This window comes from Bacteroides sp. AR20, assembly GCF_964250605.1.
GTDB lineage: Bacteria > Bacteroidota > Bacteroidia > Bacteroidales > Bacteroidaceae > Bacteroides > Bacteroides uniformis.
This window is the reverse complement of record NZ_CAXUGK010000031.1, coordinates 1-57,671: the sequence shown is the minus strand read 5'-3', so window position 1 is coordinate 57,671 and position 57,671 is coordinate 1. Positions and strand designations below refer to the sequence as shown.

At 49.2% G+C, this 57,671-nt stretch carries 53 protein-coding genes and 2 pseudogenes (1 of these 55 running past the window's edge); 35 read left to right on the top strand and 20 right to left on the bottom strand.

The features are described from left to right. From ACESTD_RS15010 to ACESTD_RS14980, 7 genes are all read right to left on the bottom strand, one after another. Positions 1 to 1,143, bottom strand: the 5' portion of a protein-coding gene (locus ACESTD_RS15010; RefSeq protein WP_195289135.1) for a restriction endonuclease subunit S. Its footprint begins 174 nt before the window's first position; the window shows 1,143 of its 1,317 coding nt (coding positions 1-1,143); it begins with the start codon at positions 1,141 to 1,143; the stop codon falls past the left edge of the window. Beyond that, on the bottom strand, positions 1,140 to 1,616 hold the full coding sequence (locus ACESTD_RS15005; protein WP_373158965.1) for a Fic family protein: 477 nt from the start codon (positions 1,614 to 1,616) through the stop codon (positions 1,140 to 1,142). Before ACESTD_RS15005 ends, ACESTD_RS15010 begins: the two co-directional genes overlap by 4 nt. Further along, on the bottom strand, positions 1,609 to 2,625 hold the full coding sequence (locus ACESTD_RS15000) for a DNA-binding protein (protein WP_195289134.1): 1,017 nt from the start codon (positions 2,623 to 2,625) through the stop codon (positions 1,609 to 1,611). Before ACESTD_RS15000 ends, ACESTD_RS15005 begins: the two co-directional genes overlap by 8 nt. 15 nt (positions 2,626 to 2,640) lie before the next feature. Next, positions 2,641 to 4,149, bottom strand: a complete 1,509-nt coding sequence (locus ACESTD_RS14995; protein WP_057280660.1) for a class I SAM-dependent DNA methyltransferase — start codon at positions 4,147 to 4,149, stop codon at positions 2,641 to 2,643. A 2-nt stretch (positions 4,150 to 4,151) separates the two neighbouring features. Continuing rightward, a complete protein-coding gene (gene hsdR, locus ACESTD_RS14990) occupies positions 4,152 to 6,476 on the bottom strand; it encodes an EcoAI/FtnUII family type I restriction enzme subunit R (protein ID WP_057280659.1) in 2,325 nt (774 codons plus the stop codon). 9 nt (positions 6,477 to 6,485) lie between these two features. After that, positions 6,486 to 6,692 (bottom strand): helix-turn-helix transcriptional regulator, encoded by a 207-nt coding sequence (locus tag ACESTD_RS14985; protein WP_016272796.1) that lies wholly within the window; start codon positions 6,690 to 6,692, stop codon positions 6,486 to 6,488. Between the two features lie 99 nt (positions 6,693 to 6,791). After that, positions 6,792 to 7,538: a hypothetical protein gene (locus ACESTD_RS14980; RefSeq protein WP_373158966.1), complete on the bottom strand. Its 747-nt coding sequence runs from the start codon at positions 7,536 to 7,538 to the stop codon at positions 6,792 to 6,794. Between the two features lie 354 nt (positions 7,539 to 7,892). Here ACESTD_RS14980 and ACESTD_RS14975 point away from each other — a divergent pair, with 354 nt between their 5' ends. Together ACESTD_RS14975 and ACESTD_RS14970 are read left to right on the top strand one after the other, a co-directional pair. Beyond that, positions 7,893 to 9,128, top strand: a complete 1,236-nt coding sequence (locus ACESTD_RS14975) for a site-specific integrase (RefSeq protein WP_103878218.1) — start codon at positions 7,893 to 7,895, stop codon at positions 9,126 to 9,128. A gap of 11 nt (positions 9,129 to 9,139) precedes the next feature. Further along, on the top strand, positions 9,140 to 9,502 hold the full coding sequence (locus tag ACESTD_RS14970; RefSeq protein ID WP_177801628.1) for a RhuM protein: 363 nt from the start codon (positions 9,140 to 9,142) through the stop codon (positions 9,500 to 9,502). Between the two features lie 81 nt (positions 9,503 to 9,583). Here the strand turns inward: ACESTD_RS14970 and ACESTD_RS14965 are convergent, their stop codons facing one another. Together ACESTD_RS14965 and ACESTD_RS14960 are read right to left on the bottom strand one after the other, a co-directional pair. Further along, a complete protein-coding gene (locus tag ACESTD_RS14965) occupies positions 9,584 to 9,886 on the bottom strand; it encodes a helix-turn-helix domain-containing protein (RefSeq protein ID WP_103878220.1) in 303 nt (100 codons plus the stop codon). 30 nt (positions 9,887 to 9,916) lie between these two features. Beyond that, positions 9,917 to 10,216, bottom strand: a complete 300-nt coding sequence (locus ACESTD_RS14960; RefSeq protein WP_177801629.1) for a helix-turn-helix domain-containing protein — start codon at positions 10,214 to 10,216, stop codon at positions 9,917 to 9,919. Between the two features lie 201 nt (positions 10,217 to 10,417). Here ACESTD_RS14960 and ACESTD_RS14955 point away from each other — a divergent pair, with 201 nt between their 5' ends. The 11 genes from ACESTD_RS14955 (at position 10,418) to ACESTD_RS14905 (ending at position 29,088) form a co-directional block, all read left to right on the top strand. Beyond that, complete coding sequence (locus ACESTD_RS14955; RefSeq protein WP_103878222.1) at positions 10,418 to 10,780, top strand: helix-turn-helix domain-containing protein; 363 nt, start codon at positions 10,418 to 10,420, stop codon at positions 10,778 to 10,780. A 3-nt stretch (positions 10,781 to 10,783) separates the two neighbouring features. Beyond that, positions 10,784 to 11,134 (top strand): helix-turn-helix domain-containing protein, encoded by a 351-nt coding sequence (locus ACESTD_RS14950; protein WP_103878223.1) that lies wholly within the window; start codon positions 10,784 to 10,786, stop codon positions 11,132 to 11,134. Positions 11,135 to 11,154: 20 nt separating this feature from the next. Further along, positions 11,155 to 12,729, top strand: coding sequence for a DUF3945 domain-containing protein (locus tag ACESTD_RS14945; protein WP_008653367.1), 1,575 nt, complete (start codon positions 11,155 to 11,157; stop codon positions 12,727 to 12,729). Positions 12,730 to 12,790: 61 nt separating this feature from the next. Beyond that, complete coding sequence (locus ACESTD_RS14940) at positions 12,791 to 14,881, top strand: DNA topoisomerase (protein ID WP_373158967.1); 2,091 nt, start codon at positions 12,791 to 12,793, stop codon at positions 14,879 to 14,881. A gap of 163 nt (positions 14,882 to 15,044) precedes the next feature. Further along, on the top strand, positions 15,045 to 15,497 hold the full coding sequence (locus tag ACESTD_RS14935; RefSeq protein ID WP_373158969.1) for a DUF1896 domain-containing protein: 453 nt from the start codon (positions 15,045 to 15,047) through the stop codon (positions 15,495 to 15,497). Then, positions 15,487 to 21,327 (top strand): N-6 DNA methylase, encoded by a 5,841-nt coding sequence (locus ACESTD_RS14930; RefSeq protein ID WP_002560999.1) that lies wholly within the window; start codon positions 15,487 to 15,489, stop codon positions 21,325 to 21,327. Before ACESTD_RS14935 ends, ACESTD_RS14930 begins: the two co-directional genes overlap by 11 nt. A 659-nt stretch (positions 21,328 to 21,986) precedes the next feature. Then, a complete protein-coding gene (gene tet(Q), locus ACESTD_RS14925; RefSeq protein ID WP_002560998.1) occupies positions 21,987 to 23,912 on the top strand; it encodes a tetracycline resistance ribosomal protection protein Tet(Q) in 1,926 nt (641 codons plus the stop codon). Then, positions 23,912 to 26,230: an ATP-binding protein gene (locus ACESTD_RS14920; protein WP_002560997.1), complete on the top strand. Its 2,319-nt coding sequence runs from the start codon at positions 23,912 to 23,914 to the stop codon at positions 26,228 to 26,230. Before tet(Q) ends, ACESTD_RS14920 begins: the two co-directional genes overlap by 1 nt. Then, complete coding sequence (locus ACESTD_RS14915) at positions 26,223 to 27,545, top strand: sigma-54 dependent transcriptional regulator (protein WP_002560996.1); 1,323 nt, start codon at positions 26,223 to 26,225, stop codon at positions 27,543 to 27,545. The genes ACESTD_RS14920 and ACESTD_RS14915 overlap by 8 nt, the downstream gene beginning before the upstream one ends. A 279-nt stretch (positions 27,546 to 27,824) precedes the next feature. Continuing rightward, positions 27,825 to 28,247, top strand: a complete 423-nt coding sequence (locus ACESTD_RS14910; RefSeq protein WP_002560995.1) for a dihydrofolate reductase family protein — start codon at positions 27,825 to 27,827, stop codon at positions 28,245 to 28,247. Positions 28,248 to 28,485: 238 nt separating this feature from the next. Further along, on the top strand, positions 28,486 to 29,088 hold the full coding sequence (locus ACESTD_RS14905) for an RteC domain-containing protein (RefSeq protein WP_036896391.1): 603 nt from the start codon (positions 28,486 to 28,488) through the stop codon (positions 29,086 to 29,088). A 65-nt stretch (positions 29,089 to 29,153) separates the two neighbouring features. Here the strand turns inward: ACESTD_RS14905 and mobC are convergent, their stop codons facing one another. Genes mobC through mobA form a run of 3 tightly spaced genes read right to left on the bottom strand, consistent with a single transcriptional unit; the run spans position 29,154 to position 32,932 of the window. Next, positions 29,154 to 31,163 carry a conjugal transfer protein MobC gene (gene mobC, locus ACESTD_RS14900; RefSeq protein ID WP_103877889.1) on the bottom strand — a complete coding sequence of 670 codons (2,010 nt, stop codon included), beginning with the start codon at positions 31,161 to 31,163 and terminating at the stop codon, positions 29,154 to 29,156. Between the two features lie 30 nt (positions 31,164 to 31,193). Beyond that, on the bottom strand, positions 31,194 to 32,450 hold the full coding sequence (gene mobB / locus ACESTD_RS14895; RefSeq protein WP_103877888.1) for a conjugal transfer protein MobB: 1,257 nt from the start codon (positions 32,448 to 32,450) through the stop codon (positions 31,194 to 31,196). Then, positions 32,429 to 32,932, bottom strand: coding sequence for a conjugal transfer protein MobA (mobA, locus tag ACESTD_RS14890; RefSeq protein WP_103877887.1), 504 nt, complete (start codon positions 32,930 to 32,932; stop codon positions 32,429 to 32,431). The genes mobB and mobA overlap by 22 nt, the downstream gene beginning before the upstream one ends. A 422-nt stretch (positions 32,933 to 33,354) precedes the next feature. On the opposite strand from mobA, the gene ACESTD_RS14885 reads away from it, so the two are divergent. The 22 genes and pseudogenes from ACESTD_RS14885 to ACESTD_RS14780 all read left to right on the top strand — a co-directional run bounded on the left by ACESTD_RS14885 (position 33,355) and on the right by ACESTD_RS14780 (position 52,511). After that, on the top strand, positions 33,355 to 34,404 hold the full coding sequence (locus tag ACESTD_RS14885) for a ParA family protein (RefSeq protein WP_098032212.1): 1,050 nt from the start codon (positions 33,355 to 33,357) through the stop codon (positions 34,402 to 34,404). Positions 34,405 to 34,406: 2 nt separating this feature from the next. Continuing rightward, on the top strand, positions 34,407 to 34,844 hold the full coding sequence (locus ACESTD_RS14880; RefSeq protein ID WP_098032211.1) for a DUF3408 domain-containing protein: 438 nt from the start codon (positions 34,407 to 34,409) through the stop codon (positions 34,842 to 34,844). A 1-nt stretch (position 34,845) separates the two neighbouring features. After that, complete coding sequence (locus ACESTD_RS14875) at positions 34,846 to 35,199, top strand: DUF3408 domain-containing protein (protein ID WP_098032210.1); 354 nt, start codon at positions 34,846 to 34,848, stop codon at positions 35,197 to 35,199. 16 nt (positions 35,200 to 35,215) lie between these two features. Further along, complete coding sequence (locus ACESTD_RS14870; protein ID WP_098032209.1) at positions 35,216 to 35,944, top strand: conjugal transfer protein TraD; 729 nt, start codon at positions 35,216 to 35,218, stop codon at positions 35,942 to 35,944. A gap of 197 nt (positions 35,945 to 36,141) precedes the next feature. Further along, positions 36,142 to 36,459 (top strand): DUF4134 domain-containing protein, encoded by a 318-nt coding sequence (locus ACESTD_RS14865; protein WP_057317083.1) that lies wholly within the window; start codon positions 36,142 to 36,144, stop codon positions 36,457 to 36,459. Between the two features lie 10 nt (positions 36,460 to 36,469). Beyond that, positions 36,470 to 36,802, top strand: coding sequence for a DUF4133 domain-containing protein (locus ACESTD_RS14860; protein WP_098032208.1), 333 nt, complete (start codon positions 36,470 to 36,472; stop codon positions 36,800 to 36,802). A 14-nt stretch (positions 36,803 to 36,816) separates the two neighbouring features. Next, positions 36,817 to 37,044: a DUF3875 domain-containing protein gene (locus ACESTD_RS14855; protein ID WP_373158968.1), complete on the top strand. Its 228-nt coding sequence runs from the start codon at positions 36,817 to 36,819 to the stop codon at positions 37,042 to 37,044. Positions 37,045 to 37,650: 606 nt separating this feature from the next. Beyond that, positions 37,651 to 39,327 (top strand): group II intron reverse transcriptase/maturase, encoded by a 1,677-nt coding sequence (gene ltrA / locus ACESTD_RS14850; protein ID WP_005840044.1) that lies wholly within the window; start codon positions 37,651 to 37,653, stop codon positions 39,325 to 39,327. Between the two features lie 97 nt (positions 39,328 to 39,424). After that, positions 39,425 to 41,587: pseudogene (locus ACESTD_RS14845) on the top strand (TraG family conjugative transposon ATPase); the annotation flags it as partial. A gap of 579 nt (positions 41,588 to 42,166) precedes the next feature. Then, entirely contained in the window at positions 42,167 to 43,990 is a 1,824-nt protein-coding gene (locus ACESTD_RS14840; protein ID WP_258985341.1) for a reverse transcriptase domain-containing protein, read from the top strand. 252 nt (positions 43,991 to 44,242) lie between these two features. After that, the gene (locus ACESTD_RS14835) at positions 44,243 to 44,623 is read left to right on the top strand and encodes a DUF3876 domain-containing protein (RefSeq protein ID WP_098032255.1); all 381 of its coding nucleotides are present in this window, start codon (positions 44,243 to 44,245) and stop codon (positions 44,621 to 44,623) included. 26 nt (positions 44,624 to 44,649) lie between these two features. Then, positions 44,650 to 45,279, top strand: coding sequence for a DUF4141 domain-containing protein (locus ACESTD_RS14830; RefSeq protein ID WP_098032206.1), 630 nt, complete (start codon positions 44,650 to 44,652; stop codon positions 45,277 to 45,279). A 3-nt stretch (positions 45,280 to 45,282) separates the two neighbouring features. Continuing rightward, complete coding sequence (traJ, locus tag ACESTD_RS14825) at positions 45,283 to 46,287, top strand: conjugative transposon protein TraJ (protein WP_098032205.1); 1,005 nt, start codon at positions 45,283 to 45,285, stop codon at positions 46,285 to 46,287. A 32-nt stretch (positions 46,288 to 46,319) separates the two neighbouring features. Continuing rightward, positions 46,320 to 46,943, top strand: a complete 624-nt coding sequence (traK, locus tag ACESTD_RS14820) for a conjugative transposon protein TraK (RefSeq protein ID WP_098032204.1) — start codon at positions 46,320 to 46,322, stop codon at positions 46,941 to 46,943. 6 nt (positions 46,944 to 46,949) lie between these two features. Then, a complete protein-coding gene (locus ACESTD_RS14815; RefSeq protein WP_098032203.1) occupies positions 46,950 to 47,228 on the top strand; it encodes a TraL conjugative transposon family protein in 279 nt (92 codons plus the stop codon). Beyond that, a complete protein-coding gene (traM, locus tag ACESTD_RS14810; protein WP_098032202.1) occupies positions 47,209 to 48,561 on the top strand; it encodes a conjugative transposon protein TraM in 1,353 nt (450 codons plus the stop codon). The genes ACESTD_RS14815 and traM overlap by 20 nt, the downstream gene beginning before the upstream one ends. A 46-nt stretch (positions 48,562 to 48,607) precedes the next feature. Then, positions 48,608 to 49,597 carry a conjugative transposon protein TraN gene (gene traN / locus ACESTD_RS14805; RefSeq protein ID WP_098032201.1) on the top strand — a complete coding sequence of 330 codons (990 nt, stop codon included), beginning with the start codon at positions 48,608 to 48,610 and terminating at the stop codon, positions 49,595 to 49,597. 2 nt (positions 49,598 to 49,599) lie between these two features. After that, a complete protein-coding gene (locus tag ACESTD_RS14800) occupies positions 49,600 to 50,175 on the top strand; it encodes a conjugal transfer protein TraO (protein ID WP_098032200.1) in 576 nt (191 codons plus the stop codon). A 4-nt stretch (positions 50,176 to 50,179) separates the two neighbouring features. Beyond that, entirely contained in the window at positions 50,180 to 50,599 is a 420-nt protein-coding gene (locus ACESTD_RS14795; RefSeq protein ID WP_098032199.1) for a hypothetical protein, read from the top strand. Further along, positions 50,596 to 51,500, top strand: a pseudogene (locus ACESTD_RS14790) (toprim domain-containing protein). The gene ACESTD_RS14795 and the pseudogene ACESTD_RS14790 overlap by 4 nt, the downstream one beginning before the upstream one ends. Continuing rightward, entirely contained in the window at positions 51,484 to 51,987 is a 504-nt protein-coding gene (locus tag ACESTD_RS14785; protein ID WP_103877885.1) for a DUF3872 domain-containing protein, read from the top strand. Before ACESTD_RS14790 ends, ACESTD_RS14785 begins: the two are co-directional and overlap by 17 nt. Then, positions 51,984 to 52,511: a glycoside hydrolase family protein gene (locus tag ACESTD_RS14780; protein WP_103877884.1), complete on the top strand. Its 528-nt coding sequence runs from the start codon at positions 51,984 to 51,986 to the stop codon at positions 52,509 to 52,511. Before ACESTD_RS14785 ends, ACESTD_RS14780 begins: the two co-directional genes overlap by 4 nt. A 440-nt stretch (positions 52,512 to 52,951) precedes the next feature. Here the strand turns inward: ACESTD_RS14780 and ACESTD_RS14775 are convergent, their stop codons facing one another. Genes ACESTD_RS14775 through ACESTD_RS14740 form a run of 8 tightly spaced genes read right to left on the bottom strand, consistent with a single transcriptional unit; the run spans position 52,952 to position 56,295 of the window. After that, positions 52,952 to 53,260, bottom strand: a complete 309-nt coding sequence (locus tag ACESTD_RS14775; RefSeq protein WP_103877883.1) for a hypothetical protein — start codon at positions 53,258 to 53,260, stop codon at positions 52,952 to 52,954. A gap of 53 nt (positions 53,261 to 53,313) precedes the next feature. After that, a complete protein-coding gene (locus ACESTD_RS14770) occupies positions 53,314 to 53,559 on the bottom strand; it encodes a hypothetical protein (RefSeq protein ID WP_103877882.1) in 246 nt (81 codons plus the stop codon). After that, positions 53,556 to 53,786, bottom strand: a complete 231-nt coding sequence (locus ACESTD_RS14765) for a DUF3873 domain-containing protein (protein ID WP_103877881.1) — start codon at positions 53,784 to 53,786, stop codon at positions 53,556 to 53,558. Before ACESTD_RS14765 ends, ACESTD_RS14770 begins: the two co-directional genes overlap by 4 nt. A 20-nt stretch (positions 53,787 to 53,806) precedes the next feature. Further along, the gene (locus ACESTD_RS14760; protein WP_103877880.1) at positions 53,807 to 54,064 is read right to left on the bottom strand and encodes a hypothetical protein; all 258 of its coding nucleotides are present in this window, start codon (positions 54,062 to 54,064) and stop codon (positions 53,807 to 53,809) included. A 24-nt stretch (positions 54,065 to 54,088) separates the two neighbouring features. Then, positions 54,089 to 55,420, bottom strand: a complete 1,332-nt coding sequence (locus ACESTD_RS14755) for a PcfJ domain-containing protein (protein ID WP_103877879.1) — start codon at positions 55,418 to 55,420, stop codon at positions 54,089 to 54,091. Next, entirely contained in the window at positions 55,417 to 55,833 is a 417-nt protein-coding gene (locus tag ACESTD_RS14750) for a PcfK-like family protein (RefSeq protein WP_103877878.1), read from the bottom strand. The genes ACESTD_RS14755 and ACESTD_RS14750 overlap by 4 nt, the downstream gene beginning before the upstream one ends. A 13-nt stretch (positions 55,834 to 55,846) precedes the next feature. Further along, positions 55,847 to 56,068, bottom strand: coding sequence for a hypothetical protein (locus ACESTD_RS14745; RefSeq protein ID WP_098032322.1), 222 nt, complete (start codon positions 56,066 to 56,068; stop codon positions 55,847 to 55,849). Positions 56,069 to 56,079: 11 nt separating this feature from the next. Then, positions 56,080 to 56,295 (bottom strand): hypothetical protein, encoded by a 216-nt coding sequence (locus ACESTD_RS14740; protein WP_098032323.1) that lies wholly within the window; start codon positions 56,293 to 56,295, stop codon positions 56,080 to 56,082. Between the last annotated feature and the right edge of the window lie 1,376 nt (positions 56,296 to 57,671).

Sequence of the window (57,671 nt, the reverse complement as noted above, 5' to 3'; positions counted from 1 at the left end):
CAGACAGATGCTCTTTCCGTTTCTTTTTTCACCGTCTATCAGTTGGCATATATCTTTCAAACGTAGCACAGACCAATTGTTAGGATATTCAAAAGGAAGCTCAATTTCAACGGTTTGCGCATTTATCCTCTCATAATACTTGTTATCGTCACCTTTGAAGATAATAGAATCGGTTAAGGCAGACTTCTTTAGTTTTCCTTCTTTGACAAGTTGCAATTTTTCTTGCCGTATTTGTTCGAATAATTCTTGGGCGGTACCTTCCTCTGCAATCTGTGGAACTAATTTACCCTGTATTGCCTCTTGAAGAATAGATTTTCTTAGAATAATAGGTAATTCTCCATTTAGTTGCTTCAATTTTTGATACAACTCCCCATATTTTATAATCGGTAATGCTATGTTTTTTACCTTTTCTACGATTCTTACAGTTTCAAAGAGACTAGGTATAGGAACGAGTAGATTTGAAATTTTTTCTGCATTGATATTGCATTGTTGAACACCGATAGTTTTGACCTCATTACAATAATCTCGTGCATACGGAGTATTTAGTAATAAATTTAAGTACTCCGAATTTATAAAAATGGGACGTAATAGTATTAGATACCCTGCAAATATTGCATTCCGTTGTCCCCTAAAAATAGCAGTCTTACCAACTAATTCAGCACTGTTAGTCCGATTAAACAATAAATCACCATATTGCAATAATAGCTTTTTATTATCATCTAAATCATTACTAAAAACGAGTTTGTCAAATACAATTTCCCCGTCTTGAATATTCCCCATCCTAAGAACTGGTAATATACCAGATGGAACCGATTTTTTTGAAGTTCCATATTTGGGAGGATAAATAAGCAACGAAAGTCCGCACCATTCCCATCCATTCGGAATCTCAAACGGAATCTCATCATCTATGCACTTCACCTCTCCCGTAGCAAGAAACTTCTCATAATAGGAATTGTCCTCACCACGATAAATGATTGATTCGTTTTTGTCCTTCTTGATTTTCTTTTCTTTCACCAGCTTTGCTTTTTCTGTTCTGATACGTTCAAGAAGTACAGAAGCTGGTTCGTCATTGGGGTCTTGTGGTACAAGTTTTCCTTGTATCGCCCACTGAAGTATGCTGTTTTTTAATTGTTTTCCGTTCATTGTTCGTAATCTTCGCCTTGTATTCCTAACTCTCCTTTGCTCATGGCATTGGCAATATCTATTTTCAGTTCTTCGTCATAGTCTTTACTCGTCAAAAAGCTATTGACGATGCGCAGCAACAAATCTTGGTCGATGTTTGATACCGCCACGTGATATATGATAGATTCCAATGTACGCATGCATGTACAAGCGTGCCAGTAGTATTTATTCTTATGTAAGAAGTATGTACCCAAAGTCAGTGCAATACGTTTATTCCCATCATTAAAGAAATGCCCGGAACAGAATCTATACATCAGATAGGTTAGTTTGTCGGCAAAGGTCGGATAGTATAAATCATTTTGCACAAAATCCAATGTTGCACGAATACCACCTTCATCACGCACTCCTTCAAAACCACCATCACTGGCATCAATCATTTTGCCATAGATGTTTAAGGTTTCATCGTAATCTATGTAAATAATATCCTTACTCATCTTCTGCCTGCTTTAAGCGTTTGAGCACATCTTTGTTATCCGCTAAGATACGGTCAAAATCAATAGACTGGTCACCGATGAATCGTTCAAACTCTTCAGGAGTAACAGCTTGTAGGTAATCTGCTATATTACCATGATACGCATCCCGGAAACTGAAATCCCTTGAAGCCATTTTAGTCCTGGCATCATTCAGATAAGGTTTTTGCATTGGATGTTCGGCAAGTTCGTTTACAATACGCTCCACTTCTTCAATGGTAAGCAACTTACCACCATTTTCTTTAAATCGTTCACTGATGGCTGCACCCACTCCGTTTTCAAAAGAAGAGATAACCAATAGAACCTCTGAATACAACGTGTGTCGAACATTGTCTTTTGAATCCAACTTTATTACTTCTCGGTATTCTTTAGCATTCTCTTTGAATACAGCCTTGTAGATAAAATCTGTAATCTGAGAATACTTATATGTATGATGTCCATCCACATATTGATTGATGGCAGAAGTAAGATTTTTCCGATAATTTTCTTCTGTGATTGCGGCAGGAAGATAATTCACATCTCTACGATTAATATATTTTGTTCCTCCACCTGTCTTTTCATTGATGGTAGTAATCACAAAATCCAAGATAAGACTACGGACTTTTTTAGCTTTCTCACTCTCTGTAAGCAGCATACCTATATTCAAGAAAGAGCGGAAATTAAATAATCCGAGCTGCGTTGTTTTGCTCGCCTCATTAATAAGGTGAGCAAATTCTAACTTAAACTCTTTCAATTGTTTACCCTTACATAAAATATATCCATTATGTTTCAGCTCATCAGAATTTGATTGCAGATAACGATCTATTGTAGATGTATCAACTTGATAAAAGTCGGCAACCATTTTTTTTGTAAAGCGGTATTCTCCCTCAAAGAGCATTCCTTCTATATCAAGATGCTCCTGTACCTTACTGACCGCAAAACGGTTGTTAAGTACATTTTGTCTTTCTATGTTTGAGATGGTCAAATCTTTCATATCACTTCACAATTATCAATTACACGATTTTATGTCTATACCGAGAATCTTTTGAATCTCAGAAAGGGTTTTGTCTATTTCATGGTCGAGTGCAGCACGTTTCTCAAAATACTGTTTGAGCAATTCTGCCGGAGGGAGTATTTCTTCTTCTTCTTTCGGGAACTTGCATTGGTCAAAGTTGCAATCCAAGTCAATCAGTTGTTGAGCAGTAAACACACGACTCTTTTCTCCCTCTTCGTCACTTATAATTTCTTTCCTATCTTTCCACCATTCCTGAATAGGCAGTGTGTGTTCTACCTTCATTGGTTTGGTCTTTGAGAAGTGTTTGTACCCTTCCGGCATATCCAAACGATAGAACCATGTCTCTTTGGTCTTGAATCCTTCTTCGCAACCTTCGGCTTTTTCATTATTAAAGAAAAGAATGTTGGTTGCAATAGAGGTATATGGGGAGAATATAGAACCCGGCAAACGGATGATAGTATGCAGATTGAACTTGCGGAGTAAATTTTCTTTAAGTGCAAGTTTTGCTCCATCCGTACCAAACAAGAAACCATCTGGGATAATCACACCGCATCTACCACCAGCTTTAAGGCGGTACATGATAAGGGCTATGAATAAATCCGCAGTTTCACTTGAACGGTATTGCACCGGGAAATTGCTTTTTACACTATCTTCTGTGCTACCGCCATACGGAGGATTCATACCGATAACATCCACTTTATCGCTTTCCTTGAAATCAGTGATATTTGTTCCAAGCGAATCACAGTTAGCTATATTGGGAGCTTCAATATCATGGAGTAACAGATTTGTTATACTCAAAAGATAAGGTAGCGGTTTCCATTCTTGTCCCACGACTGCATTTTGCAGTTTTTCTCCATCTTCGGCAGAACCGACGCTCTTACTCATATAATTGAGAGCAGAAGTAAGGAAGCCACCTGTACCACTGGTGAAGTCACCAAAGGTCTCGCCCAATTTCGGGTCAAGCATCATCACGATAAAGTCTGTCAAAGCACGTGGAGTATAGAACTCACCTGCATTGCCTGCTGATTGCAAGTCTTTCAAGATTCCCTCATAAATATCTCCAAATGTGTGGCGGTCATCAGCATCGTCAAATTCGATTTCATTTACGATGTTGACCACTTGACGCAAAAGCGTTCCATTCTTCATATACTGGTTTAAGTCAGCAAATGTTTCTTGAACAATGCTTTTGGCTCTTGGTGTATTGGCATCTATCGGAAGATTCTTTAAAGTAGGAAACAGCTTTTCATTGACGAAAGAGAGCAATGCTTCTCCTGTCAACGCTTCGCCGTCTTTTTCATCTACTGCCCATTTGCGCCAACGCAAATCTTCGGGGATGATGGACTTGTAGTTGTCATCTTTGTATTCCCATGTTTCTTCCTGAGTGTCATAGACTTTCAAGAAAAACATCCAAGTCATTTGTTCAATTCTCTGTGCGTCACCATTGATACCAGCATCTTGGCGCATTATATTTTGGATTCGCTTTATGATGTTGTTTACTGCCATTTTTAAGCTGATTTATATATTTGATATTCAAGTTCTCTGATAGCTTGTTCAAAAGCGACTTTGCCACCGAATAACTTTATGATTTTAGTTGGTTTCCCTATACTGTTGAACGGCGGTATCTCCAAAATATTTGCCTTTTCAAAGTCGAGAATACCATTCTCTGCATATTTGTCAAGAAGAGCCTCCAATACTTCACGAGCTTTACCTTCGTACTTCCCGAAGTAATTACGCTTCTTTACATTGTTTGCTCTCTCTTTCCTTGTTAATGGCGGTTGGTCAAACGCAACGTGGCATATCACATCAAAGATGTCGGCATCCTTCAATGCCGAATTAGCTTCACGTACAGCATCTATCAGAATAGCATATTCCTTCAATTCATCCATAATGGCTTGTTTGCGTTCTGCCTCCGTCCACGTTTGGATAAAATCATCCAAAGTTTGGTAATGGCGTAATAATTGCTTTTTAGCAAACGACTGAACACTTTCCGTTCTCATCGTCTTACCATCTTCTCCTAACACTGAAACGATTTCATGGGCAATGCGAATATTCTTACCGCTGATAAGATATTTCTCACGAGGCTCAGATACTATTGGAGTTTCTGGAGTATCAATGATTTTGTAAGGCTTGGGCTTTTTCCCTCCTCCTTTTGGTGGTTCCGGGTCACCATCAAATGCTGGATCTTTGAATTTTGCGGTAGCATTGCGGAAATCAAGGATTTCCAAATGCCATTTGCCCTTGTCTTTTCTAAGTCGTGTACCTCGTCCAATGATTTGCTTAAATTCAGTCATAGAACCAATTTCTTTGTCTATGACGATTAAACCACAAGTTTTGCAGTCTACTCCTGTAGATAAAAGTTCAGATGTGGTAACAATTACAGGATAAGGCTCATCTACACTAATGAAATTGTCCAGTTGTTTCTTACCTTCTTTATCCTCACCAACAATACGTGTAACATAGTAAGGCGACTTTTTACATAAATCGCTATTCATATTGATAAGCAGCGTCCGCATTTCGGCAGCTTCCTCAATATCAGAACAGAATACGATTGTCTTTGTCATACGACCAATGTCATGTAACATTTGGGTTATCCTATGTGCTACTACTTTACGCCTTAACTTGATGGCAAGATCACGACCTATATTCTGTCTTTGATATAGTTTCTGTTCAATCTCCTTGCCTAATAAATCTATTTCACCTTCTTCTGGAGTCCATCCTTGTAAATCAATATTAATAAAGTCTGCTGTAACCCTGTATGGAGCTAAGAAACCATCTTGAATGCCTTGAAGAAGTGAATAGGTATATACTGGTTCACCGAAATAATCCAAGTTGTTCGCGCCTTCGTCAGCTTTCGGTGTGGCTGTCATACCAATTTGGGTAGCCGCACTAAAATATTCCAATACCTTGCGCCATGCGGAATCGTCTTTTGCACTTCCTCTATGACACTCATCGACAATAATTAAATCAAAGAAATTTGGCTGCACCTCCAAGAATGGATCTGGTTTACCCTCTTTTCCGACTAATTGGTGGTATAAAGCCATATACACCTCAAACGCAGAATTAATCTTAGCTTCTCCTTCTTTAGGTGAGATTATTTTAGTTATTATACCCTGCTTCTTGAAAGGTTTGAAGTCCTGAACCATTGTTTGGTCTATAAGAACATTGCGGTCTGCAAGATAAAGTATCTTTTTCTTTGCTTTACTCTTATGAAGTTTATGGATAATCTGGAATGCAGTAAAAGTCTTACCAGTACCAGTTGCCATTACTACAAGGACACGTTGTTGTCCTCTTGCGATAGCTTCTACTGTACGGTCAACTGCTATACGTTGATAATATCTTGGTTCATGGCTATGAGCATCATAGTAGAAAGGTGTTTCTATTATATTGAGCTCCTCCGATGTGTAGCTTTTGGATGCAAGATAACGGCTATATAGTTCTTCCTCTGTCGGAAAGTCCTCTAACTTAATTTCTGTTTCTTTCCCCGTGATAAAGTCATGTTCCAAGAACGCATCGCCATTACTGGAATACGCAAATTTCAAGTCAAGGATTTGGGCATAATCCATAGCTTGTTGGATGCCGCCTCCAATAGCGTGTTTATTGTCTTTGGCTTCAACTACAGCAATAGGCTTACCTTTATGATATAATAGGTAATCCGCTTTTTTGCCCTCTGCTACTGAATGTTGATTGCCAATAACAAGTACTCGACCATCTGTAAAATAGTACTCTTCACGCATATTTACACTTACAGCCCAACCTTTTCGTTGGAGCGCAGGAGTAATGAACAGAGTGCGTATCTCTTGTTCTTTGAGTTCTTTCTTGTTTACTTTCATGACAATAAATCAGTTATGATTACTGCTGACGATTAGGTCTTTCACGTCAATATTAAGAACATTGGCTATATCGTTGAGCGTTTTGAGGTCTGGTTGAACAGAATTGCTGCACCATTTACTTACAGTACAGTTAGATTTCCCAATCTGTTCTGCAAGCCATTTCCCAGTTTTTTGTTGTTCTGCAAGTACCACTTTTAGTCTGTTTAAATTAGCCATGAGATAAAATGTTTTAATCCAAGAGCAAAATTATATAATTTACCTGATAGTATAAGTAACTTCCGATAATAATTATTATGAGAAAGCTAAAAAAACGGATTAGATACCGTATTTTGATAAGATTTTCTCGTCAATTTCAATCTTATGCCGCCCAGTAGTAGTGCGCAGATTTTTTCTAACAGTGTCAAATGTATAGTTAGCGAACCATTCGGCAAATGTCGCCATCACAAATGATGTAGTCATATCTCTACCTATATTATATTGAAAAGCGATGTTCCAAGCAAAGTTCTTCAAAGAGATTTGTGTGAGGGAGGAACGCTTCTTGATATGAATTTCAGTAACAGAAAGCACTTGACGGTTAGCCACAAAATAGCGGACAGATTCGCTAATTTGGTAAATCTCTGTTTCGTCCAAGTCAAAACGTTTGAATGTATCTCGTGTGTATTTTAGGATAACATTTAATTTTTCGTCTTCTTCTCTTTCTTTTTGCTGCTGATACTGTTGTTGTTCACGCTGGTATTCATAGTGAAATAACTCCATTCGTTTTTTTTGAACTTCTTCGCAGTTTGAGATAGGAAAATAAGCTAAAGGCAATGTCTTTTTACTGACTCTTTTCTTGACTAATACCAAGAATGATGGAGGGATGACTTCTATAATATATCTTACCACGATAATACAAAGATGATATATGAGTTTTAGTATGACATACCCGGTAGCCATAACAAATGGAAGTAAACTCATTCGTATGCCAAATATCTTGCATACTTGAAATGCAATCATCGAAGCCAGCAACACCGCAATGACCTCTATTGCCAAAGAATGAAGTATATATTGTTTTTGCTTCATACCTATTGTTGTTTATTTCGTGTGCAAAGTTAGCGATAAATAGTGAGATACGGAAATATTAGGTAAAACCTTTGATAGATAGACAAAACGGAGAAGTTGAAAAATACTGCCGGAGGCGTTAAAAGCCAGTTGGGAGCCATGTCGTGACTTCGTTACGTTACCTTTCCGTAACCATGCGAAAATCCGGTTTTCCTGCTGTTCGCAGAATGGCGAAATTAACTATTTTATAGTGAGTTACCAACAACTCACGCGAAAATAATCCTCCCTTGACAAAGATTGCGCCGTTCCTCCCCGTTTTGCGTATCGACAGCGAACTCTTCACCAACTAAATTTGAACCAAAAAATTTTAGAACGATGAAGAGTACATTTTCAGTAATCTATTACCTCAAACGGCAGGTAGTGAAAAAGGACGGGACAGTTCCCGTCATGGGGCGTATCACGGTGGACGGAAGCCAGACGCAGTTCAGTTGCAAGTTGAGTGTCGATCCGAAGTTGTGGGACACCAAAGGAGGACGTGTCACGGGCAGAAGCACGGCGGCACTCGAAACGAACCGTATGCTTGACAAGATGCGGGTACGCATCAACAGGCACTATCAGGAAATCATGGAGCGTGACAATTATGTCACCGCTGAAAAGGTAAAGAACGCCTTTCTCGGACTGGAACATCGTTACCACACGCTGATGCAAGTGTTCCGCCAGCACAACGAAGACTACGCGAAACAGGTGGAGGCAGGCATGAAAGCCAAAGGCACGCTTGCCAAATATCGCACCGTTTACAAGCACCTGCAAGAGTTCCTCACCATCCGCTACAATGTGAAGGACATCGCTCTGAAAGAGCTTACTCCCGCTTTCATCTCCGACTTCGAGATGTTCCTGCGCACGGACAAGCACTGCTGCACCAACACTGTCTGGCTGTATATCTGTCCGCTTCGGACAATGGTATTTATCGCCATCAACAATGAGTGGCTGACACGCGACCCGTTCCGCGAGTACGAAATCAAGAAGGAGGAAGCGGTACGCAGTTTCCTAACCAAAGAGGAAATCCGCCTGCTGATGGACGGAAAACTGAAAAACGCCAAACAGGAACTGTATCGTGACCTCTACCTGTTCTGTGCGTTCACAGGCTTGTCATTCGCGGATATGCGCAACCTCACGGAAGAGAATATCCGCACCTACTTCGACGAACACGAGTGGATAAACATCAACCGCCAGAAAACGGGCGTGGTGTCAAACATCCGCCTGCTTGACATCGCCAAGCGAATCATCGACAAGTATCGCGGGCTGTGTGAAGACGGCAGGATATTCCCCGTACCGCATTATAACACATGCCTTGGCGGTATCCGTGCCGTGGCTAAAAGATGTGGCATAACCAAGCATATCACTTGGCACCAAAGCCGTCATACGGCAGCCACGACGGTATTCCTCTCCAACGGCGTACCCATTGAAACCGTCAGTTCCATGCTCGGACACAAGAGCATAAAGACGACGCAAATTTACGCGAAGATCACCAAAGAGAAGCTCAATCAGGACATGGAGAACCTTGCCGCAAGGTTGAACAGTGTCGAGGAATTTGCAGGTTGCACCATCTAAAAAGAAAAGCCATGAAACGTGACATAATCATCATAGATGAAAAGTCGGTCAGCGTAACCGGTAACGACGTGTGGATGACCGCCACCGAAATCGCCGGACTGTTCCATGCGGGAGTTCCGGCAGTGAATGCCGCCATCAAAGCCGTCCGCAAGTCGGACGTGCTGAACGACTACGAGGTGTGCCACTATATGCAGCTTGAAAACGGTCTGCACGCCGATGTGTACACGCTTGAAATCATCATCCCCGTCGCTTTCCGGCTGAACACCTACAACGCCCACCTGTTCCGCACATGGCTGGTAGGCAAGGCTCTCTCCCAAGAGAAGCGGCAGGCATACGTCATGTTCTTCCCAAACGGGAACATCGGGTACAGTTGAATACATATAAAGAAAAATAGGACAAAGGAAAACGGGCGGCACTTCAAAATGGTGTCGCCCGTTTCCTTTTTTCATATCGCCCTATCTGATTGGTCTGCGGTAGTTCGTTTCCAGCACCTCACGCAGACCCGATTCCGGGTAAAGCACCTTACCGCCCAAAAGGATAAAGGGAAGCACGCGGTTGTTCCTGTATTCCTGCAAGGTTCGTCGGCTCACACGGAGCAGTTCGGACACCTCCTTGTCCGTCAGGTAACGCTCCCCGTCCAAAGGCGGGCTGTAACTTTCCAGAAAGGCGGAAAGCCATTTCGAGTTTTTCTGCACGTTCTGCAACAGCATGGTCACGTCTTCCGTGTCCATCGTGATTACATTGTTCTCCTCGTTCATTCTGCATCGGATTTTAAGGTGAATACTCGATTAACGGTCTGCGGGGTAAATCGTGCCGACCAACGGAATGACCCTTTTCACGTCCTCCGGCTTGTAATAAAAGCGGTAGCCGATCTGCGAGTAGCCGATAAAGCCACGGTCGCGCAACTTCGCCAGCGTGCGGGGACTGATTCTCAACTGTCGGCAGACCTCTTCCCCGGTCAGCCATTTTGCAAGCCGCCTTTCATCGCCCTTGCGCTGCAAGGCGGAGACTTTCTCCACGAATGCACCCATCTGTGCCATCATCCCGTCGAAAGTCTGTTTCTCGATAGATACTATTTCCATATTCATGTCATTTAGAATTTGCCGCAAAGGTAACGACACGGCATACAAGGCGTATCGTTTTCCGCTGAAAGGCTGCTTGTTGCGCCGTTTGACCGGGTAACGGAGCCATCTTCCGTAAAAATCTTGCGTGAGTCATGTAGTGAGTTGTTAAAGCCCCTTTTGTTTATTGCCGAATTTTGTCGCAGAAACAAAAAGAAAGGACTGAACATGAAAGTGATAACAATGGAAAGCTCCGCCTACAAGGAGATGATGGCGCAGATTGCGGACATCGCAGGGTACATCCGCGAGGCAAGGGACGAGAAGAAACGGAAGCGGGAAACCGAAGACAAGCTGCTTGACACGGTGCAGGCGGCGAAGATGCTAAACGTGAGCAAGCGCACCATGCAGCGTATGCGCACCGACCACCGCATCGAGTATGTGGTGGTACGCGGAAGCTGCCGATACCGTCTTTCCGAGATACTGCGGCTGCTGGAGGACAACACCGTAAGGAACGAGGAAGGGACAATAGACACCCTTTTCCACAACCATAGGCTGCGCACGGGCGGCAAACCAAAAGGAAGGAGGACATAGGTCATGGAACTGCTCACACGAAACAACTTTGAGGGATGGATGCAGAAGCTGATGGAACGGCTCGACCGTCAGGACGAACTGCTGCTGTCCATGAAAGCGGAGGGGCAACAGCCCACACTCTCGGAAAGCGTCCGCCTTTTCGACAATCAGGACTTGTGTATGCTGCTCCAGATAAGCAAGCGCACGCTTCAACGCTACCGCAGCATCGGCGCATTGCCCTACAAGACACTTGGGAAGAAGACCTATTACAGCGAGGAAGACGTGCTGACCTTCCTTTCCAACCATGTCAAGGAGTTCAAAAATGAAGATATAGCCTTCTACAAGGCTCGTATCCATAATTTCTTTCATAAATAACAAATTAAAAACTTTTTCAGATGGCAAAGAAAAAAGACGAAAAGGACGTGCTGGTTGTCCGTGACGAGAAGACGGGCGAGATCAGCGTGGTAGCCGGGCTGAATGCGGACGGCACACCCAAGCGCATCCCCGCTAAAGCGGAGAACGCGCAGAGTTTCCTGCAACTCGACCGACACGGCGACGCGCTGGACAACTTCTTCACCAACTTCTTCCGGCAGTGCAAGGAACCCAGCCGCTTCGGTTTCTACCGCATCGCGGCAGACCAAGCCGAGAATGTACTGGAGGTAATCAGGCAACTTCTTGAAGACCCCGAAGGCAACAAGGAGATGCTCGCCCCTCACAAGGTGGACACTTCCGAATATGAGAAGAAGGTGCTGGAAGAACAGACTGCACAACAGACAGAGAAACAAGAACCTCAAAAACAGGAGAACATGGAACAACAGCAAGAACAACAACAGCAACAGGAAAGCCCGCAACAGACGCAGGGCAGACAGGGGTACCAGCCCATCGACGAGAGCAAGATCAACTGGCAGGAGCTGGAAGAAAAATGGGGAGTGAAGTATGACGACCTCAAACAGTCGGGCGACCTCGCCAAGATGCTCAACTACGGCAAGTCCGACTTGGTGAAGGTCAAGCCCACCTTCGGCGGCGAATCTTTTGAATTGGACGCCCGCCTCTCCTTCAAGAAGGACGGCGAAGGAAACATCAGCCTCGTGCCGCACTTCATTCGCAAGGAGCAGAAGCTGGACGAGTACAAGGGACACAAGTTCACCGACGAGGAACGGAAAAGTATGCGCGAAACGGGCAACCTCGGCAGGGTCGTGGACCTCGTGGACAAGGAAACGGGTGAAGTCACCCCCTCCTTCATCAGCATCGACCGCAAGACGAATGAAATCACGGACATCGCGGCAAACAGGGTACGCATCCCGGAGCGCATCGGCAAGACGGAAATCACCAAGCAGGAGCAGGATATGCTCCGCGCCGGACTGCCCGTGCGCGACAAACTCATCGAGCGCAACGACGGCAGGAAGTTCGTCACCACCCTGCAAGTGAACGTGGAACAGCGCGGCGTGGAGTTCGTGCCGGGAACGGGCAAGTCGCCCCGTACCGCACAGACGCAGGAAGCCAAGAGCGACACCTCGCAGAGCCAGACGCATGACAGTGGAAACGCCGCCAACACCCAGAAGGAGCAACGCCGCAACACATGGACAAACGAGGACGGCAGTATCCGCCCCATCAGCAAATGGAGCGGAGTGAACTTCACCGAACAGCAGAAAGCCGACTATGTGGCGGGCAAGACCATCAAGCTGGAGAACGTGACCGACAAGCAGGGCTTCCACGCCACCATGTACCTCAAGTTCAACCCGGAGAAAGGTCGCCCGTACCGCTACGACACGAACCCCGACAACGCGCAGCAGGTAGCCCCGTCCAACGAGAGCCGCACACAGGTGGCGGTGAACAACGAGGGCAAGACCAACGAGGCGACAAAGGAACTGAAAGAGCCGTTGCAGAAGGGACAGACCGCCCCGAAGAACGAGAACCAGCAACGGCAGCAGGACAAGCCGAAGAAAAACAACAAGGGCATGAAGATGTAAATCCGTGTCCGCCACTAAATCCAAAAAAATCCAGAGTATCAACTGAAAAAAGAAAGAAAAGATGAAGACAATCATTGCAGAGAAGCCCTCCGTGGCACGCGAGATCGCCCGCATCGTGGGCGCGACAAAGAGAGAGGAAGGATATTTCGAGGGATACGGCTATTTCGTGACATGGGCATTCGGACACCTCGTCCAGCCTGCCATGCCCGACGGCTACGGCGTGCGCGGATTCGTCCGTGACAACCTCCCGATTATCCCCGACACCTTCACGCTCGTCCCCCGTCAGGTCAGGACGGAGAAGGGCTACAAACCCGACAGCGGTGTGGTGTCGCAGATAAAAGTCATCAAAAGACTTTTCAGTATATGCGAACAGATTATCGTGGCGACCGATGCCGGGCGCGAGGGAGAGCTGATTTTCCGATACCTCTACTCCTACATTGGCTGTACCACCCCGTTTGTGCGCCTGTGGATAAGCTCGCTCACCGACAAGGCTATCCGCGAGGGGCTGCGCAACCTCGAAGATGGCAGCAAGTACGACAACCTCTATCTCGCCGCCAAAGCGCGGAGTGAATCCGACTGGCTCGTGGGCATCAACGGCACTCAGGCGTTATCCATCGCCGCCGGACACGGCACATACTCCGTGGGACGGGTGCAGACACCCACATTGGCGATGGTGTGTGAACGCTACTGGGAGAACCGCCGCTTCACGCCCGAAGCCTTCTGGCAGCTCCATATCGCAACGGACGGTTGCGACGGCGAGGTCGTGAAATTCTCATCCTCCGAGAAATGGAAGGAGAAAGAGCCGGCGATGGAACTGTACAATAAGGTAAAGGCGGCAGGCTTCGCCACCGTCACGAAAGCCGAACGCAAGGAGAAGACGGAGGAAACACCGCTCCTGTACGACCTGACCACGCTCCAGAAGGAAGCCAACTCCAAGCACGGCTTCACGGCTGAACAGACGCTTGAAATCGCGCAGAAGCTCTACGAGAAGAAGCTGATAACCTATCCGAGAACGGGAAGCCGCTACATCCCCGAAGACGTGTTCGCCGAAATCCCCAAGCTGCTCGCCTTCATCGGCACACTGCCCGAATGGGAAGGCAAGGTAAAGGCGAAAGCCGTGCCGACACGCCGCAGCGTGGACGGTGGCAAGGTGACGGATCATCATGCCCTGCTCGTCACGGGAGAGAAACCGCTCTTCCTCTCCAAAGAAGACGGTATCATCTATCACATGGTTGCCGGACGCATGGTTGAGGCATTCTCCGGAAAATGCGTCAAGGACGTGACCAACGTCACGGCGGAATGTGCCGGAGTGGAGTTCGCCGTGAAAGGCAGTGTCATCAGGCAAGCCGGATGGCGTGCCGTCTATGGCGAGGAAAACAAGGATGAAACCACCATCCCCGGCTGGCAGGAAGGCGACACGCTGACACTGAAAGGCTCGTCCATCACTGAGGGAAAAACCAAACCCAAGCCGCTGCATACCGAAGCCACCCTGTTGTCGGCGATGGAAACGGCTGGCAAGGAAATCGAGGACGACGTACTGCGGCAGGCGATGAAGGACTGCGGCATCGGCACTCCCGCCACACGCGCCTCCATCATCGAAACACTCTTCAAGCGCGGTTACATGGAACGCTGCAAGAAGTCGCTCGTGCCTACCGAAAAGGGGCTTGCCCTCAACTCCGTCGTCAAGACGATGCGCATCGCCGATGTAGCCATGACGGGCGAATGGGAGAAGGAACTGGCACGCATCGAGCGCGGGGAACTGTCCGCCGACACCTTCCGCAAGGAGATAGAGGCGTACACACGGGAAATCACCTCCGAACTGCTCTCGTGCGACAAACTCTTCGGCAGCCGTGACTCCGGCTGCGCGTGTCCCAAGTGCGGCACGGGCAGGATGCGTTTCTACGGCAAGGTGGTACGCTGCGACAACACGGAGTGCGGACTGCCCGTGTTCCGGCTGAAAGCGGGACGCACCCTGTCCGACGACGAAATCAAGGACCTGCTCACCGACGGGCATACCAAACTGCTCAAAGGCTTCAAGAGCAAACAGGGCAAGAGTTTCGATGCCGTTGTCGCCTTTGACGGAGAATATAACACGACTTTCGTGTTCCCGGAGGCTAAAAAGGGCAAGAAATTTTCAGGACGGAAGAAATAGTATTAACTTTGCCACTTGTTCAGAGTAATGAATTGTTCTTCGATACCGGATTACACTCATACTTTGGATTTAGTGGTGGCACTCGGAGGGATACCGAGTGCCTTTTTCTTCCTTTTTCCATTCAATTATCCCGGTATTTATCAATCCACTAAAATCCAAAGTAATGAACAACAAGAAAAGAAACGAGGGTCAGACCGACTTTTCCTATTACGGTCTGTACCTGCTGGACTATCTCAGCACGAACAGGTTTGAACAGGCAGACGATGCCGCCTTCATACAGGAACGCGCCGACCGTGCCGCCGAAACGTATGAGAAGGCACGGCTGGAAGGCTATGCCGCCCACGGTGCGCACGAGCTGGCGATGGACACGCTGCTGCGTGGACTGCACTATTCCCGGTACGCCATCCTCCGTGAAGTGGTGGAAAACGAGTTCTCCGACGAAGTGCCGGAAGAGAAGCGTGAAGCATTTGTCCTGAAACTCCTGCCGCTTGTCGGCAACGTGTTCTCCGTCTATGACCTCTCGGACGACAACTTCGCCCTGTCTTCCGATTACGACCTGCTCTACACGGAGCTGACGGGGGCAACCGTCCTTTACATCGGGGAATATGGCGTTTAACCGCAAACAGAAACTGCGGGACAACATCGAGGCGATACGGACGGCATTCATCCTTGACAGGGAAAACAGGACAGCGACAACCGAAGAGCGTGCCATACTTCAAAGGTACTGCGGTTTCGGCGGTCTGAAATGTATCCTCAACCCTGCAAAGGAACTGACGGATGCCGTCCGGTGGGCGAAATCCGACCTCGAACTGTTCGCCCCGACAGTGGAGTTGCACAGGCTTATCCGTGAGAACAGCAAGGACGAAACAGAGTACAAGCGGTTTGTGGATTCGCTGAAAGCGTCCGTGCTGACCGCTTTCTACACCCCCAAAGAGATAACCGACACCATCGCGGACGTGCTGGCAGATTACAGCGTCCGCCCCGCCCGTATGCTCGAACCGTCGGCGGGGGTTGGCGTGTTCGTGGATTCCATGCTGCGGCACAACCCCAATGCGGATGTGATGGCTTTCGAGAAGGATCTGCTCACGGGTACAATCCTGAGGCATCTCTATCCCGGCAAGAAAACGCGCACCTGCGGTTTTGAGAAAATCGAAAGACCGTTCAACAATTATTTCGACTTGGCGGTGTCCAACATTCCGTTCGGAGACATAGCCGTGTTCGACCCTGAGTTTCAGCGGAGCGACTCATTCGGCAGACGCTCCGCCCAGAAAGCCATCCACAACTATTTCTTTCTCAAAGGACTGGATGCCGTGCGTGACGGCGGTATCGTGGCGTTCATCACCTCGCAAGGGGTATTGAACAGCACCAAGACCTCCGTGCGTAACGAGCTGTTCAGTAAGGCTGATCTGGTATCCGCGATACGCCTGCCCAACAACCTGTTCACGGACAACGCGGGGACAGAAGTGGGCAGTGACCTGATTGTCCTGCAAAAGAACCTCAGCAAGAAGGAAATGTCGCAGGACGAGCGGCTGATGACCGTAATACAGACGGACACGAAAACCGACCTGACCGACAACGCCTATTTCATCCACCACCCGGAACGCATCGTGCATACGACGGCGAAACTTGACACCGACCCATACGGGAAGCCCGCTATGGTCTATCTGCACGAGGGCAAGGCAGCAGGCATCGCCGGGGATTTGCACCGTATGCTCGACGAGGATTTCCATTACAGGCTCGCCATGCGTCTGTATTCGGGTTCAATCCGGCAGTCGGGAACGGAAGAAAAAGTTACCGTTCAAAAGGAGGTGGAGCGTACTGCCATAAAGATGGAAACAACATCTTCGATGCAGGCGGTGGAAACTCCGACGGAGAAACCGCAACCCACAGAGGAAAAGCCGGAGATAGAGCCACGTCCGAAATATTCTGACGGTGTGCAGCTATCCTTGCTCGATCTCTGGGGGATGACGGAAGAAGTCAGCCAACAACCGAAAACCGCCAAAAAGAAAAAGGAGGCGAAAAAGGAAAGCTCGGCAAGGCGCGTTCTACCCAAGCCACAGGTGCATGTCACACAAAATGTTACGGCTGTGCCGACGGCTACCACCCCTAAGACTGTAACAGAGAACAAGGAGGCTAAAACGGAGAACACCGCCAAGCCTGCCGACCCGGACGACATCTATGCCACGTTGGACTGGGATACCAATCCTCCCATCAACGGCTTCTACGAGATGATGATGGATTTGACGCCGGAACGCAGGAAGGAACTTCGGGAACTGGCAAGGCAGCATAACGAGAAACAAGCGGCGGCGGAAAAGATGGAAGTGAAAGCCGTGCCGGACACTCCCCGTGAGCAACCACGGCAGGAGGAAACACAGCCGGAAGCAGTCACCGCACCTGCCGTTACAGATACCCCACCGGAAGCGGTGGCGACCTCCCTTTTCCCCGACATCGAAGCGGAGAAGCCGAAGGAAGAAGTCGTGGACCTTTCGCCGCGTGCCTACCACCGCACGCCGGAGATGCACCTGCGCGAAGGGTCGCTGGTGGCTGACAGGGGGCGTCATAACATCGGCTACCTGAAGGACATCACGCCATACGGGGCGACATTCCAGCCGCTCGACCTGAAAGGCTACCAGAAGGAGAAGGCGTTACAGTATGTTTTACTCCGTGACGCCTACGAGCGGCTGTACCGCTATGAATCGAACCTGCATGAAGCAAATGTCCCGTGGCGAGAGCATCTAAACACCTGTTACGATGAGTTTGTCATGCGCTACGGCAACCTCAACGCCAAGCAGAACGTGAAGTTAGTGATGATGGACGCGGGCGGGCGTGACATCCTTTCGCTGGAACGGGCGGAGAACGGGAAGTTTGTCAAGGCGGACATCTTCGAGCGTCCCGTTTCCTTCTCCGTGGAGAGCCATGCCAACGTCGGCTCACCCGAAGAAGCACTGTCCGCGTCGCTCAACAAGTTCGGCACTGTCGATCTCGACTATATGCGGGAGATAACCGACAGTACGGCGGAGGATTTGCTCACAGCCCTGCAAGGGCGCATCTATTACAATCCGCTCGTAACCGGTTACGAGATTAAGGACCGCTTTATTGCCGGAAACGTGATAGAGAAAGCGGAACGCATAGAGGCTTGGATGGGCGAAAACCCCGAAAGTGAACGTATGCCGGAGGTGAAGCAGGCGTTGGAGGCTCTGAAAGATGCCGAACCGCCGCGCATCGCTTTTGAAGACCTTGATTTCAATTTCGGGGAACGCTGGATTCCGACGGGTGTCTATGCCGCCTACATGAGCCGGCTGTTCGACACGGAGGTGAAAATCGCCTACTCTGCAAGCATGGACGAGTTTTCGGTGGCGTGCGGCTACCGCACCATGAAAATCACGGACGAGTTTCTGGTGAAGGGGTATTACCGTAACTATGACGGCATGCACCTTCTGAAACACGCCCTGCACAACACCTGTCCCGACATGATGAAGTCCATCGGCAGGGACGAGCATGGCAACGACATCAAGGTGCGCGACAGCGAGGGAATACAGCTCGCCAACGCCAAGATTGACGAGATACGAAACGGCTTCTCCGAATGGCTCGAAGAGCAGTCGCCACAGTTCAAGGAGCGGCTGACGACGATGTATAACCGCAAGTTCAACTGTTTCGTGCGCCCGAAGTATGACGGCTCGCATCAGACTTTTCCCGACCTCAATCTGAAAGGGCTGGCAAGCCGGGGCATCAGGAGCGTCTATCCCTCGCAGATGGATTGCGTCTGGATGCTGAAACAGAACGGCGGCGGAATTTGTGACCACGAGGTTGGAACCGGCAAGACGCTGATAATGTGCATCGCCGCGCATGAAATGAAGCGTCTGAACTTGGCGCACAAGCCGATGATTATCGGGCTGAAAGCCAATGTTGCGGAGATTGCCGCCACCTATCAAGCGGCATATCCCAACGCGAGGATTCTGTACGCTTCGGAGAAAGACTTTTCGACCGCCAACCGCGTGCGTTTCTTCAACAACATCAAGAACAACGACTACGATTGTGTCATTATGTCGCACGACCAGTTCGGCAAGATACCGCAGTCGCCGGAGTTGCAGCAGCGCATCCTGCAAGCGGAGCTTGACACGGTGGAGGAAAACCTCGAAGTGCTGCGCCAGCAGGGAAAGAACGTATCGCGGGCGATGCTGAAAGGTCTGGAGAAGCGCAAGCATAACCTTGAAGCGAAATTGGAGAAGGTGGAACACGCCATAAAGTCACGCACGGACGACGTGGTGGACTTCAAGCAGATGGGCATCGACCACATTTTCATTGATGAATCGCACCAGTTCAAGAATCTGACTTTCAACACGCGCCACGACCGTGTGGCGGGATTGGGGAACAGCGAGGGAAGCCAGAAGGCACTGAACATGCTCTTTGCTATCCGCACCATACAGGAGCGCACGGGCAAGGACTTGGGGGCGACCTTCCTCTCCGGCACGACTATCAGCAACTCGCTGACTGAGCTGTACCTGCTGTTCAAGTACCTGCGCCCGAAGGAGCTGGAACGGCAGGACATTCGATGTTTTGATGCGTGGTCGGCGATATTTGCCAAGAAGACAACGGATTTTGAGTTCAACGTGACGAACAACGTGGTGCAGAAGGAGCGTTTCCGCTACTTCATCAAAGTGCCGGAGCTTGCCGCCTTCTATAATGAAATCACGGACTACCGCACGGCGGAGGATGTGGGCGTGGACCGTCCCAACAAAAACGAGATACTGCACCACATACCGCCCACGCCGGAGCAGGAGGACTTCATACAGAAGCTGATGCAATTCGCCAAGACGGGCGACGCCACCCTGTTGGGCAGACTGCCGCTTTCGGAAACGGAGGAAAAGGCGAAGATGCTTATCGCCACGGACTATGCCCGGAAGATGGCACTCGACATGCGCATGATAGACCCGCATTACGAAGACCACCCCGACAACAAGGCGAGCCACTGTGCCAAAATAATCGCGGAGTATTATCAAAAATACGACGCGCAGAAAGGCACGCAGTTCGTTTTCTCTGACTTGGGGACTTACCAGCCGGGCGATGGGTGGAACGTCTATTCGGAAATCAAGCGCAAACTGACGGAGGACTACGGCATACCGCCAAGCGAGGTGCGCTTCATTCAGGAGTGCAAGACCGACAAGGCTCGGAAGGCGGTGATAGATGCCATGAACGCCGGGACGGTGCGTGTGCTGTTCGGCTCCACCTCCATGCTCGGAACGGGTGTGAACGCACAGAAACGGTGTGTGGCAATTCATCATCTTGATACGCCGTGGCGACCGTCCGACCTGCAACAGCGTGACGGACGGGGAGTTAGAGCAGGCAACGAGATAGCCAAGCATTTCGCCGGGAACAACGTGGACGTAATAATCTACGCGGTGGAAAAATCACTGGACAGTTACAAGTTCAACCTCCTGCACTGCAAGCAGACTTTCATCAGCCAGCTTAAAAGCGGTGCTATGGAAGCGCGTACCATCGACGAGGGGGCAATGGACGAGAAATCGGGCATGAACTTCTCGGAATATATGGCGTTGCTATCCGGCAACACCGACCTGCTGGACAAGGCGAAACTGGAAAAACGTATCGCCTCGCTCGAAGGGGAACGCAAGTCGTTCAACAAGGGCAAGCGTGATTCGGAGTTCAAGCTGGAATCGAAGACCCGCGAGCTGGGCAACAACACAGCTTTCATAGATGCCATGACGGAGGACTGGAACCGCTTCCTCTCTGTGGTGCAGACCGACAAGGAGGGCAATCACCTTAATATAATAAAGGTGGACGGAGTGGATTCCGCCGATGAGAAAGTCATCGGAAAGCGTTTGCAGGAGATAGCCAAGAATGCCACGACCGGAGGGTTGTACACGCAGGTTGGAGAGTTTTACGGTTTCCCGATAAAGGTGGTCAGCGAAAGGATACTCAAAGAGGGATTGGAGTTTACCGACAACCGCTTCGTGGTCGAGGGGAACTACAAGTACACCTACAACAACGGGCATCTGGCGCTGGCTGACCCGTTGGCCGCCGCCCGCAACTTCCTCAACGCGATTGAGAGAATCCCCTCCATCATCGACCAGTATAAAGCGAAGAATGAGGTCTTGGAACGTGAGATACCGCAGTTGCAGGAGATAGCAGGCAAGGTGTGGAAGAAGGAGGAAGAACTGAAACAGTTGAAGTCCGAACTTGCCGCCCTTGACCGCAAGATACAGCTGGAACTTGCGCCGCCTACACCCGAAATCACCGAAAAGGAGCATGAAGGGCAACAGGTCAAACCGGAAGCGAAAGGTGTGCGAAACGGTATCAGGCAATATCCCGAAGATACATCACCGCAAATACGCAATCCATCGGAAAGTATTATCGCCAATCACACCATAACTGGGCATCCGGGGCTGTATGCCAAGGAGGAAACCCGGTCCAAAGGATTGAAAATATAACCTTAGGAATTTTATCTGAAGTATTAATAAGGGCTATCCCAAAAGGTCTAAAAGTAAATTTTATCCTTTCTGCAAGTATCTGTAGGATGGCAACTGCATTTTTTTTCTTTTTGGGCAGCCCTTATTAAAATTTATTCTTATTTTAGGTTATATACATTCATGTCCATTTATGTAAAAAATCCTGCTGACCTTGTTTATGTCTTGTCAGTCACCATTTGCAAAACCATATTTGACCCTCAAAGAGGCTGAATTTGATAAGCAACTTGCTACATACTCATAATAAGGAGCTAAATAGAACACGAATGGGAAATACTCAAATGCCAAACTAAAGAAGATATTGGCCAAAATAAACGTTATACCGAGAGAGAAACTTGATTTTTTTCAACTTCCTAAAACGTTGTTGTTCAAACATTTCTACTTATTTGTACTTACCAGTTGAACCTACGCTTCCCTAATAAAATGTCTATGGTAAAAAGTTAAAAAATCCTCCCACTTTTGTTAGATATATTTTTTTGTGTAATTTTGTAATCGTTATGCGGCAGTAATAATATACATATTAATACGAGTTAGTAATCCTGTAGTTCTCACATGCTACGAGGAGGTATTAAAAGGTGCGTTTCGACAATGCATCTATTGTAGTATATTATTGCTTAATCCAAATGAATATTATAAATTTAGGAATTCTTGCTCACATTGATGCAGGAAAAACTTCCGTAACCGAGAATCTGCTGTTTGCCAGTGGAGCAACGGAAAAGTGCGGCCGTGTGGATAATGGTGACACCATAACAGACTCTATGGATATAGAGAAACGTAGAGGAATTACTGTTCGGGCTTCTACGACATCTATTATCTGGAATGGAGTGAAATGCAATATCATTGACACTCCGGGACACATGGATTTTATTGCGGAAGTGGAGCGGACATTCAAAATGCTTGATGGAGCAGTCCTCATCTTATCCGCAAAGGAAGGCATACAAGCGCAAACAAAGTTGCTGTTCAATACTTTACAAAAACTGCAAATCCCGACAATTATATTTATCAATAAAATTGACCGTGACGGTGTGAATTTAGAGCGTTTGTATCTGGATATAAAAACAAATCTGTCTCAAGATGTCCTGTTTATGCAAACTGTTGTCGATGGATTGGTTTATCCGATTTGCTCCCAAACATATATAAAGGAAGAATACAAAGAATTTGTATGCAACCATGACGACAATATATTAGAACGATATTTGGCGGATAGCGAAATTTCACCGGCTGATTATTGGAATACGATAATCGATCTTGTGGCAAAAGCCAAAGTCTATCCGGTACTACATGGATCAGCAATGTTCAATATCGGTATCAATGAGTTGTTGGACGCCATCTCTTCTTTTATACTTCCTCCAGAATCAGTCTCAAACAGACTTTCAGCTTATCTCTATAAGATAGAGCATGACCCCAAAGGACATAAAAGAAGTTTTCTAAAAATAATTGACGGAAGTCTGAGACTTCGAGACATTGTAAGAATCAACGATTCGGAAAAATTCATCAAGATTAAAAATCTAAAGACTATTTATCAGGGCAGAGAGATAAATGTTGATGAAGTGGGGGCCAATGATATCGCGATTGTAGAAGATATGGAAGATTTTCGAATCGGAGATTATTTAGGTACTAAACCTTGTTTGATTCAAGGGTTATCTCATCAGCATCCCGCTCTCAAATCCTCCGTCCGGCCAGACAGGTCCGAAGAGAGAAGCAAGGTGATATCCGCTCTGAATACATTGTGGATTGAAGACCCGTCTTTGTCCTTTTCCATAAACTCATATAGTGATGAATTGGAAATCTCGTTATATGGTTTGACACAAAAGGAAATCATACAGACATTGCTGGAAGAACGATTTTCCGTAAAGGTCCATTTTGATGAGATCAAGACTATCTACAAAGAACGACCTGTAAAAAAGGTCAATAAGATTATTCAGATCGAAGTGCCACCCAACCCTTACTGGGCCACAATAGGGCTGACGCTTGAACCCTTGCCGTTAGGGACAGGGTTGCAAATCGAAAGTGACATCTCCTATGGTTATCTGAACCATTCTTTTCAAAATGCCGTTTTTGAAGGGATTCGTATGTCTTGCCAATCTGGTTTACATGGATGGGAAGTGACTGATCTGAAAGTAACTTTTACTCAAGCCGAGTATTATAGCCCGGTAAGTACACCTGCTGATTTCAGACAGCTGACCCCTTATGTCTTCAGGCTGGCCTTGCAACAGTCAGGTGTGGACATTCTCGAACCGATGCTCTATTTTGAGTTGCAGATACCCCAAGCGGCAAGTTCCAAAGCTATTACAGATTTGCAAAAAATGATGTCTGAGATTGAAGACATCAGTTGCAATAATGAGTGGTGTCATATTAAAGGGAAAGTTCCATTAAATACAAGTAAAGACTACGCCTCAGAAGTAAGTTCATACACTAAGGGCTTAGGCGTTTTTATGGTCAAGCCATGCGGGTATCAAATAACAAAAGGCGATTATTCTGATAATATCCGCATGAACGAAAAAGATAAACTTTTATTCATGTTCCAAAAATCAATGTCATCAAAATAATGGAGCGGTCAGGAAATTTCTATAAGGCAATACAGTTGGGATATATACTTATCTCCATTCTTATCGGATGTATGGCATATAATAGCCTCTATGAATGGCAGGAGATAGAAGCATTAGAACTTGGCAATAAAAAAATAGACGAGCTCCGAAAAGAAATAAACAATATCAATATTCAAATGATAAAATTTTCTCTATTGGGTGAAACAATACTGGAATGGAACGATAAAGATATCGAGCATTACCATGCACGGCGTATGGCAATGGACAGTATGCTCTGCCGTTTCAAGGCCACCTATCCAGCAGAGCGCATCGATAGTGTGCGCAGTCTTTTAGAGGATAAGGAACGACAGATGTTCCAGATAGTCCGGTTAATGGATGAACAACAATCTATTAACAAGAAGATAGCCAATCAAATTCCGGTTATTGTGCAGAAAAGTGTGCAGGAACAGTCCAAAAAGCCAAAACGAAAAGGTTTCTTGGGCATCTTTGGCAAAAAAGAGGGAACGAAGCCAACGACAACAACGACTACGCTCCGTTCATCCAATAGAAACATGGTCAACGAACAGAAAGCGCAGAGCCGTCGATTGTCAGAACAAGCCGATAGTCTTGCTGCCCGTAATGCAGAACTTAACAGACAACTGCAAGGATTGATTTGCCAAATCGAAAAGAAGGTACAATCTGATTTACAAAATAGAGAAAGCGAGATAACAGCGATGCGTAAAAAATCATTTATGCAGATAGGCGGCTTGATGGGATTTGTTCTTTTGCTGTTGGTCATTTCCTATATCATCATACACCGTGATGCAAAGAACATTAAACGATACAAACGCAAGACAACGGATTTGATCGAGCAATTGGAACAGTCCGTGCAACAAAATGAGGTACTCATAACCTCCCGAAAGAAAGCGGTACATACTATTACCCATGAGTTGCGTACACCACTGACGGCAATAACTGGCTATACCGAACTTTTGCGGAAAGAATGCAATAGCGGTAATAATGGGCAATATATCCGAAATATACTGCAATCCTCCGACCGTATGCGGGATATGCTCAACACTTTGCTTGACTTCTTCCGCCTGGACAACGGCAAGGAACAGCCCCGTCTGTCACCCTGCCGGATTTCTGCAATCACGCACACACTTGAAACGGAGTTCATTCCTGTTGCAGTGAACAAAGGGTTGTCCTTGTCCGTGAAGACTGGACACGATGCCATTGTATTGACCGACAAAGAGCGAATAATACAAATCGGGAATAACCTGCTGTCAAACGCAGTCAAGTTCACAGAAGAAGGCGGTGTTTCTTTGATTACTGAATATGATAATGGAGTTCTGACACTGGTCGTTGAAGATACAGGTACAGGCATGACAGAAGAGGAACAGAAACAAGCGTTCGGTGCGTTTGAACGTCTATCAAATGCCGCCGCAAAGGAGGGTTTCGGGCTTGGGCTTGCCATAATGCGTAATATTGTGTCGATGCTTGGCGGAACAATCCGTTTGGACAGCAAGAAAGGGAAAGGCAGTCGTTTCACAGTTGAAATTTCTATGCAGGAAGCTGAAGAACAGCTTGGATATACAAGCAATACACCTGTTTATCATAACAATAAATTCCATGATGTTGTCGCCATTGACAATGATGAGGTATTACTTCTGATGCTGAAAGAGATGTACTCCCAAGAAGGAATACACTGCGACACTTGCACCGATGCTGCGGAACTGATGGAAATGATACGCCAGAAAGAATACAGCCTGTTGCTGACAGACTTGAATATGCCCGGTATAAACGGTTTCGAATTACTGGAACTGTTGCGTTCGTCCAACGTGGGCAATTCACCAACAATCCCGGTGGTTGTGGCAACCGCTTCGGGCAGTTGTAACAAAGGGGAACTATTGGCAAAAGGCTTTGCCGGATGCCTGTTCAAGCCGTTCTCCATATCGGAGTTGATGGAGGTTTCCGACAGGTGTGCCATAAAAGAAACACCGGACGGGAAACCGGATTTTTCAGCTTTGCTGTCTTACGGCAATGAAGCCGTTATGCTGGAAAAGTTGATGACGGAAACTGAAAAAGAGATGCAGACAATACGGGAAGCGGCAACAGAAAAAGACCTGCAAAAGCTGGATTCCCTGACACACCACCTGCGCAGCTCGTGGGAGGTGCTACGTGCCGACCAACCGCTAAATGTACTTTACAGATTGCTTCATGGCGATGTACTCCCGGATGGTGAAGCGTTAAGCCATGCCGTGACTGCCGTGCTGGATAAGGGAGCGGAAATAATCCGGTTGGCAGAAGAGGAAAGGAGAAAATACGAAGATGGATAAGACAACAATAATTGTGGTAGAAGACAATATCGTGTACTGCGAGTTTGTCTGCAACATGCTGGCGCGGGAGGGCTACCGCACCGTGAAGGCTTACCACCTCTCAACCGCGAAGAAACATCTACAACAGGCGACAGATAATGACATCGTGGTTGCCGACCTGCGCCTGCCTGACGGTAACGGCATTGACCTTTTGCGCTGGATGCGAAAGGAGGGAAAGATGCAGCCCTTCATCATTATGACCGACTACGCCGAAGTTAATACCGCCGTGGAAAGCATGAAACTCGGCTCGATAGACTATATTCCCAAACAGCTTGTGGAGGATAAACTTGTCCCCCTGATCCGTTCCATACTGAAAGAACGTCAGGCAGGACAACGCCGTATGCCTGTGTTCGCCCGTGACGGTTCCGCATTTCAGAAAATCATGCACCGTATAAGGCTGGTAGCCGCTACCGATATGAGCGTGATGATATTCGGAGAGAACGGCACGGGTAAGGAACATATTGCCCACCACCTGCACGACAAGAGCAAGCGGGCAGTCAAGCCATTCGTGGCGGTGGACTGCGGTTCACTCACCAAAGAGCTTGCGCCCTCGGCCTTCTTCGGACACGTCAAGGGAGCGTTTACAGGAGCAGATTGTGCCAAGAAAGGATATTTCCATGAGGCGGAAGGCGGCACGCTGTTTCTGGACGAGGTAGGAAACCTCGCGTTGGAAACCCAACAGATGTTGCTCCGCGCCATACAGGAGAGGCGGTATCGCCCGGTCGGAGACAAGGCAGACAGGAGTTTCAATGTCCGCATCATCGCCGCCACCAACGAGGATCTGGAAGCGGCAGTGAGTGAAAAGCGTTTTCGGCAGGATCTTCTGTACCGCCTGCACGACTTCGGGATAACCGTTCCTCCGTTGCGTGACTGTCAGGAAGACATCATGCCGCTGGCAGAGTTCTTCCGTGATATGGCAAACAGAGAGCTGGAGTGTAGCGTGAGCGGGTTCAGTTCCGAAGCACGTAAAGCGTTGCTGACACACGCATGGCCGGGCAACGTGCGGGAACTTCGGCAGAAAGTTATGGGTGCTGTATTGCAGGCGCAGGAAGGTGTTGTCATGAAAGAGCATCTGGAACTTGCCGTGACGAAACCGACCTCTACTGTCAACTTCGCCCTGCGCAATGACGCGGAGGATAAGGAGCGGATATTGCGTGCGTTGAAACAGGCAAACGGCAACCGGAGTGTCGCCGCCGAACTGCTCGGAATAGGCAGGACAACACTATACAGCAAACTTGAAGAGTATGGACTTAAATATAAATTCAAGCAATCATAGCCTGTAATTCACTGAATTTGGCTATCTTTGCATAACATTTGAGAAAAACGGCGATTGGCAGGAGCTTTTCGCCGCCAACATATAGGATAAGACCGCAAGGCGTTTCAAGCGAAAATCTGGTAAATTGGAACTACGGAGACGATTGCGTGATGCTTATGCTATGCTTACGCATAGCGTGCATTCACGTACTCTCCGTAAAGGCTTTACCAGAGCCATCGCTTGAAGGTAGTGTGAATTGCACGCTACTTTTTTGCCCTTGCCTAATGAAAGGTAACGATTATGGGTAAAGTTCAGATTCTCGCCGTACTGACGATGGACGGATGTCTTTCTTCAGAGTTATATTATAAAGCACATCAGGATTTGTGCCTTGACCGTTGCGGTCTTGATGAAATCAGGAAGAACGCCCTTTACCGCGTGACACCAGACTATTCCATTTCAATGCTGCACGAATGGAGAAAAGACGGCACAAACATCCGTTACCTCGCGGAAGCCACACCGGACACGGCAGACTATATAAACGGACTACTGCGTATGCACGCTGTGGATGAAATCATACTATACACCGTTCCTTTCATATCCGGAAGCGGACGACATTTTTTTAAGTCGGCTCTGCCAGAGCAACACTGGACGCTTTCCTCTTTGAAAAGTTTTCCCAACGGTGTATGCCGCATTATCTACATCCTTGATAAAAAAGCAAGATAGCCAAAATGTGCGGCAAGCATACATTTTTATTTTCAAGAATAGAATAAATGTTCTGATTACAAACAATTTAAGTCGGAGATAATTTGTCCCTGTGAAAAAATATTGAATTTTATACCACTGAAATACAACACTTTGTAAAATTGAGCGTTGGATTTTTTGTTTTCTGCCGCGTTTTTTGCCAATTATATTCATGTGCGCATACCGAAAACAGAGTGTAAAATTTCAAAATTGACAGGACATGAATTATTTTTTATTGGCGGAAACCGAGTTCTTCCGCCGGATAAACGAAGCCGGAGACTGCAATATGGAAAAAGCATACACGGCTTTCGCCACCCAAGTAATAGAACTGTGCAACGGCGGCATGGACATGAACCTTACCGTCATCGCGCTTGCCTACATCGAAATCGAGTTGCAGCACCATCCGGTGCGTAATCTGTCAGAAGAAAGAAGAGAGATTGCCGCCTACGTCAGCAAGGCTCTGTCTTTCGTAAGAAAGATGCAGAAATTCCTTGCCACGCCCCAAGTGCCACCACTAATATCCGCCAACAACGCAACAGAAACCACCGCCAGCCTTCTTTGGACGGGCAACGCCATCGACCTCGTGGAACTTATCTACGGCATAGACGAGATGGGCTGTATCAACAACGGCAATATGCCGCTAAAACAGCTCGCCCCGATTCTCTACAAGATATTCGGTATTGAGTCGAAGGATTGCTACCGCTTCTATACCGACATCAAACGTCGGAAAAACGAAAGCCGTACCTATTTCCTCGACAAGATGCAGGAGAAACTGAACGAGAGAATGCTGCGCGATGAAGAGCTGGAACGCATGAGAAAATGACATCAAAAAAACAAGCGGGACAGGTTTTGAAACTTGTTCCGCTTGTTTCCATTATTGCCAATGGGCTACTTCTGCTGCAACAGATGTTTCAGGTTATCATCGTTGGCGATACGCTCCAGTTCCTCCTGAACAATCTGCTTCACCTCTTCCTTGATGCGTCGGTAATTTTCCTGCACCGTTTCCTTCATGCGGTCGTTGCCGTCCTCGTCCGTGAAATCGGTAATGACGGGGATTTTCTTGTAGGCACTTTCCTCCCGCTTCACCTTCTCTGCATCCACCACAATCTCACAGTGAAAAATCTTCTGCTCGATGCGCTCGTTGAAGTTGTCGGACACCGAACCGACAAACATCCCCTGCGTAAGCCCGGAAATCTTGCTCGGCGGTATGAGCGCGTCCATCTGCGTGTTGATAGAGGTGGAAACGTCCTGCCGGTTGATGGAAATGGACTGCCGTTTCTGCAACACCTTACCGAACCGCTCGGAGAGCGTCTTGGCGGTTTCCCCGACCACCTGACCGGAGAAGATGTTGCCGACAGTGTTCATGACAACACGCGCCTCCTTGTCCCCGTAGTCACGCACCAACTGGCTGAAATCCTGAAATCCCAGACACACGGCAACCTTGTTGCTTCGCGCGGTGGCAATGAGGTTGTCCAGCCCCTTGAAGTATATCGTCGGTAGCTCGTCTATGATAACCGACGACTTCAACATCCCCTTCTTGTTAATGAGTTTCACAATACGGGAGTTATACAGACCAAGAGCCGCCCCGTAGATGTTCTGGCGGTCGGGATTGTTACCCACGCAGAGGATTTTCGGCTCTTCGGGATTGTTGATGTCCAGCGTAAACTCGCTGTCCGACATCACCCAATAGAGCTGCGGGGAAATCATCCTCGAAAGAGGGATTTTCGCCGATGCTATCTGCCCTTGAAGCTGCTCAGCCGCCCCTCCAAGCCATGCATCCATGAACGGGGAAAGGTAGTTTTCCAGTTCGGGATAGGAGGATAAAATCGGAAAAATATCCTCATAGCGGCGGTTGAGTAGTTCAATGGCATGGGGAAACGTGCAATACTTCCCGTTCTTGTAGATTTTGAGATACCAGATAATGCTGGCAAACAAAATAATCGGTGATTCCACAAAGAAGTCGCCCTGCTTCTGCACCCACGTCTTATTGAGGTTGAGCATAATGGTGTAGGCACTCTCGTAAGCGTCCGTAATATCCTCCATGAAATCCGGGTGAATGGGATTGCAACGGTGTGAGCGTCGCGGGTCGTCGAAGTTGATCACATAGAACTTCGGCTTCACCTTGTAGCCGTCAGGATTGTTCATCAAGTGGTTATAGGCGATGGTCGAGAGGTCGGGATATTTGAAATCATAACAATACATCGAAAAGCCCTTCTCAATCTGTTGCTTGATAAAGCTGTTCACAACGGCGTATGACTTGCCGCTGCCCGGTGTACCCAACACGATGGACGCACGGAAGGGATTAACTACATTAATCCAGCCGTTGTTCCAACGCTTCTTGTAATAGAAGCGAGTGGGCAGATTGACCGAATACTCGCTTTCGATGAGCCTCGTTTCCTGCATGAAACTCTCGTTCTCGTTGTTGAAAACATCGTCCATCAGATTATGTTTCAACAGGCGGCTCATCCACAGACCGCCCATCAAAAGGCAGACATATCCCGTGCCGATGGTCAGGATATACAGAGCCGTGACCGCTTCAACCGGAAGCGGCAGAGCCAGTATCCACCAGTTCAGAAAGAACAGTACGAACCCGGCGGCGATTGCCGTCCAGATTTTCCGCCAAGTGACTTTCTCACCCTTGACGCCCTTCGTTCCCAGACATGACAAGGCAAGCAGCAGGACGGCAAACAACTTCGTGTAGAGGATGGAATGGAACAGCCCCGCCGTGCGGTCGAAGTTCATCAGTATCCTGTCCACCACGCCGATGTCCACGCCCCACAGCCGGATGGCTTCATAGCAGAACCAATACACGTTCATTACCACTAAAATAATACTCACGGCACGCAGAAAATCCATGATTTTTGCCAATGCCCTCAAATCGTCTTCTTGTTGTGACATACATTGATTTTTTGATTGTTGATACTCCGATTACATACCCAAGCCCTTGCGCTTTTTCTTCTTTCTGCGCTGCATCGCCCGGATGAAAGCCTCTTCCTCGGCATTGGTCGCCGGACCTTCGGGATTGAGCAAGCCCATACCGCCCGACACGTCTTCACGGTCGTATGCGGTCTGACCGTGTGCCTTGTGCGTGTCGTCCGCTGCATCCACCGGAATGGATAGCGGTATCGGCGGCTGTCCCGCGTATGGCAGAGTGAAGTGTTCCTGCAAGGCATTCGCCGAGAGTTCCTTGCCCATGCGCGAGCCGTTCAACACGCATCCCGTGCGGTGGTCGATGAAGGTAGCCCCATAGATGCGCCCTTCCTCCGTATGACGCAACACGGTGTCGATGCCCTTTTCTTTGAGCCGGGACACAAACTTGTCCTTGTCATAAGTGCCTTGCAGCACGGAAAGGACAGTGCGTTTCGTCATGTCGGCGAGTTTCCTGTCCTTAATCTCCAGCTTGGAACGGGCAAACTTATTCTGCACGGCTTCATAGCCTGCGGACTTCCCGAAAAGCGAGGACTTGAACGGGTTGCCCACCTTGTCGCCCTTGTCGTCCGTGACGGAATAGACCAGCCCGTGATATTCCCGTCCGCGCACGTTGCCCCTCGCTTCCTCCACCGTCAGGTTATAGAGGGAAAGGAGCGCACGGTATTCGCCCATCGTCTGAAAACGGTACTGCCCGTTCAGAGCCTTCAAGGTATTGCCCACCTGCTTCTTCACATCGCCTGCCGAAGCGTCCACCTTGCGCAACGGGTTTTCCAATCTCGGATTTTTACGCTCAGCCGGATGCAAGCCGTACTTCTGTTCCAGTTCCTTGCGGATACGGTCGCTGCGACGGTAAAGGAAATCACGGTTGAGCCGTTTCCCGTTCTCGTCCACATTGACCGTCACGATGTGCAGGTGGTGACGGCCGATGTCCTCGTGCTTGAAAACAAGATAAGGCTGGTTGCCGAAGCCGAGTTTTTCAAGATACTCGCGGGCGATATTCTGCAACTCCATATCGGTCAGCACATCTTCCGGGTGCGGATTTAACGAGATATGCATCACCGGCTTCTCCACCTTCATCTGCGGCGGCAGGAAGGTACGGAAGCCCTCCATCGCCTTGTTGATGTCCACCGTTCCCGAACCGTCATTGTAGATGCGGTTGGTGGTGAGCAACCTCCCTTGCGCCTCGTTAATCTTCTCACCGTTGTAGGCGATTGCGCCATACAAAGAGCTGCCTACACTGATTTTTGCGACCATTTCGCCTCCATTTGAGTTTCACTCTTCTTCAAACGCGACTCGGCAGAGTCCAAACAAGTTTGGCTCTGCTCTCGCTGCTCCTTCAGTTCCCTTGAAAGTTCCACAATCTGACGGCTCAGTTTCACGAGTTCGATGGTGTGCTGCTCCAGTTTGTAGAGCAACGCCATCGCCTTTTTCTCGGAGAAATGCAGCCTCAGTTCCTTCACGACTTGGTTGTAATTTGTACCCACGGCGCGGAACTGCGCGTGAAAATCCGACAACTTGGTGTAGTAGTCCACCAGCGTCTTGTCCACCTTCAGCACCTTGAACGGCTGTCCGAAGAAGTGCGCTTTGAGGAAAACCGACCGTGCATAGACACCCGATTTTCCGAACATGGCGAGGAAACGGTTGTGTTCCTCCTCGTTGAAACGGACGGTGTAGCGGTACACCGCCGGATCAAGTTTGGGATTTCTCCCTGCTTTACTTTTCCTTTTCTCTTTCATATTACTTTGGATTTAGCGGATTGACGGCATAAGCCGCCGCTTCAAGGCACATACACCGTAGGTCTGAAAGGCTGCCCGACTTCGGAGGGGAAGCCCGCCCCCTGCAAGGGCAAGTGCTTTTCGTGGCTGCTCAAAATATTTTGAGCGGCTGAAAAGACATCTTGCTATGTTCAGGTGAACATAAAAATCCGTCAGGGGACGGATGGAAAAGATACCTTTCAGGACTCCGGCTGCGCCACTATCGGCGAACCCTGCTGTCCGGGGGCAAAGTTACACCCTTAACGCGGTATCGGACAGATGCTTGACCCGGTCAATGACTGCCAACCAGCGCAACGTGCTGCCACTTGCCGGAGAAGTGATACAAGTTCCAGAATATACTTGTTTATTTGCAGCATGATTCAAGAAACGAACGATTTGAAGATATGAGAAAAGGAACCTTAAAATACCCGGAAACCCGCTTCTGCGGATACTTGCCGAAGCGGATGTCCGAACCGTCGGAAACCCGGTTCTCCGACAATTCGGTGACGTATGGATTCAATGACTTCATGACGCAATGTCGTCATTCATCACTTGTCCGCCGCACCGCTTCACCACAGAACCGGATACGCGACGACCCGCCTGCGCGTGTAGTCAAGGAAGCGGATGGTGCGACAGCCAAATCCGCATGGAAACAGAAAAACAAATCATCAACAAATAAAATGTATAGAACTATGAGTAAGGAAATCTTCGTTGCATTCGCAACACAGAAAGGTGGTATCGGCAAATCCACCGTCACGGCACTTGCCGCCAGCTACCTGCACAACGTGAAAGGCTACAATGTCGCCGTCGTGGACTGCGACGACCCCCAGCACAGCATCCACGGGCTGCGTGAACACGAAACGGGGCTGATTGACAGCAGCACCTACTTCAAGGCTCTTGCCTGCGACCATTTCCGCAAAATCAAGAAGAACGCCTACACCATCGTCAAGAGCAACGCGGTGGACGCCCTCGACGATGCCGAGAGGATGATCGCCACCGAAGATGTGAAACCCGATGTGGTGTTCTTCGATATGCCCGGCACACTCCGAAGCAACGGCGTGATAAAGACGCTCTCGCAGATGGACTACATCTTCACTCCGCTGAGTGCCGACCGCTTTGTCGTGGAGAGTACCCTGAAATTCGTCACGATGTTCCGCGACAGGCTGATGACGACCGGACAGGCGAAAACAAAGGGGTTTTATCTGTTCTGGACGATGGTGGACGGCAGGGAGAGGAACGACCTGTACGGCATCTACGAGGAAGTGATCGCCGAAATGGGCTTCCCGGTGCTTTCCACCCGTCTGCCCGACAGCAAGAAGTTCCGCCGCGACCTTTCGGAAGAGCGCAGGAGCGTGTTCCGCTCCACCATCTTCCCGATGGACACGGCACTGTTGAAAGGGAGCGGCATCCGTGAGTTTTCCGAAGAGATAAGCGACATCATCAGACCGCAGTGAGCATGGGCAGCAGGAAAGTGAACACGGAAGGCATCGACGAGGAACTGTTGTTAGCCTCCATCGGGCGACGCACTCAGGAGGTGGCACGCCCCACGCAGGAAGTCCCCGCAGCCGTACCGACCGAAGAAAGCACCGCCGCACCGGAACCGCCTCCTGCGCAACCCGCCACACGGGAAAAAGCGCAGAGGGAAGGCAACCGCCGGAAAAGGCAGGACGAGGACTATAACGAGCTGTTCCTGCGCCGCAACGAGATAAAGACCCGCCAGTGTGTCTATATCAGCCGCGATGTCCACGGCAAAATCCTCAGAATCGTGAACGACATCGCCGGAGGTGAAATCTCGGTAGGCGGCTATGTGGATACCGTGCTGCGTCAGCATCTGGAGCAGCACAAGGAGAGAATTAACGAACTGTATAAAAAACAACGGGAAGATTTAATCTGACATGAAAAAGGAAAAGAACAAAAAAAGAAGAGTGCCGCAGCAAGACGGCAAGGGCATGGTTGCCCAAATGCAGACGAGCGTGGAAATCATATCGCTTGCCACGGAAATCTGCAAATGCAGTGAGAAAGACTATGAGCGTCTGTTCATCCGTGAACCCGAAGTGAAGGCGCGAGCGGGAAAGATGGCGTATGTGCGCCCGGAGTACCACGACCGCATCATGCGCATCATCCGCGTAATCGGGCATGACAGGCTCACCCTGTCCGCCTACATCGACCATGTGCTGACCCAGCATTTCGACCAGTGCGAGGATGCCATAAGAAGCCTTTACGCCAAGAATTACAACCCGGTATTTTAACCCAGACAGGAAGCGTATGAATGAAACAATAAGCATAACAGACATTCTGCTGACGGTATCGGTCGGCTGCAACCTGTGGTTCCTGTTCCTGCTCCTTTACGAGCGCATCATGGACACGCGGATTGTCCGCTTCTTCAAGGGCATCGCCGGATTGTGGCGGTCGTCGGGCAGCACGGAGATAAAGCAGGAAACAGCGCAAGAGGAAGCCCCTGCGGAAAATGCGGACATCATCGGCAAGAGCCGTTTCAGGATGGCTTCAACCCGGACAACCGCTGCCATACCGACGCAACAAGCCGCCACTTCGGAAAAAGGCATTGAGTTGTCGGCGGAAGACACTACTTTTGACGACGGAAACACGGAAACCGCCTCACCGACAGCGCAAGTCCCGGAGGAAAAACTCGATGAAACATTCACGAGCATACCGCCGGAGGAACTGGAGTTCGGCGAGGATGAACCGGAGGAGGACGCTTCGGATACACCACAGGCTTCGGGCAACAGCTTTGACGAGATTGACGATGCCTGCAAGACCGCCAAGAACCCGGACGCGACACAGGCGGAACGTGAAAAGGCGGCAAAGGTGTTCACCGACATGGAAGGCACGGAGCTGTACGATAAAATGATGGAAGGCTCTTCGGAGATAGGCATCCGTATCAGGGGGCTTATCGAAATACGGATGAAAAAGCCTAAAAAGGTGTTCGTCGTGCCGGACAACATCGAGGAGTTCGACATCCGCAACTATGTGTGACGACAGAAAAAGGAAAGGACATGAAAGAATGACATCAACCCACGCGGCGAGGAAGCGCAAGGCGCATCCGGTCTGCAACGGACAGCCCAAGTCCGTGGAAACAAACGGGCGACCACTAAACCAAAGTAAAGTAACAGAGTATCAACCGCCCGACAAAGGACCATCCACCCTTTCGACGGCACAAAAAAGAACAGTTTATGAACAAGAACATTTTGAAAAACAGAAAAGCAATCCTCTCTGCGGCACTCATCATCGCCGCAACCGCCTCCGCCTTCGCGCAGGGAAACGGCATCGCGGGCATCAACGAAGCCACCTCTATGGTGAGTTCCTATTTCGACCCCGGCACGAAACTGATATACGCCATCGGCGCGGTCGTCGGGCTTATCGGGGGCGTGAAAGTCTATGGCAAGTTTTCATCGGGCGACCCCGACACCAGCAAGACAGCCGCCTCGTGGTTCGGCGCGTGCATCTTCCTGATTGTTGCCGCCACCATCCTGCGCTCATTCTTCCTTTAATAAACAACGTATGGCTGAATACCCGGTAAACAAGGGTATCGGCCGTCCGGTAGAGTTCAAGGGCTTGAAGGCTCAGTACCTCTTCATCTTCTGCGGAGGTCTGCTTGCTCTCTTCGTCCTGTTCATCATCCTCTATATGGTCGGTATCGACCAATGGATATGTATCGGCTTCGGCGCGGCATCGTCCTCCCTCCTTGTGTGGCAGACCTTCGCGCTGAACGCCCGGTACGGCGAACACGGGCTGATGAAACTGGGAGCGGCACGGAGCCATCCCCGATACCTTATCAACCGGCGGCGGATAACCCGACTGTTCAAACGACAACGAAAGGAAGAAAGACAATGAGGAATACATCGAAAATGACAACACTGGAAAACAAGTTCCCCCTGCTTGCGGTGGAGCATGGCTGCATCATCTCAAAGGACGCCGACATCACGGTGGCTTTCGAGGTGGAACTGCCGGAGCTTTACACCGTGACGGGCGCAGAGTACGAGGCTGTCCACGGCTACTGGTGCAAGGCGATCAAGGTGCTGCCGGACTACTCCGTCGTCCACAAGCAGGACTGGGTGCGACATGATGTCGTGTAAGTGATTGTTTAACAAATAATTTAAGTCATCGAGTATGACATAAAACAAAGATTAAACCTGCTGTTTCGTCAGCAGTAGCCTATGGGCAGATGCACCTTAATTGTATTAAGCTGCCCAGACAAGGTAGCCCGCCCGAAAGGGGCAGTTTGAACCGTGAGGGGAAAACAATCGTCGTCAGTATCAGACGGCGCGGGAGCTTGGCTTGAATGGTATGAATAACACATGTGAACTGTCGCTAAACGTCGTTAGTTTGAATGAGCCAAACGATACTGACAGGCTCAAGCCCGGAAACGGGTGCAGCGAGGATAACCCTCTCCAGTCTGGGGTTACACGAACCACACTGCTGCCGGCGGAATGACAGATTCTAACCCATTCTCTTTGTCACTTACACGGAACATGGAAAACCTGTATCTCTCCTACGAAAACAGGTAAGCCGACCGTAAGGAAGGCCGAACGGGATGCAGGCACAGGAATGCGGAAAAAGCGAATGCCGTCCTGTAATGGGGCGGATAGGGGTTTCAACGTTACCCTACGCGAAAGCGGGCAGACTTCCGCATGGTGACTCTTTACAAGAAACTTTTAGAACTTTTTAAAGTTGAAACGCAAATGAACGAATTAGAAATTTCGTGTGCATCGACTGACCGAAAATCGAACGCTTGGGACAGCATAGACTGGCTCCGGTGCGAAATTGCGGTTAAAAAGCTACAAGCACGTATTGTAAAGGCTCAAAAAGAAGGCAGATACGGTAAAGTGAAAGCTTTACAGTGGATGCTAACGCATTCGTTTTACGCCAAAGCATTGGCCGTAAAGCGGGTGACCTCTAACAAAGGTAAAAAGACAGCAGGGGTTGACCGTGTATTATGGAAAACCCCAAAAGCGAAGTTTCAGGCAATCAGCGAACTGAAACGCAGGGGATACAATCCCCAACCGTTGAAACGGGTCTATATCAGCAAAAAGAACGGCAAACAACGGCCGTTGGGTATTCCTACCATGAAAGACAGGGCTATGCAGGCGCTGTATCTGATGGCATTGGAGCCGGTAGCTGAAACGACAGCCGACAACAACTCCTACGGGTTCCGCAAGGAACGAAGCACGTTCGATGCAAGGGAACAATGCTTCTGTGTACTCGCAAAAGACGTATCGCCCGAATGGATACTTGAAGGGGACATCAAAGGCTGTTTCGACCACATAAGCCACGAATGGCTGCTGAATAATATCCCGATGGATAAAGTGATGCTCCGCAAATGGCTGAACAGTGGTTTTGTTTACAACTCCGAGCTATTCCCGACGGTTGAAGGCACGCCGCAAGGCGGTATCATATCGCCGACCCTTGCCAATATGACCCTTGACGGATTGGAGGCGGTACTGAAAAGACGGTTTAAGACACACTGTAAAAAGGGCGTCTATACCAGCTACAAGGTACACCTTATACGGTACGCCGATGATTTTGTAATCACCGGAGCATCGAAGGAATTGTTGCAAAACGAGATCTTGCCTATTGTTCGTGAGTTTCTCCATGCAAGGGGGCTTACCCTGTCAGAAGAAAAAACGAAGATAACTCACATCGGCAAAGGATTCGATTTTCTCGGATACAACATTCGCAAGTATAACGGAAAACTTCTGATAAAACCGTCAAAAGAGAGTCTGAAAAGGTTTATGGTCAAAATCCGGGAAACCATCGAAGCTCATAAGGGAGCAAAACAGGAATCCCTGATAAGACTACTGAACCCGATCATAACGGGTTGGGCGAATTACTATCGCTACTCCGTATCATCCAAGACTTTCAGGAAAGCTGACAAACTGATCTTCGAAAAGTTATGGCAGTGGGCACAACGCCGACACCCGAAAAAGGGGAAGTATTGGGTTGCTGACAAGTATTTCCACAAGATTAACAACCGTAAATGGACTTTCGCGGTCACTCCCAACAAGAGAAAACCCGAAAGTATAATCGTGCTGAAACGACTGTACGACACCAAAATAAAGCGGTTTGTAAAAATCAAAGGGGATGCAAACCCATACGACCCGCAGTGGAAGGAATATTTTGAACACAGGGAAACCTACAAAATGCTCCAATCGCTCAACGGGTATAAATCACTGCTGCATCTCTGGAAGAGACAACAACGCTGCTGTCCCTACTGTGGTGAGCCGATAGACAACGAACACTCTTGGAGTGTCGTAAAACAGCTGACAAATAACCGAATGGATAGTTTTCTTCTTCATGACGGTTGCCGCAGAAGTTATTACCAGTTAAAAACAGAGGATTATGAGCCGGCTTTTATGTAGAAATAAAAGCATTGAGTTGCTTGAGCCGTATGAGGGGAAACTCTCACGTACGGTTCTTAGGGGGGAAAGGGGCAGTAATGTCCCTGACCTACCCGACTTCATCAAGGAGAAGTACATGCCGGAACTGCAAAAGGACGGCATGAGCTTTTTAAGCCGTTCCTTCGAGCGTCACTTCAACGAGCGTCCGTACCTGAAACACACCTGCTACCTCTATCTGACCAAGACGACGAAGGAGCGTAACCGGATGCAGAGTAACTTCAGCACGCTGTGCCGCGGGCATATCATCCCGAAGGAGCTGGACAAGGAAACCACGACCAAGTTCTTGGAAGCCTGCGAACAGTTCGAGCGCATCATGAACGACAGCGGGCTTGTCCGCCTGCGCCGCCTATCCACCGACGAGATTGTGGGAACGGAAAAGTCCGTCGGACTGATTGAGCGTTACTTCTCGCTCATGCCGGAGGGCGACACCACCTTGCAGGACATCGAACTTTCGGCAAGGGATATGCGCATCGGCGACAACCGCCTGTGCCTGCACACCCTCTCCGATGCGGAAGACCTGCCGGGCAAGGTGGCAACCGATACCCGTTACGAGAAACTCTCCACCGACCGGAGCGACTGCCGCCTGTCATTCGCCTCTCCCGTGGGGCTGCTGCTCTCCTGCAACCACATCTACAACCAGTATGTGCTGATAGACAACAGCGAGGAAGCCTTGCAGAAGTTCGAGAAGTCCGCCCGCAATATGCAGTCGCTGTCCCGCTACTCAAGGAGCAACAGCATCAACCGCGAGTGGATAGACCAATACCTGAACGAAGCCCATTCCTACGGGCTGACCTCAGTACGGGCGCACTTCAATGTCATGGCGTGGAGCGACGACGCGGAAGAGCTGAAGCACATAAGGAACGACGTGGGAAGCCAGCTGGCGAGCATGGAGTGCGTGCCGCGCCACAACACCATCGACTGCCCGACACTCTACTGGGCGGCGATACCCGGCAACGCGGCTGACTTTCCGGCGGAAGAGAGTTTCCACACCTTCATCGAACAGGCGGTGTGCCTGTTCACGGAGGAAACCAACTACCGCAGTTCGCTATCACCCTTCGGCATCAAGATGGTGGACAGGCTCACGGGGAAGCCGCTGCACCTTGACATCAGCGACCTGCCGATGAAGCGGGGTATCACGACCAACCGCAACAAGTTCGTGTTAGGACCGTCAGGCAGCGGCAAATCTTTCTTTATGAATCACTTAGTTCGCCAATACTACGAACAAGGCACGCACGTCGTGTTGGTCGATACAGGAAACTCCTATCAGGGATTGTGCGGGATGATACAGCGCAAGACGGGCGGCGAGGACGGGGTGTATTTCACCTACACGGAAGAAAAGCCCATCAGCTTCAACCCGTTCTACACCGACGATTACGTCTTCGACGTGGAGAAGAAAGACAGCATCAAGACCTTGCTGCTGACGCTCTGGAAGTCGGAGGACGACAAGGTGACGAAGACCGAGAGCGGAGAGCTGGGCAGTGCCGTGAGTGCCTACATCGAGCGCATCAAGACCGACCGTAGCATCGTGCCGTCGTTCAACACCTTCTACGAGTATATGCGTGACGACTACCGCCGTGAGCTGGCTGAGCGTGACATCAAGGTGGAGAAGTCCGACTTCAACATCGACAATATGCTTACCACCATGCGGCAGTATTACCGGGGCGGACGTTACGACTTCCTGCTCAACTCCACGGAGAACATCGACCTGCTGAACAAGCGGTTCATTGTCTTCGAGATTGATTCCATCCGCGATAACAAGGAGTTATTCCCCATCGTGACAATCATCATCATGGAGGCTTTCATCAACAAGATGCGACGGCTGAAAGGGGTGCGGAAACAGCTCATCGTGGAAGAGGCTTGGAAGGCTCTCTCTTCAGCGAACATGGCTGAGTATCTGCGCTATATGTATAAGACCGTCAGGAAGTATTACGGCGAGGCGATCGTGGTGACGCAGGAGGTGGACGACATCATTTCCTCTCCCGTGGTCAAGGAGAGCATCATCAACAACTCCGACTGCAAGATACTTCTCGACCAGCGCAAGTACATGAACAAGTTTGACCAGATACAGGCGTTGCTCGGACTGACGGAAAAGGAGAAGGGGCAGATACTCTCCATCAACATGGCGAACAACCCTTCACGGCTCTACAAGGAGGTGTGGATAGGCTTGGGCGGCACACAGTCGGCGGTCTATGCCACAGAGGTCAGTGCTGAAGAGTATCTGGTGCGCCCGTAAAGGGAATTTGACGAATGTCGCTTTGGCAAGCGACTGGGCAAGTGTTTAAAATGTCCATTAACAACCGCTAACCGGAGGGGAAAACCCCACAAGGGAACATAGCACGTTGGTAAAGCCATAAGTCAGCCAACTGTCAGGCTGCGACCGAATGGCAAGTTAAAATGATAGATATAAGGATAAAGCCTGCATTGGTTGAACGATAGTCCGAGCAGTCTTATCTTGGGCAATGACGGAAGACAGTTGAATAATTCTTCGGAATTATACCGTTATGTTGCGGTACTACACTGATGACAGGTAGCAGGAGTAGCATAAACTTACCGCAAGGCAACTACCATAAGTAGTAAAGGACGAAAGTCGTATCCGACAATCTATCGAGCCAAATAGTCGTCAAATTTCTAAACGGGGATTGCCTAAACCGGAAAGCCAGTTGTAGGGCTATGGGGTCTGCCCCTGAATATCCGGCATGGCAACGGAGCTTCCATAGTAGTCTGAGCAGGGTAACGCCCTGTACATGGCGAAGGGGAGCAGCTAATTAAGTTTAACAATTTAAAGGAAGATGTGAGAGACATGAGAAATCCAGAAAATGTGTTGAACAGTCTGAGTAAACACAGCGGTAACTTGAATTATAAGTTTGAGCGGCTGTATAGAGTGCTGTTTAACGAAGAAATGTTTTATGTAGCCTATCAGAATATTTACAGCAAGACAGGCAACATGACGGCAGGAGCCGATGGTAAAACCATTGATGGAATGAGCATTGACCGAGTTGAACAATTGATTGATAGTCTCAAAAATGAGACTTATCAGCCTAATCCGTCCAAAAGGACGTACATACCTAAGAAAAACGGGAAAAAACGTCCGCTTGGCATACCCTCTTTTGATGATAAACTGGTACAGGAAGTAGTTAGAATGATACTTGAAGCAATCTATGAGGGCAGTTTTGAACATACTTCACATGGATTTCGTCCCAAACGAAGTTGTCATACTGCTCTTATAGATATACAAAAGACATTCACTGCCGTGAAATGGTTCATTGAAGGCGATATTAAAGGATTCTTCGACAATATCAATCATGACGTATTGATTAATATTCTTCGGGAACGTATCGCTGACGAAAGATTTTTGCGGCTTATCCGAAAGTTCCTGAATGCCGGATATGTGGAAGACTGGGTATTTCATAGAACGTACAGTGGAACTCCACAAGGCGGGATTATCAGCCCAATACTGGCTAATATCTACCTTGACAAGTTCGACAAGTACATCAAGGAATACACCAATCGGTTTAATAAAGGGGTAACGAGAAAAGGCGATGCCCGATACAAGCTCTACGAACAGCGGAGATACCGACTGGCAAAGAAACTAAAGAATGAGAAAGATGTAAAGGTAAAGGAACAGATGACCGCTGAAATTAAGCGGCTACGAGAAGAACGGAACAACTATCCGGCACGTAATGAAATGGACAGCAGTATCAAACGGTTAAAATATGTGAGATACGCAGATGATTTTCTGATTGGAATTACCGGTAGTCTGGAAGACTGCAAAACAGTAAAAGAGGATATTAAGAACTATTTGAATGAAGCTCTTAAACTGGAACTGTCAGACGAAAAGACACTGATAACCAATGCGCAAAAACCAGCGAAATTTCTCGGATATGACGTATTTATCCGCAGGTGTAATGATTTACGCAAAGATAAGTTCGGTAGAACGGTTAGAGCATTCGGACACAAGCCTGTCTTGTACCTGAATTTTGAAACGATGCGGAAGAAACTCTTTGATTATAAGGTCGCAAGAATAGCGGTTGTCAATGGCAAAGAGGCTTGGAAGTCCATCGTCAGAACGTACATGCTGAACTTGGATGACTTGGAAATAGTCAGTCAGTTCAATGCCGAAATCCGAGGGTTCTATAATTACTACTCAATAGCCAATAATAGCTATGTCATCAATTCTTTCTATCACATTATGTCATACAGCATGTATAAGGTATTTGCGAACAAATACAAATCATCTGTAAAGAAAATACTTCTGAAATATAAAAAGAACAAGGTTTTCCAAGTGGCATATGAAAATAGCAAGGGTAAGACACTTTACCAATCATTTTATCATGATGGTTTCAAACGCAAAAAGGTTGCAGGGAATATTTACTGTGACACTATTCCACGGACAGTTTCCATAACAGGTGGACGTAACAACCTTATGGAAAGGCTGAAACTCCAAGTCTGCGAATTATGCGGTGCTACCGATAAACTCGAAATGCATCACGTTCGCAAACTTAAAGACCTGAAAGGTAAATCCGACTGGGAAAAGAGAATGATAGCCCGGAGACGAAAAACTTTGGCTGTCTGCTCAAAGTGTCATGCAAAGATAGACCCCGACCGAAGAATCAGACTGAATTAATTAGTGGAGAGCCGGATACAGGGAGACTTGTAAGTCCGGTTCGGAGGCGAGTACTCGGAAACCTATCATAGAAATATGACAAGGCACTGGGTGCTTAGCCTACGCGTACACCACCGAGGAAACGGAGAAAGTGGAGGTTTACCGTCTGGCGGAGAAGTTGGGCGGCGACATCGAAGCCGCCATCCGGCAGCTTGCCGAAAGGCGGAGAAACAACAGTTAATCATTAATCACCAACTAAAAACAAAAATGCGTATGAGTTTATCAAAAGTGAAAATGCTGCAAGTCAGCAAATGTCTGATCGGATTGGCGGTCGTGATGCTGCAATCCTGTGACGTGGAGGAAAACCGCCGCGATATGTTGTGCGGGAACTGGGAGAGCGTGGAGGGGAAGCCCGACGTGCTTATCTACAAGGAGGGCGAAGCCTACAAGGTGACGGTGTTCCGCCGGAGCGGTCTGCGCCGCAAGCTGAAACCGGAAACCTATCTCTTGCAGGAAGAGAACGGCAACCTGTTCATGAACACAGGCTTCCGCATCGACGTATCCTACAACGAGGCTACCGACGTGCTGACCTTCTCGCCCAACGGGGACTATGTACGGGTGAAGCCACAGCCGGAAAACCCGATTGAAGAATAACAACAACCACTAAAATCCAAAGTAACATGAGAACAAGAACAACAATGATTGTCTTCCTGTGCCTGCTTCTCGCAGGCAGGGCAAGCGCACAGTGGGCGGTGATAGACCCGTCCAACATCGCGCAGAGCATCGTGAACACCTCCAAGAACGTGGTGCATACCTCTACGACGGCTCAGAACATGGTGAAGAACTTTCAGGAAACCGTAAAGATTTATGAGCAGGGCAAGAAGTATTACGACGCTCTGAAATCGGTGAACAACCTTGTCCGGGATGCCCGCAAGGTGCAGCAGACCATCCTGATGGTGGGCGACATCACCGACATCTATGTGACCAACTTCCAGCGGATGATGCGTGACGACAACTTCACGGTGGAGGAATTAGGAGCCATCGCCTTCGGCTACACGAAGCTGTTGGAAGAGAGTAACGATGTGCTGACCGAACTGAAAAACGTGGTGAACATCACCACGCTCTCCATGACCGACAAGGAGCGCATGGACGTGGTGGAACGCTGCCACTCGAAGATGCGGCGATACCGAAACTTGGTATCGTACTACACCAACAAGAACATATCGGTGAGCTACCTCCGCGCGAAGAAGAAAAACGACCTCGACCGCATCATGGGGCTGTACGGGAACATGAACGAAAGATACTGGTAGCCTATGGAGTTCGACAACCTTCACCAGATACTCCGCTCGCTCTATGAGCAGATGATGCCGCTGTGCGAGGACATGGCGGGCGTGGCGAAAGGCATCGCCGGGCTGGGCGCGTTGTTCTACGTCGCCTACCGTGTATGGCAGTCGCTGGCGAGAGCCGAACCGATAGACGTGTTCCCGATGCTCCGTCCTTTTGCAATAGGTCTTTGCATCATGTTCTTCCCCACGGTGGTGCTTGGCACGATAAACAGCATCCTCTCGCCCGTGGTGCAAGGCACGGCGAAGATGCTGGAGGCGGAAACGCTCGACATGAACACCTACCGGCAGCAGAAGGACAAACTGGAATACGAGGCGATGATGCGCAACCCCGAAACCGCCTACCTTGTGTCCAACGAGGAGTTTGACAAACAGCTGGAGGAACTCGGCTGGTCGCCCGCCGACATGGTGACGATGGCGGGGATGTATATCGACCGTGGTATGTACAGCATGAAGAAGGGCATCCGCGACTTCTTCCGCGAGATACTGGAGCTGCTGTTCCAAGCCGCCGCCCTCGTGATAGACACCGTCCGCACCTTCTTCCTCGTGGTGCTGGCGATACTCGGTCCGATAGCCTTCGCCATATCGGTGTGGGACGGCTTCCAAAGCACGCTCACGCAGTGGATATGCCGCTACATACAGGTCTATCTGTGGCTTCCGGTATCGGATATGTTCAGCACCATACTGGCTAAGATACAGGTGCTGATGCTGCAAAGCGACATTGAGCGGATGCAGGCTGACCCGAACTTCTCGCTGGATTCGAGCGACGGGGTGTATATCGTGTTCCTCTGCATCGGCATCATCGGCTACTTCACCATCCCCACCGTGGCGGGCTGGATCATCCAAGCCGGAGGCATGGGCAGCTACAACCGCACCATGAACCAGATGGCGGGACGCGCCGGGGGCATGGCGGGCGGAGTCGCCGGGGCAACGGCAGGAAACGCGGTCGGTCGCATCGGCAAGCTGCTGAAATAACCAATGTGTAATCATAAAACGGAAAAAGTAAAATGGAATTCAAATCACTCAGAAACATCGAATCGTCGTTCAGGCAGATACGCCTGTTTGGTATCGTCTTCCTCTCGTTGTGCGCCGTGGTGACGGTGTGGAGCGTATGGAGTTCCTACCGCTTCGCCGAGAAGCAACGGGAGAAGATCTATGTGCTGGACAACGGCAAGTCGCTGATGCTCGCGCTGTCGCAGGACCTGTCGCAGAACCGTCCGGCGGAGGCACGGGAGCATATACGCCGCTTCCACGAGCTGTTCTTCACGCTCTCGCCCGAAAAGAGCGCGATTGAACACAACGTTAAGCGTGCGTTGCTGCTGGCGGACAAGAGCGTGTACCACTATTATTCGGACTTCGCCGAGAAGGGGTACTACAACCGCGTCATCGCCGGGAACATCAACCAAGTGCTGAAGGTGGACAGCGTGGTGTGCGACTTCAACGCCTATCCCTACCGCGCCGTGACCTACGCCACGCAGAAAATCATCCGGCAGAGCAACGTCACCGAGCGCAGCCTCGTGACCACCTGTCGCCTGCTGAACGCCTCACGGTCGGACGACAACCCCAACGGCTTCACCATCGAGGGGTTCACCATCATCGAGAACAAAGATTTACAGACAATCAAAAGGTAACGGATTATGAAACGGAAACTTCAAGACAAGAGAAAACAAATCGTGGCAAAAGTCAAAGGCTATCTTGACGGTTTGCCGCCGGAAACACGCCGCCGCATCGTGCTGGGGATGCTTGCCGCCTTCGCGGTGCTTGCCCTCTACACCTTCGGCAGAGCCGTCTATGACATCGGCAGAAACGACGGCTCACGCATGGAAACGGGACACGCCGGACAGGTGGAACTGCCGACCCCGGCAGAAACAGACAATCACTTAATACCTTATTTATATGGAACAGAAGAAGAATGAACCGACGAAAGAGAACAAAGCCGCTCCCGATGCTGGAAAACCGAAAAAGGAGCGCGAACCGCTGACCGAGGCGCAACGGCTGAAACGGCAGAAGATGATAGTCCTGCCTGCTATGGTGCTGGTGTTCATCGGGGCGATGTGGCTGATATTCGCCCCGTCCACCGGTAAGGAACAGAAACCGGGAACGGACGGCTACAACACCGAGATGCCCGATGCTGACAAGGAGAACAGGCTGATTATCGGCGACAAGCTGAAAGCCTACGAGCATGGGGAGATGGAAGAGCGGTTGGAGAGCCGCAACCGTGCCATCGGGCAGTTGGGCGATATGTTCGACCGTGAGGTGGCGCAGATGGAGGACGGAAAGGACTTCGACCTCGCCAATCCGGGCGGCAAGGAGGAAACGGCACAGCCAGCCACGCCGCAGACCATCCGATCCTCCGCTGCCGCCTACCGTGACCTGAACGCCACACTCGGCAACTTCTATGAACAGCCGAAGGAGGACAACTTCGAGATGGAAGAACTGTTGGAGCGCATCACCTCGCTGGAATCGGAACTTGAGAGCGAGAAAGGCAAGGCAAATGCCGTGGACGACCAAGTGGCACTTATGGAAAAGTCCTACGAACTGGCTGCAAAGTATATGGGCGGTCAGAACGGCAGACAACCATCAGCGGAACAGTCGGCAGAGCCTGCCACCGTACAGAAAGGAAAGAAGAACACGGCAATGCCTATCAAAAAGGTGGAGCATCAAGTGGTTTCCTCACTATCACAGCCCATGAGCAACGCGGAGTTTGTCGCCACCTTCTCGCAGGAGCGCAACCGGAATTTCAACACGGCTGTCGGCACGGCGGAGGTATCGGACAGGAACACCATCCCGGCGTGTGTGCATGGAGCGCAGAGCGTGACGGACGGGCAGACGGTAAGGCTCCGCCTGCTGGAACCGATGGCGGTGGCGGGCAGGACAATCCCCCGCAATGCGGTGGTGGTCGGCACGGGAAAGATACAGGGAGAGCGGCTCGACATCGGGATCACCTCGCTGGAATACGACGGCACGATTATCCCCGTGGAACTTGCGGTCTATGACACAGACGGACAGTCCGGCATCTTCATCCCGAACTCGATGGAGATGAACGCCGTCAGGGAGGTCGCCGCCAACATGGGCGGCTCGTTAGGGAGCAGCATCAACATCTCCACCAACGCCGGGGCGCAACTCGCCTCCGACTTGGGCAAGGGGCTGATACAAGGCACGAGCCAGTATATCGCCAAGAAGATGCGAACCGTCAAGGTGCATCTGAAAGCCGGATACAGGGTCATGCTCTATCAGGAAAAGGACTGAAAACAACAATCAATCAAAAAATATTTACCACTAAAATCCAAAAGTAATGAGAAAAGTAATCATCATGTTTGCCCTCGCTATGGGCATCGCATCTGCCAACGCGCAGGAGAATGTAACCGTTGAACAGAACAACGGAAGTAATGAACAGCCGACCTTGACAAAAGAGGTCTATCCGCAGAAGGAGGCGGACGGCGACCTGTATCACGGTCTGTCGCGCAAGCTGACCTTCGACCGCATGATACCGCCGCACGGTCTGGAAGTGACCTACGACAAGACCGTCCACGTCATTTTTCCGGCGGAGGTGCGCTACGTCGATTTAGGCTCGCCCGACCTGATTGCCGGAAAAGCCGATGGAGCCGAGAACATCATTCGCGTGAAGGCTACCGTGCGGAATTTCCCCAACGAAACCAATATGTCCGTAATCACCGAGGACGGAAGTTTCTACACCTTCAACGTGAAGTATGCCGCCGAACCGCTGTTGCTCAACGTGGAGATGTGCGACTTCATCCATGACGGCAGCACGGTGAACCGTCCGAACAACGCGCAGGAAATCTATCTGAAAGAATTAGGCAGCGAAAGCCCGATGCTGGTACGCCTTATCATGAAGTCCATCCACAAGCAGAACAAGCGCGAGGTGAAGCATATCGGCTGCAAGCGTTTCGGCATCCAGTACCTTTTGAAAGGCATCTACACGCACAACGACTTGCTCTACTTCCACACGGAGATAAAGAACCAGAGTAACGTGCCTTTCGATGTGGACTACATCACTTGGAAAATCGTGGACAAGAAGGTGGCGAAGCGTATCGCCGTGCAGGAGCAGATCATCCTGCCGCTCCGTGCGCAGAACTACGCCACACTCGTGCCGGGCAAGAAGAGTGAGCGCACGGTCTTCACGATGGCGAAGTTCACCATCCCCGACGACAAGTGCCTCGTGGTGGAGTTGAACGAGAAGAACGGCGGCCGTCACCAATCCTTCGTGATTGAGAACGAGGATTTGGTACGCGCCAATACCATCAACGAACTTCAAGTGCGCTGACCATGAGAAAGTACATCGCAACAATCATCGCGTCGCTTGCCCTTTTCACGGGGCAGGCGCACGCCCAGCGATGCCTGCCGAAGATGCAGGGCATCGAGGTAAGGGCGAACATGGCGGACGGCTTCAATCCCGGTGGCAAGAACGGCGGGTACAGCTTCGGGGCGGCACTCTCCACCTACACAAAGAAAGGGAACAAGTGGGTGTTCGGTGGCGAATACCTACTGAAGAACAACCCCTACAAGGACACCAAGATACCCGTGGCGCAGTTCACGGCGGAGGGCGGCTATTACTTCAAGATACTGTCGGATGCCCGAAAAATCGTGTTTGTCTATGCCGGGGCTTCGGCTCTCGCCGGATATGAATCGGTGAATTGGGGTAAAAAAGTGCTGCATGACGGCTCCACGCTGCACGACCGGGACGCCTTCATCTACGGCGGTGCGCTGACGCTCGATGTGGAGTGCTATGTGGCAGACCGTATATCCTTGCTTGCCAACCTGCGTGAGCGTTGCCTGTGGGGTGGCGACACGAGGAAGTTCCACACGCAGTTAGGGTTCGGTGTAAAATTCATAATCGGATGAGCCTATGGGACTGACTGTGATTGACCTTGACATCAAAAATCTTTCCCTTGAAGATTTTATGAGGGCTATGGGCTATGAGCCTGTCGATAGAAACGCCAACCTGCTGATATACGAGTCGCCGTATTCGACAAAAGGCAATATCATCGTGGATACCGGCATAAACTGCTGGTATGACAAGGAGAAACCCGATAAGACCTATGGAGGGATTTACGACCTCGCCCATGAAATTACCGGAAGTGCCAACCGCTCGGAACTCAACCTGTTCATCGCATCCGAAATGAAAAAGGTGCGTGAGGTGAAGATGTACGGCGTCACTGCAAACGGCAAGGAGGCTGACGGAAACATTGTCGTGGCTTCACCCGTAAGGAACGCCAACCAGCCGAAGCCGGAACCACCCAAAAGGAAACGGGGGATGCGCCTATGAACATTGACGAACTCCGAAAAATCCCGCTGGCGGACTTCCTTGCACGGTTGGGGCATGAGCCAGTCAGAAGGAGCGGAAACGAGTTGTGGTATCTCGCCCCGTACAGGGGCGAGCGCACACCCTCTTTCCGTGTGAACGTGGCGAAACAGCTCTGGTACGACTTCGGGCTTGGCAAGGGCGGCGACATATTCACGCTTGCCTGTGAGTTTCTGCAAAGCGATGACTTTATGGCGCAGGCGAGGTTCATAGCGGAAGCCGCCAATATGACGGTTGCCGGATGGGAAAAGCCCACCTATCTCCCTAAGCCGGCCGAACCCGTCTTTGAGGATGTGGAGGTCGCCCCGTTGCTCAGCTCTCCGCTGACGGAGTATCTTGCGGAACGGTGCATCCCTTACGCCACCGCATCCCGCCACTGCTGCCGCCTAAATTACGGTGTGCGTGGGAAACGGTATTTTGCCATCGGTTTCCCGAACATGGCAGGGGGCTATGAAGCCCGAAGCCGCTTTTTCAAAGGGTGCATCCCGCCAAAAGATGTGTCTTTGGTAAAGGCGAGGGAAATCCCGGCTGGCGAGTGCCTCGTGTTCGAGGGCTTCATGGACTTCCTTTCGGCTGAAACGCTCCAAGTAACCGGTAACGCGGACTGCCTTGTGCTGAACTCCGTCGCCAACGTGAAGAAGGCGGTGGAACTGCTGGACGGCTACGGGCGTATCGGCTGCTTCCTCGACCGTGACGAAGCTGGACAGCGGACGCTTGCCACACTAACCGGACAATACGGGGAACGTGTCACCGACCGTTCCGTCCTCTATGACGGTTGCAAGGACTTGAACGAGTATCTGCAACAGACAACAAAAAAAGAAAAAACAACCATCTAAAAATCGAAGAATATGAATATACTGAATAACAGAAACAAGAGAACATCAATCTTCAAGGCGGTGGCGTTGTGCCTGATAGCCGCCGTGTCATTCACTCTCGTGTCGTGCGACGACGACATGGACATCCAACAGTCTTATCCCTTTACGGTGGAGGTGATGCCCGTGCCTAACAAGGTGACGAAGGGGCAGACGGTGGAAATCCGCTGTGAACTGAAAAAGGAGGGCGACTTCGCCAATACGCTCTACACCATCCGCTATTTTCAGTTCGAGGGGGAAGGCAAACTGAAAATGGACAACGGTATCACTTTCCTGCCCAACGACCGCTACCTGCTGGAGAACGGGAAGTTCCGCCTGTACTACACGGCGGCAGGCGAAGAGGCGCACAACTTCATCGTGGTGGTGGAGGACAACTTCGGCAACTCCTTCGAGCTGGAGTTTGACTTCAACAACCGGAACATCAAGGATGACGGCTTCACCATCGTTCCCATCGGAAACTTCAAACCACTGCCGAAATGATGCGTGTGTGGTTGATGATACTCTGTTCGCTTCTGGCGGTCTGTTCTGCGTCCGCGCAGATCAGCCGCCAAGAGGGAACGGACGGGCAGGCGGCAATCTGCCGACTGCCGCTTTTCGAGAGGGCTGTGCGCTGCACGAAGTATTTTGAGGGCTGGCACTCGGAGAAACACCACCCGTATGTAGGATACGGACACCGCTTGCTGCCGGGCGAAAGGTATTCGGCACGAACCATGACGAAACGGCAGGCTGACGCGCTCCTGCGGAAAGACATGCGGAAGTTCTGCGCGATGTTCAGGCAGTTCGGAAAGGACAGCCTTCTGCTCGCCACGCTTGCCTACAATGTCGGACCATATAGGCTTTTAGGCAGCAAGACAATTCCCAAAAGTACCCTAATCAAGAAGTTGGAGGCTGGCGACAGGAACATCTACCGTGAGTATATAGCCTTCTGCAACTACAAAGGGAAACGCCACGCCATGCTGCTCAAACGGAGAAAGGCGGAGTTTGAGCTACTGTATATCAAGTAAAAAATAAGAAAGAGGATAAATCTATACTTAATAGAATATCCTCTTTCTTCTAATTTGTGGACGGAGAGGGAGTCGAACCCTCATGGCGAAACTATTGAGTTCAGAGTATGTCTTCACTGTACATTCATTCCTTGCAGCGCAAACCGCCCAGTACGCCAAATGCCCACCATACAAAAAAGTTACCTAATGTAATCATATTCTTCAGAGATTTAATGAAATTAAACGTGCTAATACATCCAACCGCAAACTGGTAAAAAGAGGGCGGCAGACACCCGAAGAAATGAACAGATATTAAACATACTCCTACGTTCAATCTTAATTGAATACAAAAGTACACAAAAATTCGCTCATTAGCGAAAAAACAAAGGTTTCTTTGCTACTTTCTTTGTCCGCCATCCTGCTCACTGAAAGAAAGTAGGGCGGCTTTCGCCGCCCACCACTCAAAAGCGTGTGTAAAGTCCTGTCACCATCGTGAACATTTCCTCCAGCATATCAAAATAGATACCCTCGTGTACGGCAATGTCCTTTTCCTTGCAGTCAAATGTCTTCTTGCTGAACGTCCTGCGATAGAAACGCATATTGTAGAGGTCTGCCCCTCCGTCATAGATGATGTCAAGGCGGTTTGCGCTTGTCTTGTTCCTCGCAAGGCTCATCCGTAAGCCGTTGCCCATATCTATAAAATTACGGCTTCCTGTCATAGTGGCGAAGCGTTTTCCGCCTATCTGCTGTAATATAGTCTTTGCTATCATATCCGTTGTTCTTAGGGTTTTAAGTGTTGGCGGTGCGTACACCGCCAACCCGTTCAAAATTCTATCATCTCGGCAATGGGTGTCTGCCGTTTTAGCCACTCCTTCACGCACTCCATATTATACTCGCTCGTGATGACTGCCGTATGGCTGTCGGTAGCGGTGAAGCGTGTGCTTTCGTAATCATCTATCCACCCTTTGAGGGTGTCAGTTCCCCACATTTGGGCATCGTCAAATATGCCGTCCAATGCCGTAATCGGCTCTTTGAACTTGACAATCAGCGTTTGATAGGTTGCGTTCATCGTCTGTCCTCCTTTCCTGCTTTTTCGTTCAGCCACTTGTCCCTTGCTTCCCGACACTCGTCCAATGTGGATTTTACACAAGCGAACAATTCTCCGTCCGTGTGGCGGTAGTCGTATTGCACAAGTGTCCGCCTGCGTCTGCCGATACCCGATTGGAAACGCTCGTATTTCTCCGTACCTACTTCCGTACAGGTACTTACTCCATTGATGGTCATTCGTGTTGCCATAATCATCGCTCTTTTAGATGTTAAAAATGTACTGATAAAAGTCTGTTCTTCATCACCATTTCGGGATTGCTCGTGTAGCGTTGGTGCAGGTAGAAATGGTGTGAACCGAAGCCGTAATGGAAAAACTTGTCAAGTTCGTGTTTCTCGGCAAACTCCTTTACGCCTTTTCTCAATCCCTCCTCACTCGTTGCAAGAGTGAGGAGGTTTACAAATTCAAGGAACATCGTGGGGATTGCATCGTCCCACACACAAATCATACTTTCAATTCTTACTTCCATATCAATATCGTTTTAGGGTTTATGCTATGCCACTTTCATCCGCTCACGGATAAGGTTGGCGTTGCGGTTCACAAGGTCTATGATGCGCTCGTGGTATTCGGTGTCTTGGTTGTGCTTGCCGTGACACTGCACCACTTCGAGGGTTCGCAAGTCCACCTCAACGGTTTCAATAATCTCATCGCCAATCCTTGCCGAGAGTATGAGGGTGTCGGGTTTCTTGTAGTATTCACTGCCGAACACGCAGATGTGCTGCGCCTTGCCCTCGTTGTAATATTCGTCTATGCTTTCAAGCACCTTGACGATTAGTTCCTCGTCCGTGATTACCAAGCCGAAGAATTTGGATTTAAGGTTGATGAAATCTTCCTCGTTCTTCTTCTCTTGGAGCAACCGCTTTTGCTCACGCTCACGCCTTTCAATCTCCCAACGGCGGTGTTGCTCGGCTCGTTCCTTCTCGTGTATGGCATCAATCTTTCGGCTTGCCTTGTCGTGCGCCACTATGAAATCTTCGGGGCAGATGTTCTTGGGGTTACGGAGGTCTTGACCGAGTTTTTTGAGCATATACAGATAGTCGCACCACATTGGGAAGTTGTATATCTGGTATTTGTGACGCTTGGCAATCAGATATGACGCCCAACATTCATCGGCATTGCGGACATTGAAAAGAAAATGCTTCATTACCTCAATCTCACCGCCTTTCATAAGGGTTTCAATTCTTGGATTGGTAAGGAGAGCCGTGAAAAGACGCACGGGGGAAATGCCGTGGAAATCGCCCTTGAAGCCGTTGCGTTTGAGTTGTGGCAATATCCTCATCTTGGGATATGGATAGCTCCTTGCCACCACATCATCGTATAGGCTGTTGTGCGGTCTTACCTCCATATCGCTGCCCAATGCCCACACATCGCAATAGCTGAAAAGGAAGCCTCGGAGCAACGCCATATCCGTAACCTTGCCGTTGGGTGCAATCCAACGCTGCACAACCTCGTGGCAATAGAAGTGCATCGGTTCGCCTTTCCTGCTTTCGCATCTGACCTGCGCCACACGGATAACCTGATAGCCTTTGCAGGTGGTTATCACGCTGAAATACTGCGTTTCCTTGTAGGTGCGCTTTCGGGTGTCCTGCACTTTGAGTTCGGTATGGCATCTTGGGCAGGTGCAACCTACAAGGGTGTCGCATAGTTCGCTCCTGCTGTGCCACTCGTGACCGCAGTCGGAGCAGGTTATGTTCCCTTTTTTGGTGCGGTAGCCGATATGCTCAACGCAATGGCGGTATGCCCAATCTATTTGTGTCGCGGATATGGGGCGGAGGTTGGCGGAAAGTCTTGCCACCTCTTTCTGTATCTTGGTCTTGGGTTTCATAAGCCTAAATCAAATAATGAGGGTTGTGGTTGGTTTTCTTTTCTCACTGACGGTCTGTTGCGGTTCTGCAATTTGCGGAGTTCCTCCTCTTGGTATCTGCGGACTGCGTTCTGCCGTGCCTCCGCCTTTTCCTCTGCCGTGAGTTCTACAACGTGGTTCACTACCACTTGGCAGTTCATCGGTTTGCCCACCTCTATCTCGTTTTCCTCATAGTAGTGGATGGCTTGCCCGAAAATCTCTCCGTCAGTGAAGCCGTTGCAACCGCTTTTCTGCACATAGTTCAGAATGTGGGTCACGCAATCGTCCATGTTCTTGGCAGGGTTGCGGTACTTCTTCGCAAAGAGCGTATCTTCCTCCGCACGCTGTTCCAAATACATCTTTATCGTTCTCTTGAAATGGTCTGTCCCTTTCATATCGCTGTTGTTTTTAGATTGTCTGTTTCAGTATCTCTCTCCAATAGGTCGGCTCTACCTCGCTGAGAAGGAAATCTATAAAGTCCCTCCGTGCGTCCTTGTTCAGTTCGTGGTATAGTTCACGGAATGTGCTGAAATTGCCGTTGATGTACGTTTCCACCATATACTCGAAGATGTTGTCCACCTCGTAATATCTGCACTGCTGCGCTGCCGTCTTGCTGTTTCTCTTTGCCATATCGGTAAGGGTTAAAGGGTGAATAACCAAAGGATGAAGCCGAAGAAGGCAATGGTGGAAAGGATAGCCACGATTACACCTATCGCCACTCGGAACACTCCGTTTACAATCTCTCTTATGATGCCCCAAAGGATGCCGGACACCCCGAAGGCGGTGCGCATTATCAAACCGCATATAGCAAGCCCGATGTATTGCGCCGTTTGTTTGAAATCTGCCGTTGCTGTCATATCTTCGCTGTTTTTGATTTTTTGTTTTTTATGCGGATTCAAGAGCTGAGGGAGTTGGTTTCTAACTATCTTATCTGCCTCTCGTTTATCCGACATTTTTTTTATGCGTCTTTCTTTCGCGTCGGTCGTTTTCGTTTCGGGTGCTTTTTGAATGTAGGGATTAGGGAATGCAAGGTTTTTCGGCCAAAATACTACCCGAAGGGCTGGAGATTTTTGCCGAAAACAGGAGGCCTGACCTTGCTTTCCCGTCCAATCCCGGAATTACCTTTGCGCCCAGAACGAAAATGACTGCCTGATGCGATTCTACTGAAAGGCGCAAGATGGAGGTAAACGAAAACAGAGGCAGATTGGAATACAAAAACTTCAGGGAAAATCCGTAAAAAAGAAGAACCGACTGAAAGAAAAAGACATCACCGGAAGCGTGAAAAGGGCAAACCATCAACAAGGAAGTATGACAGTTTCCGATCCGACTGTACTTGTCCAGTCGGGTGGAAACAGTCTTTCTTCCCGGTTTGTCCGGCTGTGTGTGGCCGCTTGCTTCATTCATGGGGCAAGCTGACACACTCGGCATCCTTTCCGCTTCCGGCACAAATGGACAGCTAAAAAGAAAATCATCTGAAAACTCGTAAAAGCACCTCTTGGCATAGCCACAAAAGAAAGGGGCATTGCATCATCAGTCTAAACTTCGTTTAGGCGTGAGGCAATGCCCTTTTCTCCGGCTATGCGATAGTCGGCACATATTCGTTAGGACTTGTCCGCTGCGATTATGTAACGACGGATAAAACCGCTTTTACGGAAAACCTTATGAATGAGAGAATAAAAAATCCGGGAGTTTATTTCAAAATCTCGGATTAAATAGCTACTTTTGCATACGAAGAGTTCTTTGAAGGTTACGCAACGCACAGAGGAATAATGCAGTAGATAACTAACTAATTCGTAACCTATTACTATCAAGAGCGACTAACCTACGCTCATTTCCAATAAATTACACTCTTTTCGTAACTTCATTATGCAAATATACAACACATTTTCATAGAAAACGAAAGATAAAAACAGATACCTTTTTGCAAATCAGTGGCTTATGAAAAGAAAAGCTAAACAAGAGCAAATATCCAAAGCAAAATGAAAACATCTGCAAACAAAAGAAAATACTTAAATAAAGTTAAAGTTTTATTTACGTGATTTTGGGACGCAATAACTACCCTGTAAACCTCCATCTTGATATAAAATAATCATATTTGTACCAAGCGTTATATAAATTATTGATATTCATCTGTAATTATATTCGAGGAAGTCAAATGATTCCGATAAGGATACAGATAATAAACAATAAGCAAAAGCGTGCAGCTCAATGAGTTGCACGCTTTTTGCGTTTA

Bases quoted from the DNA above. Each gene is read 5' to 3' on its own strand.
- ACESTD_RS15005 (WP_373158965.1), bottom strand. From the start codon at position 1,616: ATGAGTAAGGATATTATTTACATAGATTACGATGAAACCTTAAACATC.
- ACESTD_RS15000 (WP_195289134.1), bottom strand. From the start codon at position 2,625: ATGAAAGATTTGACCATCTCAAACATAGAAAGACAAAATGTACTTAAC.
- ACESTD_RS14995 (WP_057280660.1), bottom strand. From the start codon at position 4,149: ATGGCAGTAAACAACATCATAAAGCGAATCCAAAATATAATGCGCCAA.
- hsdR (WP_057280659.1), bottom strand. From the start codon at position 6,476: ATGAAAGTAAACAAGAAAGAACTCAAAGAACAAGAGATACGCACTCTG.
- ACESTD_RS14985 (WP_016272796.1), bottom strand. From the start codon at position 6,692: ATGGCTAATTTAAACAGACTAAAAGTGGTACTTGCAGAACAACAAAAA.
- ACESTD_RS14980 (WP_373158966.1), bottom strand. From the start codon at position 7,538: ATGAAGCAAAAACAATATATACTTCATTCTTTGGCAATAGAGGTCATT.
- ACESTD_RS14975 (WP_103878218.1), top strand. From the start codon at position 7,893: ATGAAGAGTACATTTTCAGTAATCTATTACCTCAAACGGCAGGTAGTG.
- ACESTD_RS14970 (WP_177801628.1), top strand. From the start codon at position 9,140: ATGAAACGTGACATAATCATCATAGATGAAAAGTCGGTCAGCGTAACC.
- ACESTD_RS14965 (WP_103878220.1), bottom strand. From the start codon at position 9,886: ATGAACGAGGAGAACAATGTAATCACGATGGACACGGAAGACGTGACC.
- ACESTD_RS14960 (WP_177801629.1), bottom strand. From the start codon at position 10,216: ATGAATATGGAAATAGTATCTATCGAGAAACAGACTTTCGACGGGATG.
- ACESTD_RS14955 (WP_103878222.1), top strand. From the start codon at position 10,418: ATGAAAGTGATAACAATGGAAAGCTCCGCCTACAAGGAGATGATGGCG.
- ACESTD_RS14950 (WP_103878223.1), top strand. From the start codon at position 10,784: ATGGAACTGCTCACACGAAACAACTTTGAGGGATGGATGCAGAAGCTG.
- ACESTD_RS14945 (WP_008653367.1), top strand. From the start codon at position 11,155: ATGGCAAAGAAAAAAGACGAAAAGGACGTGCTGGTTGTCCGTGACGAG.
- ACESTD_RS14940 (WP_373158967.1), top strand. From the start codon at position 12,791: ATGAAGACAATCATTGCAGAGAAGCCCTCCGTGGCACGCGAGATCGCC.
- ACESTD_RS14935 (WP_373158969.1), top strand. From the start codon at position 15,045: ATGAACAACAAGAAAAGAAACGAGGGTCAGACCGACTTTTCCTATTAC.
- ACESTD_RS14930 (WP_002560999.1), top strand. From the start codon at position 15,487: ATGGCGTTTAACCGCAAACAGAAACTGCGGGACAACATCGAGGCGATA.
- ACESTD_RS14920 (WP_002560997.1), top strand. From the start codon at position 23,912: ATGGAGCGGTCAGGAAATTTCTATAAGGCAATACAGTTGGGATATATA.
- ACESTD_RS14915 (WP_002560996.1), top strand. From the start codon at position 26,223: ATGGATAAGACAACAATAATTGTGGTAGAAGACAATATCGTGTACTGC.
- ACESTD_RS14910 (WP_002560995.1), top strand. From the start codon at position 27,825: ATGGGTAAAGTTCAGATTCTCGCCGTACTGACGATGGACGGATGTCTT.
- ACESTD_RS14905 (WP_036896391.1), top strand. From the start codon at position 28,486: ATGAATTATTTTTTATTGGCGGAAACCGAGTTCTTCCGCCGGATAAAC.
- mobC (WP_103877889.1), bottom strand. From the start codon at position 31,163: ATGTCACAACAAGAAGACGATTTGAGGGCATTGGCAAAAATCATGGAT.
- mobB (WP_103877888.1), bottom strand. From the start codon at position 32,450: ATGGTCGCAAAAATCAGTGTAGGCAGCTCTTTGTATGGCGCAATCGCC.
- mobA (WP_103877887.1), bottom strand. From the start codon at position 32,932: ATGAAAGAGAAAAGGAAAAGTAAAGCAGGGAGAAATCCCAAACTTGAT.
- ACESTD_RS14885 (WP_098032212.1), top strand. From the start codon at position 33,355: ATGAGAAAAGGAACCTTAAAATACCCGGAAACCCGCTTCTGCGGATAC.
- ACESTD_RS14880 (WP_098032211.1), top strand. From the start codon at position 34,407: ATGGGCAGCAGGAAAGTGAACACGGAAGGCATCGACGAGGAACTGTTG.
- ACESTD_RS14875 (WP_098032210.1), top strand. From the start codon at position 34,846: ATGAAAAAGGAAAAGAACAAAAAAAGAAGAGTGCCGCAGCAAGACGGC.
- ACESTD_RS14870 (WP_098032209.1), top strand. From the start codon at position 35,216: ATGAATGAAACAATAAGCATAACAGACATTCTGCTGACGGTATCGGTC.
- ACESTD_RS14865 (WP_057317083.1), top strand. From the start codon at position 36,142: ATGAACAAGAACATTTTGAAAAACAGAAAAGCAATCCTCTCTGCGGCA.
- ACESTD_RS14860 (WP_098032208.1), top strand. From the start codon at position 36,470: ATGGCTGAATACCCGGTAAACAAGGGTATCGGCCGTCCGGTAGAGTTC.
- ACESTD_RS14855 (WP_373158968.1), top strand. From the start codon at position 36,817: ATGACAACACTGGAAAACAAGTTCCCCCTGCTTGCGGTGGAGCATGGC.
- ltrA (WP_005840044.1), top strand. From the start codon at position 37,651: ATGAACGAATTAGAAATTTCGTGTGCATCGACTGACCGAAAATCGAAC.
- ACESTD_RS14840 (WP_258985341.1), top strand. From the start codon at position 42,167: ATGAGAAATCCAGAAAATGTGTTGAACAGTCTGAGTAAACACAGCGGT.
- ACESTD_RS14835 (WP_098032255.1), top strand. From the start codon at position 44,243: ATGAGTTTATCAAAAGTGAAAATGCTGCAAGTCAGCAAATGTCTGATC.
- ACESTD_RS14830 (WP_098032206.1), top strand. From the start codon at position 44,650: ATGAGAACAAGAACAACAATGATTGTCTTCCTGTGCCTGCTTCTCGCA.
- traJ (WP_098032205.1), top strand. From the start codon at position 45,283: ATGGAGTTCGACAACCTTCACCAGATACTCCGCTCGCTCTATGAGCAG.
- traK (WP_098032204.1), top strand. From the start codon at position 46,320: ATGGAATTCAAATCACTCAGAAACATCGAATCGTCGTTCAGGCAGATA.
- ACESTD_RS14815 (WP_098032203.1), top strand. From the start codon at position 46,950: ATGAAACGGAAACTTCAAGACAAGAGAAAACAAATCGTGGCAAAAGTC.
- traM (WP_098032202.1), top strand. From the start codon at position 47,209: ATGGAACAGAAGAAGAATGAACCGACGAAAGAGAACAAAGCCGCTCCC.
- traN (WP_098032201.1), top strand. From the start codon at position 48,608: ATGAGAAAAGTAATCATCATGTTTGCCCTCGCTATGGGCATCGCATCT.
- ACESTD_RS14800 (WP_098032200.1), top strand. From the start codon at position 49,600: ATGAGAAAGTACATCGCAACAATCATCGCGTCGCTTGCCCTTTTCACG.
- ACESTD_RS14795 (WP_098032199.1), top strand. From the start codon at position 50,180: ATGGGACTGACTGTGATTGACCTTGACATCAAAAATCTTTCCCTTGAA.
- ACESTD_RS14785 (WP_103877885.1), top strand. From the start codon at position 51,484: ATGAATATACTGAATAACAGAAACAAGAGAACATCAATCTTCAAGGCG.
- ACESTD_RS14780 (WP_103877884.1), top strand. From the start codon at position 51,984: ATGATGCGTGTGTGGTTGATGATACTCTGTTCGCTTCTGGCGGTCTGT.
- ACESTD_RS14775 (WP_103877883.1), bottom strand. From the start codon at position 53,260: ATGATAGCAAAGACTATATTACAGCAGATAGGCGGAAAACGCTTCGCC.
- ACESTD_RS14770 (WP_103877882.1), bottom strand. From the start codon at position 53,559: ATGAACGCAACCTATCAAACGCTGATTGTCAAGTTCAAAGAGCCGATT.
- ACESTD_RS14765 (WP_103877881.1), bottom strand. From the start codon at position 53,786: ATGGCAACACGAATGACCATCAATGGAGTAAGTACCTGTACGGAAGTA.
- ACESTD_RS14760 (WP_103877880.1), bottom strand. From the start codon at position 54,064: ATGGAAGTAAGAATTGAAAGTATGATTTGTGTGTGGGACGATGCAATC.
- ACESTD_RS14755 (WP_103877879.1), bottom strand. From the start codon at position 55,420: ATGAAACCCAAGACCAAGATACAGAAAGAGGTGGCAAGACTTTCCGCC.
- ACESTD_RS14750 (WP_103877878.1), bottom strand. From the start codon at position 55,833: ATGAAAGGGACAGACCATTTCAAGAGAACGATAAAGATGTATTTGGAA.
- ACESTD_RS14745 (WP_098032322.1), bottom strand. From the start codon at position 56,068: ATGGCAAAGAGAAACAGCAAGACGGCAGCGCAGCAGTGCAGATATTAC.
- ACESTD_RS14740 (WP_098032323.1), bottom strand. From the start codon at position 56,295: ATGACAGCAACGGCAGATTTCAAACAAACGGCGCAATACATCGGGCTT.